General features: G+C 58.5%; 57 protein-coding genes and 1 pseudogene (2 of these 58 only partly in view). 26 read left to right on the top strand and 32 right to left on the bottom strand.

Translation table 11 applies throughout. From position 1 onward, the window contains the following. The 4 genes in view from GNF76_RS18980 to GNF76_RS18965 are tightly spaced (at most 37 nt apart) and all read right to left on the bottom strand, a layout consistent with a single transcriptional unit that may run on beyond the window. Positions 1-157 carry the beginning of an amidohydrolase family protein gene (locus GNF76_RS18980; protein ID WP_155584660.1) on the bottom strand. 704 nt of this gene lie to the left of the window's left edge, so 157 of the gene's 861 nt are visible here — the first part of the coding sequence; its start codon is at positions 155-157; its stop codon lies beyond the left edge, outside the window. Between the two features lie 37 nt (positions 158-194). Continuing rightward, on the bottom strand, positions 195-1,472 hold the full coding sequence (locus GNF76_RS18975; RefSeq protein ID WP_155584659.1) for an L-fuconate dehydratase: 1,278 nt from the start codon (positions 1,470-1,472) through the stop codon (positions 195-197). 20 nt (positions 1,473-1,492) lie between these two features. Beyond that, positions 1,493-2,338, bottom strand: a complete 846-nt coding sequence (locus GNF76_RS18970) for an ureidoglycolate lyase (protein ID WP_155584658.1) — start codon at positions 2,336-2,338, stop codon at positions 1,493-1,495. Positions 2,339-2,373: 35 nt separating this feature from the next. Next, positions 2,374-3,114, bottom strand: coding sequence for an SDR family oxidoreductase (locus GNF76_RS18965; protein ID WP_155584657.1), 741 nt, complete (start codon positions 3,112-3,114; stop codon positions 2,374-2,376). 234 nt (positions 3,115-3,348) lie between these two features. On the opposite strand from GNF76_RS18965, the gene GNF76_RS18960 reads away from it, so the two are divergent. From GNF76_RS18960 to GNF76_RS18935, 6 genes are all read left to right on the top strand, one after another. After that, the gene (locus GNF76_RS18960) at positions 3,349-4,110 is read left to right on the top strand and encodes a FadR/GntR family transcriptional regulator (protein WP_155584656.1); all 762 of its coding nucleotides are present in this window, start codon (positions 3,349-3,351) and stop codon (positions 4,108-4,110) included. Then, complete coding sequence (locus tag GNF76_RS18955) at positions 4,107-5,096, top strand: diaminopimelate epimerase (protein WP_155584655.1); 990 nt, start codon at positions 4,107-4,109, stop codon at positions 5,094-5,096. The genes GNF76_RS18960 and GNF76_RS18955 overlap by 4 nt, the downstream gene beginning before the upstream one ends. 311 nt (positions 5,097-5,407) lie before the next feature. Next, positions 5,408-7,450, top strand: a complete 2,043-nt coding sequence (locus GNF76_RS18950) for a type VI secretion system Vgr family protein (protein ID WP_155584654.1) — start codon at positions 5,408-5,410, stop codon at positions 7,448-7,450. After that, positions 7,450-8,292, top strand: coding sequence for a DUF4123 domain-containing protein (locus tag GNF76_RS18945; protein ID WP_155584653.1), 843 nt, complete (start codon positions 7,450-7,452; stop codon positions 8,290-8,292). The genes GNF76_RS18950 and GNF76_RS18945 overlap by 1 nt, the downstream gene beginning before the upstream one ends. Positions 8,293-8,299: 7 nt before the next feature. Then, the gene (locus GNF76_RS18940; RefSeq protein ID WP_246211939.1) at positions 8,300-9,067 is read left to right on the top strand and encodes a hypothetical protein; all 768 of its coding nucleotides are present in this window, start codon (positions 8,300-8,302) and stop codon (positions 9,065-9,067) included. An 11-nt stretch (positions 9,068-9,078) separates the two neighbouring features. Further along, the gene (locus tag GNF76_RS18935; RefSeq protein WP_155584651.1) at positions 9,079-11,235 is read left to right on the top strand and encodes a lipase family protein; all 2,157 of its coding nucleotides are present in this window, start codon (positions 9,079-9,081) and stop codon (positions 11,233-11,235) included. A gap of 2 nt (positions 11,236-11,237) precedes the next feature. Here GNF76_RS18935 and codA read toward each other — a convergent pair whose 3' ends face one another. The 10 genes from codA to GNF76_RS18885 all read right to left on the bottom strand — a co-directional run bounded on the left by codA (position 11,238) and on the right by GNF76_RS18885 (position 21,780). After that, entirely contained in the window at positions 11,238-12,473 is a 1,236-nt protein-coding gene (codA, locus tag GNF76_RS18930; protein WP_155584650.1) for a cytosine deaminase, read from the bottom strand. 39 nt (positions 12,474-12,512) lie between these two features. Beyond that, a complete protein-coding gene (gene codB / locus GNF76_RS18925; protein WP_155584649.1) occupies positions 12,513-13,781 on the bottom strand; it encodes a cytosine permease in 1,269 nt (422 codons plus the stop codon). Between the two features lie 70 nt (positions 13,782-13,851). Then, on the bottom strand, positions 13,852-14,475 hold the full coding sequence (locus GNF76_RS18920; RefSeq protein ID WP_155584648.1) for an NUDIX hydrolase: 624 nt from the start codon (positions 14,473-14,475) through the stop codon (positions 13,852-13,854). A 33-nt stretch (positions 14,476-14,508) separates the two neighbouring features. Next, positions 14,509-14,979, bottom strand: a complete 471-nt coding sequence (locus tag GNF76_RS18915; RefSeq protein WP_155584647.1) for a GNAT family N-acetyltransferase — start codon at positions 14,977-14,979, stop codon at positions 14,509-14,511. A 107-nt stretch (positions 14,980-15,086) separates the two neighbouring features. Next, positions 15,087-15,443 carry a 6-carboxytetrahydropterin synthase QueD gene (gene queD / locus GNF76_RS18910; RefSeq protein WP_003190259.1) on the bottom strand — a complete coding sequence of 119 codons (357 nt, stop codon included), beginning with the start codon at positions 15,441-15,443 and terminating at the stop codon, positions 15,087-15,089. Positions 15,444-15,884: 441 nt separating this feature from the next. After that, a complete protein-coding gene (locus GNF76_RS18905; protein WP_155584646.1) occupies positions 15,885-17,486 on the bottom strand; it encodes a hypothetical protein in 1,602 nt (533 codons plus the stop codon). 37 nt (positions 17,487-17,523) lie between these two features. Then, the gene (locus GNF76_RS18900) at positions 17,524-18,672 is read right to left on the bottom strand and encodes a fatty acid desaturase family protein (RefSeq protein ID WP_155584645.1); all 1,149 of its coding nucleotides are present in this window, start codon (positions 18,670-18,672) and stop codon (positions 17,524-17,526) included. A gap of 51 nt (positions 18,673-18,723) precedes the next feature. Then, positions 18,724-19,518: an acyl-CoA thioesterase gene (locus GNF76_RS18895; protein ID WP_155584644.1), complete on the bottom strand. Its 795-nt coding sequence runs from the start codon at positions 19,516-19,518 to the stop codon at positions 18,724-18,726. A 37-nt stretch (positions 19,519-19,555) separates the two neighbouring features. After that, a complete protein-coding gene (locus GNF76_RS18890; RefSeq protein ID WP_155584643.1) occupies positions 19,556-20,374 on the bottom strand; it encodes an alpha/beta hydrolase family protein in 819 nt (272 codons plus the stop codon). A 326-nt stretch (positions 20,375-20,700) separates the two neighbouring features. Further along, a complete protein-coding gene (locus tag GNF76_RS18885; protein WP_155584642.1) occupies positions 20,701-21,780 on the bottom strand; it encodes a patatin-like phospholipase domain-containing protein in 1,080 nt (359 codons plus the stop codon). A gap of 150 nt (positions 21,781-21,930) precedes the next feature. On the opposite strand from GNF76_RS18885, the gene GNF76_RS18880 reads away from it, so the two are divergent. The 4 genes from GNF76_RS18880 to GNF76_RS18865 are packed head-to-tail and all read left to right on the top strand — an operon-like array spanning position 21,931 to position 24,546. After that, the gene (locus tag GNF76_RS18880) at positions 21,931-22,239 is read left to right on the top strand and encodes a PepSY domain-containing protein (RefSeq protein WP_155584641.1); all 309 of its coding nucleotides are present in this window, start codon (positions 21,931-21,933) and stop codon (positions 22,237-22,239) included. Next, positions 22,239-22,562 carry a PepSY domain-containing protein gene (locus GNF76_RS18875; RefSeq protein WP_155584640.1) on the top strand — a complete coding sequence of 108 codons (324 nt, stop codon included), beginning with the start codon at positions 22,239-22,241 and terminating at the stop codon, positions 22,560-22,562. The genes GNF76_RS18880 and GNF76_RS18875 overlap by 1 nt, the downstream gene beginning before the upstream one ends. Then, positions 22,562-23,230, top strand: a complete 669-nt coding sequence (locus tag GNF76_RS18870; protein WP_155584639.1) for a response regulator transcription factor — start codon at positions 22,562-22,564, stop codon at positions 23,228-23,230. The genes GNF76_RS18875 and GNF76_RS18870 overlap by 1 nt, the downstream gene beginning before the upstream one ends. Continuing rightward, complete coding sequence (locus GNF76_RS18865) at positions 23,227-24,546, top strand: ATP-binding protein (protein WP_178123403.1); 1,320 nt, start codon at positions 23,227-23,229, stop codon at positions 24,544-24,546. Before GNF76_RS18870 ends, GNF76_RS18865 begins: the two co-directional genes overlap by 4 nt. 132 nt (positions 24,547-24,678) lie before the next feature. Here GNF76_RS18865 and GNF76_RS18860 read toward each other — a convergent pair whose 3' ends face one another. Continuing rightward, on the bottom strand, positions 24,679-26,826 hold the full coding sequence (locus tag GNF76_RS18860; RefSeq protein WP_155584638.1) for a methyl-accepting chemotaxis protein: 2,148 nt from the start codon (positions 26,824-26,826) through the stop codon (positions 24,679-24,681). 259 nt (positions 26,827-27,085) lie between these two features. Here GNF76_RS18860 and GNF76_RS18855 point away from each other — a divergent pair, with 259 nt between their 5' ends. From GNF76_RS18855 to GNF76_RS29965, 3 genes and pseudogenes are all read left to right on the top strand, one after another. Then, positions 27,086-28,408, top strand: coding sequence for a Na+/H+ antiporter family protein (locus GNF76_RS18855; RefSeq protein ID WP_155584637.1), 1,323 nt, complete (start codon positions 27,086-27,088; stop codon positions 28,406-28,408). 111 nt (positions 28,409-28,519) lie between these two features. Further along, positions 28,520-29,344, top strand: a pseudogene (locus GNF76_RS29970) (cache domain-containing protein); the annotation flags it as partial. 36 nt (positions 29,345-29,380) lie between these two features. Continuing rightward, positions 29,381-30,202: a methyl-accepting chemotaxis protein gene (locus GNF76_RS29965; RefSeq protein WP_379652602.1), complete on the top strand. Its 822-nt coding sequence runs from the start codon at positions 29,381-29,383 to the stop codon at positions 30,200-30,202. Between the two features lie 76 nt (positions 30,203-30,278). On the opposite strand, the gene trhP is transcribed toward GNF76_RS29965, so the two are convergent. The 5 genes from trhP to GNF76_RS18825 all read right to left on the bottom strand — a co-directional run bounded on the left by trhP (position 30,279) and on the right by GNF76_RS18825 (position 33,427). Continuing rightward, positions 30,279-31,598, bottom strand: a complete 1,320-nt coding sequence (trhP, locus tag GNF76_RS18845) for a prephenate-dependent tRNA uridine(34) hydroxylase TrhP (RefSeq protein ID WP_155584635.1) — start codon at positions 31,596-31,598, stop codon at positions 30,279-30,281. A gap of 80 nt (positions 31,599-31,678) precedes the next feature. Beyond that, positions 31,679-31,858: a hypothetical protein gene (locus GNF76_RS18840; RefSeq protein ID WP_155584634.1), complete on the bottom strand. Its 180-nt coding sequence runs from the start codon at positions 31,856-31,858 to the stop codon at positions 31,679-31,681. 113 nt (positions 31,859-31,971) lie between these two features. Then, a complete protein-coding gene (locus tag GNF76_RS18835) occupies positions 31,972-32,166 on the bottom strand; it encodes a hypothetical protein (RefSeq protein WP_155584633.1) in 195 nt (64 codons plus the stop codon). Between the two features lie 194 nt (positions 32,167-32,360). Beyond that, positions 32,361-32,948: an SH3 domain-containing protein gene (locus GNF76_RS18830; protein ID WP_155584632.1), complete on the bottom strand. Its 588-nt coding sequence runs from the start codon at positions 32,946-32,948 to the stop codon at positions 32,361-32,363. A gap of 125 nt (positions 32,949-33,073) precedes the next feature. Beyond that, positions 33,074-33,427 carry a hypothetical protein gene (locus tag GNF76_RS18825; RefSeq protein ID WP_155584631.1) on the bottom strand — a complete coding sequence of 118 codons (354 nt, stop codon included), beginning with the start codon at positions 33,425-33,427 and terminating at the stop codon, positions 33,074-33,076. 241 nt (positions 33,428-33,668) lie between these two features. Between GNF76_RS18825 and GNF76_RS18820 the strand changes: the two genes are divergently transcribed. Then, positions 33,669-34,487, top strand: coding sequence for a shikimate 5-dehydrogenase (locus tag GNF76_RS18820; protein WP_155584630.1), 819 nt, complete (start codon positions 33,669-33,671; stop codon positions 34,485-34,487). Positions 34,488-34,618: 131 nt separating this feature from the next. Here the strand turns inward: GNF76_RS18820 and GNF76_RS18815 are convergent, their stop codons facing one another. Continuing rightward, a complete protein-coding gene (locus GNF76_RS18815) occupies positions 34,619-35,266 on the bottom strand; it encodes a YceH family protein (RefSeq protein ID WP_155584629.1) in 648 nt (215 codons plus the stop codon). Between the two features lie 124 nt (positions 35,267-35,390). Here GNF76_RS18815 and GNF76_RS18810 point away from each other — a divergent pair, with 124 nt between their 5' ends. After that, positions 35,391-35,900 (top strand): DUF1993 domain-containing protein, encoded by a 510-nt coding sequence (locus GNF76_RS18810; RefSeq protein WP_155584628.1) that lies wholly within the window; start codon positions 35,391-35,393, stop codon positions 35,898-35,900. Positions 35,901-35,968: 68 nt separating this feature from the next. Here GNF76_RS18810 and sstT read toward each other — a convergent pair whose 3' ends face one another. Then, complete coding sequence (gene sstT / locus GNF76_RS18805) at positions 35,969-37,189, bottom strand: serine/threonine transporter SstT (protein ID WP_155584627.1); 1,221 nt, start codon at positions 37,187-37,189, stop codon at positions 35,969-35,971. A gap of 302 nt (positions 37,190-37,491) precedes the next feature. On the opposite strand from sstT, the gene GNF76_RS18800 reads away from it, so the two are divergent. After that, positions 37,492-38,646 (top strand): MFS transporter, encoded by a 1,155-nt coding sequence (locus tag GNF76_RS18800; RefSeq protein WP_155584626.1) that lies wholly within the window; start codon positions 37,492-37,494, stop codon positions 38,644-38,646. A 4-nt stretch (positions 38,647-38,650) separates the two neighbouring features. On the opposite strand, the gene nhaR is transcribed toward GNF76_RS18800, so the two are convergent. After that, complete coding sequence (gene nhaR / locus GNF76_RS18795; protein ID WP_155584625.1) at positions 38,651-39,556, bottom strand: transcriptional activator NhaR; 906 nt, start codon at positions 39,554-39,556, stop codon at positions 38,651-38,653. 147 nt (positions 39,557-39,703) lie between these two features. On the opposite strand from nhaR, the gene GNF76_RS18790 reads away from it, so the two are divergent. From GNF76_RS18790 to mnmH, 4 genes are all read left to right on the top strand, one after another. Next, positions 39,704-39,955 carry a hypothetical protein gene (locus tag GNF76_RS18790; protein WP_155584624.1) on the top strand — a complete coding sequence of 84 codons (252 nt, stop codon included), beginning with the start codon at positions 39,704-39,706 and terminating at the stop codon, positions 39,953-39,955. A 28-nt stretch (positions 39,956-39,983) separates the two neighbouring features. Further along, positions 39,984-40,730 (top strand): TerC family protein, encoded by a 747-nt coding sequence (locus tag GNF76_RS18785; RefSeq protein ID WP_155584623.1) that lies wholly within the window; start codon positions 39,984-39,986, stop codon positions 40,728-40,730. A gap of 193 nt (positions 40,731-40,923) precedes the next feature. Continuing rightward, positions 40,924-41,958: a selenide, water dikinase SelD gene (gene selD, locus GNF76_RS18780; protein ID WP_155584622.1), complete on the top strand. Its 1,035-nt coding sequence runs from the start codon at positions 40,924-40,926 to the stop codon at positions 41,956-41,958. Further along, a complete protein-coding gene (mnmH, locus tag GNF76_RS18775; protein ID WP_155584621.1) occupies positions 41,958-43,052 on the top strand; it encodes a tRNA 2-selenouridine(34) synthase MnmH in 1,095 nt (364 codons plus the stop codon). The genes selD and mnmH overlap by 1 nt, the downstream gene beginning before the upstream one ends. 38 nt (positions 43,053-43,090) lie before the next feature. Here mnmH and GNF76_RS18770 read toward each other — a convergent pair whose 3' ends face one another. Then, positions 43,091-44,146: a permease gene (locus tag GNF76_RS18770; RefSeq protein WP_155584620.1), complete on the bottom strand. Its 1,056-nt coding sequence runs from the start codon at positions 44,144-44,146 to the stop codon at positions 43,091-43,093. A 79-nt stretch (positions 44,147-44,225) separates the two neighbouring features. Next, a complete protein-coding gene (locus GNF76_RS18765) occupies positions 44,226-44,927 on the bottom strand; it encodes a histidine phosphatase family protein (protein WP_155584619.1) in 702 nt (233 codons plus the stop codon). 254 nt (positions 44,928-45,181) lie between these two features. Here GNF76_RS18765 and GNF76_RS18760 point away from each other — a divergent pair, with 254 nt between their 5' ends. Both GNF76_RS18760 and GNF76_RS18755 read left to right on the top strand, forming a co-directional pair. Next, entirely contained in the window at positions 45,182-45,880 is a 699-nt protein-coding gene (locus GNF76_RS18760; protein WP_155584618.1) for a glutathione S-transferase N-terminal domain-containing protein, read from the top strand. Positions 45,881-45,904: 24 nt separating this feature from the next. Next, positions 45,905-46,747 carry a PhzF family phenazine biosynthesis protein gene (locus tag GNF76_RS18755; RefSeq protein ID WP_155584617.1) on the top strand — a complete coding sequence of 281 codons (843 nt, stop codon included), beginning with the start codon at positions 45,905-45,907 and terminating at the stop codon, positions 46,745-46,747. Here GNF76_RS18755 and GNF76_RS18750 read toward each other — a convergent pair. Further along, positions 46,744-47,364 (bottom strand): LysE family translocator, encoded by a 621-nt coding sequence (locus tag GNF76_RS18750; protein WP_155584616.1) that lies wholly within the window; start codon positions 47,362-47,364, stop codon positions 46,744-46,746. The two genes, GNF76_RS18755 and GNF76_RS18750, sit on opposite strands and share 4 nt — an antisense overlap. Positions 47,365-47,553: 189 nt before the next feature. On the opposite strand from GNF76_RS18750, the gene hemB reads away from it, so the two are divergent. Beyond that, the gene (gene hemB / locus GNF76_RS18745; protein WP_155584615.1) at positions 47,554-48,528 is read left to right on the top strand and encodes a porphobilinogen synthase; all 975 of its coding nucleotides are present in this window, start codon (positions 47,554-47,556) and stop codon (positions 48,526-48,528) included. A gap of 51 nt (positions 48,529-48,579) precedes the next feature. Here hemB and GNF76_RS18740 read toward each other — a convergent pair whose 3' ends face one another. Then, positions 48,580-49,194: a LysE family translocator gene (locus GNF76_RS18740; RefSeq protein WP_155584614.1), complete on the bottom strand. Its 615-nt coding sequence runs from the start codon at positions 49,192-49,194 to the stop codon at positions 48,580-48,582. Between the two features lie 136 nt (positions 49,195-49,330). Between GNF76_RS18740 and GNF76_RS18735 the strand changes: the two genes are divergently transcribed. Continuing rightward, entirely contained in the window at positions 49,331-50,416 is a 1,086-nt protein-coding gene (locus GNF76_RS18735; RefSeq protein ID WP_155584613.1) for a DUF1615 domain-containing protein, read from the top strand. Here the strand turns inward: GNF76_RS18735 and GNF76_RS18730 are convergent. Continuing rightward, on the bottom strand, positions 50,413-51,207 hold the full coding sequence (locus tag GNF76_RS18730) for a DUF4349 domain-containing protein (protein ID WP_155584612.1): 795 nt from the start codon (positions 51,205-51,207) through the stop codon (positions 50,413-50,415). The genes GNF76_RS18735 and GNF76_RS18730 overlap by 4 nt on opposite strands. Before the next feature lie 156 nt (positions 51,208-51,363). Between GNF76_RS18730 and GNF76_RS18725 the strand changes: the two genes are divergently transcribed. Then, positions 51,364-51,780 (top strand): PaaI family thioesterase, encoded by a 417-nt coding sequence (locus GNF76_RS18725; RefSeq protein ID WP_155584611.1) that lies wholly within the window; start codon positions 51,364-51,366, stop codon positions 51,778-51,780. Between the two features lie 119 nt (positions 51,781-51,899). Here GNF76_RS18725 and GNF76_RS18720 read toward each other — a convergent pair whose 3' ends face one another. From GNF76_RS18720 to GNF76_RS18710, 3 genes are read right to left on the bottom strand one after another with little or no spacing between them, the layout of a single operon-like run. After that, positions 51,900-53,081 (bottom strand): acetyl-CoA C-acetyltransferase, encoded by a 1,182-nt coding sequence (locus tag GNF76_RS18720; protein WP_155584610.1) that lies wholly within the window; start codon positions 53,079-53,081, stop codon positions 51,900-51,902. Positions 53,082-53,092: 11 nt separating this feature from the next. Beyond that, positions 53,093-53,758: a CoA transferase subunit B gene (locus GNF76_RS18715; RefSeq protein WP_155584609.1), complete on the bottom strand. Its 666-nt coding sequence runs from the start codon at positions 53,756-53,758 to the stop codon at positions 53,093-53,095. 34 nt (positions 53,759-53,792) lie between these two features. Continuing rightward, a complete protein-coding gene (locus GNF76_RS18710; protein ID WP_155584608.1) occupies positions 53,793-54,491 on the bottom strand; it encodes a CoA transferase subunit A in 699 nt (232 codons plus the stop codon). Between the two features lie 133 nt (positions 54,492-54,624). Between GNF76_RS18710 and GNF76_RS18705 the strand changes: the two genes are divergently transcribed. After that, positions 54,625-55,527, top strand: coding sequence for a LysR family transcriptional regulator (locus GNF76_RS18705; protein WP_155584607.1), 903 nt, complete (start codon positions 54,625-54,627; stop codon positions 55,525-55,527). A 124-nt stretch (positions 55,528-55,651) separates the two neighbouring features. Here the strand turns inward: GNF76_RS18705 and GNF76_RS18700 are convergent, their stop codons facing one another. After that, positions 55,652-55,749 carry the 3' portion of a hypothetical protein gene (locus tag GNF76_RS18700; RefSeq protein WP_155584606.1) on the bottom strand. 232 nt of this gene lie beyond the right edge of the window, so only the last 98 of its 330 coding nucleotides appear in the window; its start codon lies beyond the right edge, outside the window — the gene reads right to left on this strand; its stop codon occupies positions 55,652-55,654.

Below are 55,749 nucleotides of genomic sequence, written 5' to 3'. Positions count from 1 at the left end.
CGTCCAGGCCGGCGGCGTCGAGCAAGGGGCGTAAATCCTGTGGGACAAAGTCCCGGCGCAGGTCGGCTTCAGGCTCGCCGATCCACGGATAGTCAGCAGCCCGGTAGCGCCAGAAGTGCTGGTGCGCATCGAGCCTTAACGGTGTGGGGGACGACATTATTATTGTGCTCCGTCCATTCAGTTTGCAGTTTGTCTCAAGGCCGGTGACGGTATTGCTCACGGGACGCGGCTTTCATCTGGATCGAAAAGCCTGGCGCCTGCGGCGGCATATAGGCCGCGCCACGTACCACGCATGGCTCTTCGAAATGCTCGTGCAGGTGGTCGACATATTCGATCACTCGACCGTCATGGGTGCCGGCAATGCACAGGTAATCGATCATCGATAAGTGCTGCACATACTCGCAAAGCCCGACACCGCCGGCATGCGGGCACACGGGCAAGTTGTACTTGGCCGCCATCAGCATCACCGCAAGGACTTCGTTGACCCCACCCAGGCGGCAGGCGTCAATCTGCACCACATCGATGGCCTCGCGCATGATCAATTGCTTGAAGATGATCCGGTTCTGGCACATCTCGCCGGTGGCGACCTTGACCGGTGCTACGCCCTGGCGAATCTTGCGGTGGCCTTCAATATCGTCGGGGCTGGTGGGTTCCTCGATAAACCAGGGTTTGGCAAACGCCAATTCCCGTACCCAATCGATGGCGGCGTCCACTTCCCACACCTGGTTAGCGTCGATCATCAACTGGCGGTCCGGCCCCAGCACTTCACGAGCGATGCGCACCCGGCGCAGGTCGTCCTGCAAGTCGTGGCCGACTTTGAGTTTGACGTGATTGAAACCGGCATCCACCGCTTCCTGGCACAGCCGGCGCAGCTTGTCGTCGCCATAGCCGAGCCAACCCGCTGAAGTGGTGTAGCACGGGTAGCCGTGGGCTTGCAGGTTGGCCATGCGCCGGGCCTTGCCTTCGGCGCGTTGACGCAGCAGGGCCAGGGCTTCGGGCGCGGTGATGCAGTCGGTGATGTAGCGGAAGTCGATGCAGCGCACCAGTTGTTCCGGGCTCATGTCGGCTACCAGGCGCCACAGGGGTTTTCCTTCGGCCTTGGCCCATAGATCCCACGCGGCATTGACGATGGCGCCGGTGGCCAAGTGAATGGCGCCCTTGTCCGGACCGATCCAGCGCAACTGGCTGTCGCTGGTGACATGGCGCCAGAAGCGGCCCATGTCTTCGCTGATCCATTCCAGCGTCAGGCCCACCAGCAGCGGCTCCATGGCCTTGATCGCGGCGCAGCAGATCTCGTTGCCACGGCCGATGGTGAACGTCAGGCCATGGCCTTCAAGGGCCGGGTTATCGGTTTGCAGAATCACATAGGCGGCTGAGTAGTCCGGGTCCGGGTTCATGGCGTCGGAACCGTCCAGGGACTGGGACGTAGGAAAGCGGATATCTTCGACGTGAATCGCGGTAATGGTGGTCATGAACGGCTCCTTGGCTCTTGTCAGGCGTTGACCGTGGTCTGGTTTTGCTCGCCCAGGCCTTCAATCCCCAGGCGGATTTTTTGCCCGGCCTTGAGATAGACCGGTGCAGGCTTGATCCCCAGGCCGACGCCCGGCGGAGTACCGGTGGAAATCACATCCCCCGGTTGCAGGCTCATGAACTGGCTCAGGTAGCTGATCAATCTGGGGATCTGGAAAATCATGGTGCGGGTGTTGCCGTTCTGATAACGATGGCCGTCGACTTCCAGCCAGATTGCCAGTTGATGCGGGTCGGCGATTTCATCACGGCTGACCAGCCAGGGGCCCAGCGGGCCGAAGGTGTCGCAGCCTTTGCCCTTATCCCAGGTGCCGCCGCGCTCCAGTTGGAATTCACGCTCGGACACGTCGTTGATCACGCAATAACCGGCGACATGTTCCATGGCCCGGCTTTCATCGATGTAGCGTCCGCCCTGGCCGATCACCACGCCAAGCTCCACTTCCCAGTCGGTCTTGTGTGAGTGGCGAGGGATCTCGATATTGTCGTTGGGGCCGACGATGGCGCTGGTCCATTTGTTGAAAATGATCGGTTCGTCTGGAATCGGCGCCCCGGTTTCTGCGGCGTGATCGGCGTAGTTCAGGCCAATGCAGATGAATTTTCCGACTTGCCCGACACAGGCTCCCAGTCGGGGGTTACCCGGTACCAGAGGCAGGCTGGCGGGATCGAGGTCTTGCAGGCGTGCCAGGTTTTGCGGCAGCAAGGCGCTGCCGGCGATATCACTGACGTGCGCGGACAAGTCCCGCAACTGACCGTCCTTGTCCAACAGGGCCGGACGTTCCTGACCTTTCTCACCATAACGCAACAGTTTCATGGGCAATCCTCTAATCACTAGAAAGAGCAGGGCGGTCAGTTGCTCCAGCCGCCGTCGATAATCTGGGTGGTGCCGGTGGTAAAGGCACTGGCATCGGAGCCGAGGTAGAGCGCCAACTGGGCGATTTCCTGTGGCGTGCCCAGGCGGCCCATCGGCTGGCGGCCCGTGAAGGCGGCGTACACCTCATCCTGTTGCCGACCTTCGCGGGTGGCCTGTTCGGCAATGCGTTGATGCAGCGACGGCGACTCCACCGTGCCAGGGCAGATGGCATTGCAACGAATGCCCCGGGTGACGAAGTCGGCGGCTACCGATTTCGTCAGGCCGATGACTGCCGCCTTGCTGGCGCAGTAGGCGAAGCGGTTGGGCACGCCTTTGAGGCTGGAGGCCACTGACGACATATTGATGATCGACCCGCCGCCCGCCGCCAGCATGCCGGGGAGAAAGGCGCGGATCATGCGGTACATCGCGGTGACATTCAGGTCCATGGCGAAGGCCCAGTCATGTTCCGGGCATTCCAGGATATTGCCGGCATGAACGACACCGGCGCAGTTGAATAGCACATCGAGAGGGCCGAATTGTGCGGCCAGGCGTTGGACGGCAGCGGCGTCGGTGACGTCCAGCACGACCGTCTGCGCGCCCGGCAGGTCGGCGAGTGCCTGTTGATTGATGTCGGCGGCAATCACCTCGGCGCCAGCCGCCAGATAGGCTTCGACGCTGGCACGGCCAATGCCTTGGGCGGCGGCGGTGATCAACACGCGTTTACCGGTGAGGTCCATGACAGACTCCCTTGATTGTTATTATTGGCTCAATGGTCAGGCCATTGAGGGCGTAAAGCGCCTGAATATGGCTCGTAGCGAAACCTGAGGGGTTTGCTATGATCAGCCCAATGGAAACGATCCAATGGTCAGGCCATTGATCCAATTTTTAGCACGGGACTTCCTGGTCAACAAGCGGCTTTTTTGCGGGTTGATCGTTTGTGCCGGGCTGTGCATGAGTCGAGCTGAGCCTAGATGCCATTTCAAGTGATTGATAACCAACGTCTTTACCGACAAATCGCCGACCAGTTGCGAGCACTGATCGACAGCGGTGAATTTCCTCCAGGCAGCCGCCTCCCGGCCGAGCGGGAACTGGCCAAGCTCTTGGGCGTGAGCCGTGCGTCGGTCCGGGAGGCCATGATTGCCCTGGAAGTGATCGGCCTGGTGGATGTGCGGGTCGGTAACGGCGTGCTGGTGTGCGAACCGGCGCAGCCGAAGGTCAGCCAGGAGCCGGTGATGGCCCTGGCCACTCGTGGTCAATGGCAAGAGTTTGATCCGGAGCTGGACTTGCACGTTGATTTCAACGCCGAGATTCCACCGTTTTCCCTGCTTCAGGCCCGTCGCTTGATTGAGCCGGAAGCGGCGGCCCTCGCCGCCAAACACGCCACTGATGAAGAACTGGCGGGTATTCGCGAGGCGTTTGAGCGCAACGTCCAGGACAACCGTGAAGGCTCGCATACCCACCCAGGTGATCGCCTGTTCCATATCCGCATCGCCCAGGCCTCGGGTAACCCGGCGTATGCGCTGATGATTGCGCACCTGTTGGGGCATCGTTACGGCAGCATGTTCCAACGATTGCAGGCGCACTACACCTCTGACGATATGCCTCATCGTTCCGAAGACGAGCACCGCAAAATCCTGGAAGCCCTGGAACAACGGGATGCAGAAGGTGCGCGACAGGCCATGCGCAAGCATCTGGAGGAAGTGGTACGGATCTTTATGCGGACGGCGCAATGACTCACTTCTACGACGCCCGAGGCAATATCTACGGCGTTGTGAGTCCTGCGTTGTTGCGCAGTCATGGCATTGCGGTGCCGGATAGTGCCGCCCAGGCTGCGCGTACCCGGGGTGCCTGGACACAGGCTGCAGTGGCCCGTGAGTGTGGTTGGGGAGCACTGCCGCGTCCTCCCGAGGGCAAGGCTCACCGCAGTGATGGCTTGCTGGTCGGGCCGTTTCAGGCCGAGCCGCCGTTCGATCTACTGATCGTCAACACCGACGGTACCCTGGCGGAACGTAGCGGCAACGGCTTGACGATTTTTGCCCAGGCGTTGACCGATCAAGGGTTGATGGCTCAGGGGTGTGAGCTGCGGGTGCATCACGACAAGACGGACGCGCTGTCACCCGTGCTGACTTGGGTTACGCCTGCGGTGTACGACCAGATCCAGGGATTCTGGCTGGCGCTGGGACGCCCTGAGTTTGGGCCCGCGGCAGTGGGGGCTGTGGGCACTGGGCAGGTGTCGGTCAACGGTCGTGAACTGAGCCATGTTTCGGGCCTGTCCTCGATCAACACCCAATGGGATCACAGTCAGTTTGTGCGCGTGGGTAATCCTCATTGTGTGACTCTGGTACCTCAGGTTTCGTTATTGCCGAGCAACCGGCAGATGCATCAGTTGAACCTGTTCGAGCGGCTGCAGACGATTGCTTTTGCGCCCCCGGTTGGAGTTGGCCAGCCTTGCGTCGCCGGGGTCAATCTGCAATGGGCGGCCCGAGAATCTGATAATCGCTTGATTGCCCGGGTGTTCGAGCGCGGCGAAGGGCCTACGGCGTCCTCCGGCACCAGTGCCAGTGCGGTGGCTTGTGCTGCCTGGCGTGTGGGATGGGTGGGGGCGGGTGAGGTCGCGGTGGTGATGCCCGGAGGCACAGCGCCTGTACGGTTGGAGCAGCAGGGTGAAGCGTTGAGCAATGTCAGTCTGTTCGGGGCCGCACGGCGGCAAGAGACCTGAATAAGAAAATGCTTGGCTTAATTAACCGGGTCAGCTGGTTCTCTATCAGTAAATTATTAATATGAGAATAGTGTAGGACTTTTCCAGTTGTCTGGTGCTGGCTCTTTGATTGTGATTCTTTATTTTAAAAAGACACTTCTTTTACTCGCGTACGAAACTTCCTTTTTATTTTCAAATGGCCAGAATTTCCTCTGGAATCGCTACCCTTAAGGCTGCTCAGGGATTTCTCTTCGGCTCCGATTTAAACAACCAGCGTATCGGTGCACAGGGAAAGTTATTTCAGTGTGGCAATTGGTGGCGGACAACAACGGATGTTTAATGCGCATGTTTCTTCCCGTTTCAAACTGATCATTCCAAGTGTTATCCATGACTTTCAGGTACTTGCCTTTAAAGGCAATGAAGTTATCAATCAGCCTTTCTCCGTTCATGTACAGGTGGTCAGTGAGCATCCTTCCCTTGATCTGGAGGCGTTTCTCCATCAACCCGCCTATCTTGATTTCGGTGAGCCTGGCGAAGGACTTCACGGGCAGATCTACGCCATTGGACGAGATGATCCGGGCAGCCGACTGACCCGTTATCACCTGACCCTGGTACCGCGCCTGGCTTACTTGGCTCATCGCTGTGATCAGCGAATTTTCCAGCAGCGTAGCGTGCCGCAAATCATCGCGGCGGTACTGGAGCACCACGGTATCTTCGCGGATGCCTATACCTTTGAACTCGGCCCCGTGGTTTATCCGCCGCGAACATTCTGTGTGCAATACGCAGAAACCGACCTGCATTTTATCCAGCGGCTGTGTGAGGAGGAGGGCATTCATTACCACCTGCGTCACACTCCGGATGGCCATCTTCTGGTGTTTGGCGATGATCAGACGGTGTTTCGCCGACTGCCGGCGCAGCGCTATTGCTCCAGCCGTTCGGCCGCGGATCAGTGCGTGATCCAGCGCTTTGATGTACGCCTGTCGACCCGTAGCCGGCAGGTGGTGCGGCGTGACTATGACTTCGAACATCCGTCGTTGCGTTTGCAAGATCAGACCGGGAGATCATCTACCGAGGCCCTTGAAGACTACCAATACCCGGCGGGCTTCACCGGTCATCAGCGTGGTGCGCAATTGGCCCGGCGCAGCCTGGAACGCCACCAGCAGCCTCGTTATCGGGTGTTGGGCAAGAGTGATCAACCTGCTCTGCGCAGTGGGCATTTTCTGGAATTGCAGGATCACCCGGATCCGTCGTGCAATGATTTGTGGCTGATCACCAGCGTGCGTCACGAAGGCTACCAGCCCCAGGTATTGGAGGAGGCCGCCCCGGAGCCTGACACCTTCTGCGGTTACCGCAACCGGTTCACGGCAACGCCTTGGCGAGCGACTTTCCGTCCACCGCTCAAACACTCCAAGCCGCGTATCGCGGCTAGCCAGACGGCTACGGTCACCGGGCCTGCGGGTGAAGATGTGCATTGCGATCAATATGGTCGGGTCAAGATCCGGTTCCACTGGGATCGGCTGGATCCTGGTGACGACAAAAGCAGTTGTTGGGTGCGCGTAGCCTCGGGTTGGGCCGGCGATAGTTATGGCGCGATGATGCTCCCGCGAGTGGGCATGGAAGTTCTGGTGACCTTTCTGGAAGGTGATCCCGACCAGCCTCTGATCAATGGCTGCCTGCCCAATACCTTGCACATGCCGCCCTATCCCTTGCCGCAGCACAAGACTCGCAGCGTCCTGCGCAGCCGCAGCTCCCCTGGCGGCAAGGGGGCCAACGAGCTGCACCTGGAAGATCGGCGTGGGGAGGAACTCATCTACCTGCGAGCCCAGCGCGATCTGGAGCAACACGTGGGGCACGATAGCCGGCTGGAGATCGCAGGCGAGCGGCGGGAGATCATCCGTGGCTTGAGTACCGTCAAGCTGGAGGATGAGGAACATCGCCGTATTGGCGGTGATCGCAAGGTTCGGCTTGAGGCAGATGATCACTTGAAGGTGACTGGCAGCAGCCAGATGCACGTGGGCCAAGTGTTGGTGATCGAGGCCGGGCAGCAGATTCATCTCAAGGCCGGTGCCAGCTTGATTATCGAGGCGGGCGCGCAACTGAGTTTCAAGGCCGGTGGTGAGCATCTGGTGATTCAGGCGGGCGGGATCTTCAGCAGTCGGCCCATTACCTTGGGAGGAAAACCTCCTGTAATCCGCTCGGCGAATCCCGTCGGGCCGGGTGAAAAGGCTTCGTTGCCGATTGTCACGGCCACTCCAATGATGTCTGCCGCGCAAGGGGTCGTCATGGGGTTGGCCAAGCAACTGGGGGCCGACTTCTGCCCGGTGTGTGAGCGTTGTCGCGAGGGCGTGTGCGACATCACGGGGAGGGCGGCTTGATGGCGCTCACGCCCGGACAATGGATGGCTCAACAGCAACAGGCAGGGCATTGGTTGTGCCTGATACTGAATGGTGAGAGCGAGGCGAGTCACTCACTGCTGGCGACCCGCACGGTGTCGCAGTATTGCAACGTCTACAGTGGAACCGTCGTGGGGGAGCTGGCGACGAAAGGCCCGTTGATCCTGTTGCTGGAACACGCCAACGAGCCTGAGTTTGCCAGGTTGCTGCAACAACCTGAGTTGAATTGGGGATGGTTGGGCAGCCTGCCCAGTGACGACTTGTCGGATGTTACCCGGCATTGGCGTGAACGGCTGTTGGTGGGCCTGGCAGGAAGCCAAGTGCTGTACCGGTTTCACGATAATCGCACGCTGGCGCGAGCCCTGAATCATCTGCCCGCTCAGGCATGGCCCGCTTTCCTCGGGCCATTGATCAGCGTGTGCTACTGGCACGACCAGCGCTGGAACTGCGGCAACAACCCGGCGCCTGGCGAACATGCAGTGCCCGATCCTGCGCCGTGGCTCGAGGTACCCAACCCCCAGTCTGGCGCCATTCTTCAGGCCAATATCCTGCGCTACCTGCTGGCTGAGCACAGCGAAGACCTTTGCCGGTTGGCCGAGTATCAGGCCCCGAAAGTCTGGCTGGCCCAGGTGTTGGAGCAGGCCCGGATCTGGCAATGGGAGGCGCCTGAACAATTGGAGTTTTTGGTGGTGCAGCGCTTGCTGGAGGCCTGCGGGGAGGGCGTTATCCATTGGCAGCCGGTGGCAGGAGAGCTTGCGGTGGATCATTTTCAGCGGGTGGTGGAGCAGTGGCGGCGGGTGCAGGGGGCGAATCGTGATGCGTAGGGGAATCATGTTGGGGTTACTTGCCGGTGGTGTTCTGGCGACTTCCGGGTGTGGGACGAAATCCGTCGAGAGCTTCACGTTGGAGGTCGATCTGCCGGCGAACTTCAGATTCAGAGGCGATGCGGTTTACCAACCTGCGACGGGCGAGACTTGCACGTTGCCGCGACGGCGAGGCAAGCGGCCGGAACTTAAGGTTTTTGACACGCTTGGTAAGCCAGAAGCTAACCGGGTCAGTTTCGAAGTACCGCTGACGGAGCGGGTGGGTGGGTGTCCGTTGGTGTTGCGCAGAATTATGTTTGCGCTGGATACGGAGTGGGGAGAGCGTTGGTTTGATATTGGGAGGGATTATGCCGCCATCTATTTGGGTGATCAGTCGGCGTTCGGCGACTCCGTAATGCCTGCGTCTGGAGTATTGGAACTTGCGGCTCGGTGTCAGTGGCTGTTTCGTACTGGAGGATCTGAACGTGCCCTTATCAAACTCCTCAAATGCAACGCATTGGGCGCGGATGGTCTGTTACGCAAGGCACGGGCGGGTGGTGCTGTTCAGCGTGATGCGATGACAGGGAAAACCATAAGACTGACATTGGGGTTGATCGATGAGGAGTTACCAGCGGTTGACGACAATTGGATAGTTGTTCCTGGTGGTTGGAAGCGGTGCCTGGGGAAAAGTCTGGATGACGTGTTCGCGTTTTGCCGTGGTAATACGACTGATTTCAAGTCTTTTAAAATGCCAGATGGGCGTGTCTGCACTATCTATCCTACGTGTAACGAATAGGGAGAAAACTCATGAGTCAGGATGCATGGAAGCAACCGTTTTTCAGTAACAAGATGCCAGCCTGTTCATTGCGAGGGCACTGGGTGAGCTTTTGTTTGGTAGATGAACTGGGGAGTGGCAAAGTATATGGAGGTCTACCTTACAAGGTCTATGACAGTGCAGGTCAGAGTTACAACGGAAGATTGAATGGTGAGGGATTTGCCAAATTGCGAGGGTTCTACTGCGGGCCGGTTGTCCTGTCGTTCGACGAGCTTTATTCGGGAGCAGAAGATCTCTATAAGGGACTGATGACGCGGTCAAGTTACAAGCTGCCTATCACCGAGCTTCAAGTTCGTGCGGAAAAAACCCGTTTTTCACGCGACGATGGTCAGCGGGTAGAACGTAATCCTTTGCAGATACAGGCAGACCATTTTTATCAGATCGAAGTACGCGATCTTGTCCGGCACTCCGCTCATTTGCCCCCTCAGGCACCGAGGATTTACTGTCCCCCTCGGCATGCTCTAAAAATGATGGCTGATCTGGGTTTTGGGCCACCTCAACCGACGTTGACAGGATTGGTGTTATTTCCTAACAAGCACGCCGTACTGGAGGTTCGACCGCTTAGAGCGCTACGTCCGGCACTGTCACTTGATGATCGATTCTGCGCCTTGAACGGTTATCAACTGGCGCTCATGGCAACCTTGAGTTATTGCGAGTTTGGTCAGGAACCTGCGGTACCTCCTATTGACCAAGTAGCCTTTCCACGGCATCCCAGCGTTGGCAACCTGTTTGCTGAGAAGCTCGCGGGTTATCAGGAAGACTGGAAAGTCGATCCAGACCAACAGCAACGCTTTTATCCTTTATACGAAGATGTACCGTACTCCCAGCGCTTTGAAATTTTGCCCTTTGATCCTGAGTTGTATGAGCAGAATGATCCCCGGTTGGATAAGGCCCAAGAGCATCCAGCACAGTTGCATTTTTTCGATGATGAGGAGAATGGCACTGATACTCAGGCTTTTATCTGTCACCACGATGAGGTGGTTTTGATCGCGGTACGCGGCACCGCCAGCGGTGCCGACGCCATTCGTGATGCGAACGCTCATCAAGTTCCATTTACCGAAGGCGTCGGGAAGGCACACGAAGGCTTTTATCTGGCTTACCGTGCGATGCAGCGATTTGTGCTCGGATATTTGACGCAGTTTCATACCCGCCAACGCATCATTATCTGTGGCCACAGCCTAGGCGGCGCGATAGCCCTTTTACTGGCAGAGTCCTTGCGCCAAATCCCAGACTGCCAATACAACATCCTCCTCTACACCTACGGCGCCCCCCGCGCCGCCGACTCCGAATTCACCGAAGGCGCCTCTGCCCTGGTACATCACCGCATCGTCAACCACAACGACCCAGTCCCCAGCGTCCCGGCACCCTGGATGAACACCACCGCCAAAATCTGGATCCCGGGAGCTGTGGTGCTGTTCAGCAACCCGGCGCCCGGTGGCCTGTTATTCGCCCTGGGCCTGGTTCGTCTGAACGGCAACCCTTATCAACATCACGGCGCACAGCAACATTTCATGCCGATCGTCCTGCCCGACGGCACGCAATCCTCGGTGCTGTGGACTCCCGGTTGTGAGTCCATCGAAGAGGCAGCCTGTCATCGTGCTTTGCGACTCAATGGCGATATGCCGGATCGGCCCAATCTGATCAAGCAATTGGTCCAGTCCAGCCATCACTTTATGGTCACCAGCTACATTCCGGCAGCCTGGGCAACCCTGCGTCGCTGGCAGCAAACCCTGGACGCCAACGGTACCTTGGTGACGCCACGGGAGTTTGAGCTGATCGAAAAAGCACTCAGCACCATGCAGCAACAGCTGCGGGACAAGAACCGCGAGCTGGCCCTGCGCGGTTCTCCCAACCAGCGTGGTAATGAGGATAGTCACGCCTTGAGCGCCGAAGTCGACCGCTTGGACACCAGCCGCAAACGCCTGGCGAGCCTGCGCTGGCGTCGGTTGCAAGCCTGGGATGTCTACGGCAGCCACGCCCAATCCCCAAACCTGCAACCAAGCCTGAAGCGCTGGTTTACCCATCAGGAAAACCGCGAGCTATCCCAAGTCGCAAGTATCCCCTCGCAACCGGATGACAGTTGGGGACCGGGGAGGACGCAAACCCTGGATATCGATTCGATCGTTTAAGCCTACAAAAACTCCACCTGCGCAGGCTGGCGCTTCATCAACACCTGGCCCCCGCGAATCGAATACAACGGCAAACCCTGGCTGCGAATCACCTCATAGTCGCTGTCAGCGGAAAGGATCAACAGGTTCGCCGGGCGCCCAGGCTCCAGGCCATAACGGTCGCCCAAGGCCATGGCCTTGGCGCTGTTGTCGGTGACCAGGTCGAGGGCACTTTGCAGGGTGCGATAGCCGAGCATATGGCAGATGTGCAAGCCGGCTTCCAGTACCCGGAGGATGTTGCCGTTACCCAGTGGGTACCAGGGATCGACAATGGAGTCCTGGCCAAAGCAGACGTTCATACCGGCTTCCAGCAGTTCGTTGACTCGGGTCACGCCCCGGCGTTTCGGGAAGTTGTCGAAGCGGCCCTGCAGGTGGATGCTTTCGGTAGGGCAGGAAACGAAACTGATGCCCGAATGCCCCAACAGGCGGAACAGCTTGGCGCAGTAGGCGTTGTCGTAAGAGCCCATGGCCGTGGTGTGGCTGGCGGTGACGCGGGCGCCCATGTCGCGGCTGCGGGCTTCTTCGGCCAGTACTTCGAGAAAGCGCGAGTGAGGGTCGTCGGTTTCATCGCAATGTACATCCACCAGGCAACCGGTGCGTTCGGCCAGGTCCATCAGGAATTTAACCGAGCTGACGCCTTGGTCGCGGGTGTATTCAAAGTGCGGGATGCCGCCAATCACATCGGCCCCCAGGCGAACGGCTTCTTCCATCAGCTCGCGGCCATTGCGGAAAGACTCGATGCCTTCCTGGGGGAAGGCGACAATTTGCAAGTCGATCAGGTGCGTGTTTTCTTCGCGCACCTCCAACATCGCCTTGAGCGCCGTCAGGTCCGGGTCGGTGACGTCGACGTGAGTACGCACGTGCTGGATGCCGTGGGCGGCCAGGGCCTGGATGGTTTTTTTGGCGCGGGCCTTGGTGTCTTCCTGGGTGATGGTGGCCTTGCGTTCGCCCCAGCACTCGATACCTTCGAACAGTGTGCCGCTCATGTTCCAGCGTGGCTCGCCAGCGGTAAGGGTGGCGTCGAGGTGGATGTGTGGCTCGACGAAGGGGGGAACAACCAGATTGCCAGCGGCATCCAGGTCATCCGGCCCTGCTGCGGGTGCTGCGTTTTGTCGGGTGATGCTGGCGATCCGGCCATGTTCCAGGTGCAGATCATGCAGGCCTTCACGGTTGCGCAGGCGAGCGTTGATGATATGCATGGGCAAGTTCCTCTTGGGCAAAAAGCAATCAGGTGGTCATTATGCCTGGACGTCAGCCAGTGGCGTCCGCACCCGCAGTACAGCGGTGAGCACGATGTAGGTCAATGACGCGGCAACAATGCCCACCAGCGGTGCCACCCAGGGTGAGTTGAATGCCAGCACCGTCCCGACGGCATAGGCGATCAGCCCAGGCCAGTTGAACGCCGGCAAGGGTGTGTCGGCCAATCGTGGGTAGGCGCCGCGATACCGATAGAAGAAGTCCGCCATGATCACCCCGCCAATCGGTGGAATCACCGTGCCCAGCAGGATCAGGTAGGGCACCAGCATGTCGTACATGCCCCCCAGCGCCAGCAGCGTACCGATCACTGCGCCCACCAGGGTCACCGTCTTGCGGCGCCCGGTGCGCAGCAGGTTGCAGCCGGCGACGGCGAAGTTGTAGATGGTGTTGTCCTGGGTGCTCCAGATGTTGAGCAGCAGCATGGCCATCGCCGCCATGGCAAAACCTTGCAGCAGCAACACTTCCACCACATCGGGCTGCTGATAGACGATGGCGCCGTAGGCACCGATCAATACCATCAAGCCATTGCCGATGAAAAAACCAATCAAGCTGGCCAGCACTGCCACCTTGGCCGAGCGGGAAAACCGCGTCCAGTTGGTGGCCTGGGTCGCGCCGCTGACAAAAGTGCCAAACACCAAGGTGATCGCGGTGGACATATCCAGCTCGCCCGTTGGCACCACTGCCAGCAGGCCATCCAGCCCGCCGACTTTTACCGTGGCGACCCACATCGACAGAAACAACAGGATGCCCATGGCCGGCACAGCGATGTAGGACAAAATCTCCAGCCCGCGATACCCCACGTAGGCCGTGGCGCAAAACACCAGGCCGAACAGGACCATCAAGGCCAGCACGCTGCCCTGGCTCAGTTCGAAGTATTTGCCCAGGACCACGGCGGCGGTGGCGGTACCCCAGGCGTACCAGCCGATCTGGGTAAACCCGAGGATCAGGTCGCTCAGCTTGCTGCCCACTTCGCCAAAGCAGAAGCGTCCCATCAGCACCGAATTCAAGCCACTCTTGAAGGCGATGTAACCCAGGCCTGCGGCGTAGATACCCAACAGCAGGTTACCCAGGGCCACGACGCCGAGCATCTGGACAAAGCTGAAGGCCACCCCCAGCTTGCCGCCGGCGAACATGGTCGCGGTAAAAAAGGTGAATCCCAACAGCACCATGGCCGTTGAGGCAAGGCCCTTGCGCGCATGCAGCGGCACTTCGCTGAGGGGATAATCGTTACCGGGTTCGTGCTGCGTCATGTGCCTTCTCCCTGAATAAATGACGCAGGTGTGTAGCACTGCCCGTGCCAACTCCGGGGTGGAGAAGGGGTTAATCAAACAGGGTATGAGTCGTCTCGCCGCGATGAAACGCGAACGCGGCCTCAAGATCACTCTCGATGGTCCGGCCTCGGGACAGCGGTGGCAGGGCGTCCAGGCTGAAGAAGCCGACCTCCGTGGTCTCGAAGCCCGCCACTGGCGCGGCTTGATCGACCCGTTCGCACAGGAAGTACAGCTTGTAGAAGTCCCGAGTGTCAGGCTTGTACAAGCCCTTTGCCTTGTGAGTGACGCTGTACAGCGCCTGCGCCTTTACCGTCAACCCGGCTTCTTCACGGATTTCCTTGACGATGTTTTCTGCCGCTGACAAACCGATATCGGCGTAACCGCCAGGCAACGCCCAGCAACCGTCGTTGAGTTCTCGCACCAACAGGATGCGGTCGCCCTCAATCACAGCACCACGTACATCGAGCATGGGCGTCGAATAGCGTTTGGCGAAATCCGAAACCAGCCCGGTGATGCGCTCCAGAGGCACATTGCCCAACTGTGCGAGCATGCTGTGGGCGATATGGGCGATCTCCTCAAGACGCTCGCGCTCGAAGTCATCGGTGCAAAAGTGCAGCCCGGTGGACGCCAGTGCTTGCAGGCGTTTGGCTTGGGCCAGCCAGGTGTTTTCCATGAGGACTCCTTCGGGTTAGGGGGGAGGTGTGGCTCAGGGGTTGTGCTTATTGGGTATCAGGTCCTTTTTCATGTAAACCCGATGCAGGCCGTTTTCCACGGCCCGATGGGTTTCCACAAAGCCTCTGCGTGTGTACAGCTCGATATTTTCGGTCATCGCTTCGTTGGTATACAGGCGGACTTCTCGATACCCGGCGCTGATGGCCTGTGCTTCGGCAAACGCCAGCAACTGGCGTCCATAACCCAAGCCTTGAGCGGCAGGGCTGACAGCCAGGTTATCCAGGAGCAAATAATCTTCCTTGCTGATCAGCACCACGAAGCCCACTACCTGGCGAGCGCTTTCGAGCACCTGAACGGTCCCTGTTTCGACGTGTTGGCGATAGTCGTCGAGCATCGGTCCGGGGCTACGGCCGATTCGTTGAATGTAGGGTGAGTAGGCAGCCTGGACGATGGCCTCTATGGCCGTAATATCGTCGACAGTGGCACAACGTATCGCAGTGGGCATCGCAACAGGCACCTATTTGTCTGGACAGCGAAACATGACTGTAAAGCGCTGGGCGCGTGGTGGGCATAAAAAAACCACCTTGAAGGTGGTTTTTTTACATCGCCAGCTTACTCGCCGCGATAAATACAGCCACTGGTGCAGGTCTCATGGATGCGAATTGCACTGAGTTCCGGCAGCAACGGTTTCAATTCATTCCAGATCCACTTGGCCAGCACTTCGCTGGTAGGGTTTTCCAGGCCGGGAATGTCATTGAGGTAGTTGTGGTCGAGACGCTCGTAGAGCGGCTTGAAAATCGCCTTGATCTCCGAGAAATCACGGATCCAGCCGGTATGCGGGTCGAGGTCGCCGCTCAGGTGGATGGCCACCTTGAACGAGTGGCCGTGCAGGCGCCCGCACTTGTGGCCTTCGGGGACGTGGGGCAGGCGGTGGGCGGACTCGAAGGTAAACTCTTTGAAGATTTCCACGGTATGACCTGTAGGGCAGGAGTTTCAAGGGCTGTGTGTGATTGTCAGTGTTTGGTGTGCTGATCACTGTACTGACGGGTCGTTGCTGGGGGTTACGGCTGTCATCCATTGTAAGCATGCAGGCAGGCGCCAGGCGACCGAGTGGCGCCTATTCTAACCTGTTTTGGGAAGGTTCTTTCTTTGATCCTGCGATAAACGGTGTTCGTCCAAGTCCGGTTGTATGGAACACCTCGCCGGAGTGCAGGAAACGGTCGATGCTGCCGGCGGCTGAAGCGGAATAAGTGTCACTTTGCCACTCGGAGCTGCTGGCCTTGCATGGGCGCAAGGCGTCTATGCAGTTTCGGAGCGAAGCAGATTGCCTCGCTCCGGCACGTGGCTGTGTGACACACAAAGCCAATGCGATGCTGTTTTCAGGTGTTTCTCAAAGGGTTTTTGTAGGCTCTAGTATCGAATAGACAAAGCAATGGCTTCTGAGGGGACTTTATAAAAAACAAGGTCTGTCTGAACCCTTAATTTAAATTTTTCTTGCTGCTCTTTTAGCAGGTTGCTTTTAAAGTTGTAGTCAACATCTACGTAAGATTCGCAAATGTTTTTATTTAAATGATTTTTGCCAAAGGTTAAAACTATGTGTTTTGATTTCCATAAATCATATTGGCTGAATACGTTCCCACCCGATTGCTTAATTGATACGGCTTTCAGGAAAGGATGACGTGTCAGCAAGCAAAAGTGACCCATGAGTTTATAGAATTGGTAATGCTCCAGGGAATGAACGAATGATACATACCAAATATAAGTTGATATAACATCAATATAAAACTGTTTGTCTTTTTTGACCTCTATTTTTACATACTGACATACGTCGGAAACCCAGGTTTCTACGTCGTGAATTCCACCATCAATCACAAGCTCCTCATAGATGCCTGAAATGAAGTCTTTGACAGAAAGATAGTGTGAGTCTAACTGCTTGTTAAGTGCTGTAGAACCTGTGATGTACCGATCAAAAGGCACATCAAAATTGATTTGATGTTTTTTGGTTAAGGATTCATCAATGGTGTCCCTCTTGCCATACATGGTTAATGCGTTTTCATACCCTACTTTATAAAAAGTGTCCGCCGAATAGTAGCCAATGCAAGAGTATAGAAATTTATCAAAAATCCCTGGTGTCTCGCGCAGAGACAGAGGGCTATTCTTGAACTGGTCATTAAGCATTAACGTATACGCAGTGTGAGGACTTAGTAACTTGTAAAGGGTGCTGTTTTTTGGTGTTTTGTTGAATAGCGAGACGGCACCCATTTCTGCAAAAAACAGGTGGTGATGTAGATGGGCCCCCATAATAAAGAAAACCATAGCGTTAGACAGGAAGTATATTTTTGCCAAATCCCAATCACGTGAGCCATGCTTGATGCGGGTGCCATCAAATAGTTCGATTTCCATGGTGTTGATTTCTAAGTTTTCGGAAATCAGAAATCGCCTGATATCAAAGCTAATGTTTGGGAGAACTTGTTCGTTGTGAAATGACGACATATCAAATGTAAAGTAGCCGTCTTGCAACTGCAGGTAGTGAGAAGCTTGCGATGAAAAAACAAAGTCTTTTAACTCGACATCACCGATCGGAGTTGGACTCTCAAACTCATCAAGAACGACATTGACGTAGTCCAGGTTAGCTTTGATGATGCTTGAGATGTAGTTGTGGTAGACCTTGTCTTTTCGCCATTTGTAAACAAGCTCTGCCGGCAGGTGATCTGACACATAAGGCAAGTGGTAATCGGTCCCCAGGATTTTCTTGTTATGCATTTCTACATAGTCGCGATTATAGTTGTTGTGTCCGAATAATCTAGGCAGTAGCATTTTTATTTCAGTTAACTTCCAGCGTAAATAACTTAGCGTGACGTTGGTTGCGTACAGGGTTAATAGGACGGGGCTCAGTTTTATTTTGACGAGCACGCGGTAAACGATGCTAAGCGATTTGTTCTTGGTGATTTTTATTAAGAACAGAACAGGGGAGGTTGTGACGTAAAATAAGAATAGTAGTTTTTCTAGCATGATCATGTTTCCTGAGATTTCTAGTTATTATGGTTTGTTAGATCAAAATGTGATCATGCATGTTTTTGTCGTTAATCAATATGCTGCGCGTAATCGGTTTTGTCAGGTATTGTTTGATGACGCTGCAAAAGGCTTCACTGCACGTTAATTCTTGGTAGCTAAGAGTTGGGTATTTTTCTTTTACCAGGCGCTTGAGCTCTCTTGATAGTGTGGGGTAATTTTTTACATCGATAGAAGGGAATAGGTGATGCTCGATGTGATAGTTGAAGTTGTAGATTAGCCATGAGTAAAACTTGTTATTGGTTCCGACGTTCAATGTTACATAGAGCTGCAGTTTGGCAAAGTCAATTTCGATGTCTTGAGAGGTGTTTATATAGATTGCCTTTGATAGCATGCCGTGATGGTTGCTTTCGAACGACAAGAAAAATACCGTGCTCCACAATGCGGAAACGATAAAATATCCAAGTATTCCATACCAGCCAAATAGGGCATAAGGAACTATGTAGTACATGGTTATCAGGCACAGTTTCGACACAAGATAAAAGGCGTAGTCTTTTGTGGCCTTTTTTCTTTGTGGCGAATGTGGCATATAGTTCCCTTTAAAAAAGGCAACAGCAAACACAAAAAACATTAGTTGTTTGTAAAATAACGTGGCCAAGAGGAGGGAAATGAGAGATGCAATTTTTCCAGCCTGTTTGGCCTGAGGCCGCTGATCATAAGACCTTTCAGTAAAAAACACTTTCCTGTTGGATGAGTCCAGATTGTCACCGTTATAGAAAGTGTTAGGGTATCGGTGGTGGGTGGCAAAGTGTTGGCTTTGCCAAATGAAGCTCGATGCGCCTACAAAAAAATCGACACCCTTGAAGAATAATAATGAATTTTCGGCCTGTGCATGGTCGAAATTATGGGCTTTGAAAGCGAATCTAATCAAAAATAGTGAATAAGCAACTAATGTCAATATTACGGGTATAGATGATAGTCCTTCAAAGTTGTATTGTTGTGCATGGAGGCCTAAAATAATTGCCGCAATATACAGCGCCCCCAGAATGGCTACATCCAGTTGGAACATTTTTTGTATATCAGCCTTTGAAGGGTGATAGGTGGTCCATTTTTTCTGAAGTTCTCTAACGTCTTTAGAGAATTCCGTAGATTTGTTTTTTACACGTTTAAAAACTTGGGCTACCATTTTTATTTCCCATTTCTTCGATTATTAGATTTCCATAATCTAATGCTGTGTCTATTCAAAAACACTGACTGTTTGCCTGCTTATCACGGTTAGGTTCTTGTTTTTATCCCAGATTTTAGAGTCTATATGGCTGTAACCATTTGCTGAGCTTACGATGCTTGCCTGGTATTGCCACCAATCGTTCGGGCCGCAATCAGCGGGTATGTTTACGAAGCTGACAGCCCATGTGAGAGAGCTTCCTGAGACGGGTTTCTTGAACATACTGAATACAGCCGGCGGCCAAGCATCTAAAAGCACTAATATTGCAGCTACTGAAATGGGCTCTTGCTTAACTTCGCGTAACTTTATCCAGCCCCCCATTTCGAGTTGCCCTTTACCCATAAAGGGCAAGCCACCTAAGGTGTATCGATAATCAAAAAACTGGGTAAAATCGGGTGTGAGACCACGAATGAATGGGAATTCTTGTACGTCTTCAGGATCCTTAAAGGTAGGAGACGGGTCCCCCTTTATCATCACGCTGGATTCTCGATCAAAGCCGAAGCTCGCGAGTACGGTGGTACAAACTTGATTGTTTTGAGAACCAGTGATTTGCAACTGCATTGCGGCTTTGCCTTCGCGCAGTACTTCGACAGCCACGTGCAATTCACCTGGAGCCACTGGCGCCACGAAGGAAACCAGAATTGACCGGATATCTCTATTTTTAATGACGTCAGGTTTTATTTTTGAAAGCAGCGTTGCGACAACTAAACCGCCGAAGGTGGCTCTCCCTTGTCCCCATTGTTCTGGGATATTCACTGCAGGCAATTCATTTGCATAGGCTGCATTCATGGTGTCAAAAAAACTCATGACAATCTCCTGTAAAGAGTGGTGATAGATTTTTAGATTAACTGTGTTGTAAGTGCGTATCTAAGAAATCTACTACTCTTGTTTTGTACTCTTCAGGATTTGCTGCAAAAGCGTGGGTGTGCGCAGCATTAGGCACTTGCCAGAATAAGGTTTTGGTTTTTTTGTCCAAGGCTTCCCACAGCAATCGTCCATCCTTTACCGGAGTAAACTCATCGGCCTCACCGTATATCAGCAGTGTGGTTGGATTGCCGATCAAATTTTGTGCGGCGTCGGTGGGACGTAATCTAAGTTCCCCTGCAGGGTAGACTAGTTTAGAGAGTTGTATTCCGAGTTTCGGAATAGGGTATCGAGACCAAAAGTGCAGAAGTGTCGGGAATGCAGACTCAAGAATTGCCGCTTTAAAAGGATGCCCTGGTTGTGCCATGGCACATACCGACATTGCAGCCCCCATGGATGATCCCAATACAGCAATTGGCAAATCAGGGTGACATTTTTTTAATGCTTGCCCTGCGGCCAGTACATCAAGTGGAAAGTCCATCGTAGTGGAAGTGCTTTCACCAAAGCCATTTAAATCAAAAACCATAACATGGTAGCCAGCCTCTCTTAAAACTTCGGCATGTCCATGCTTCATCCAAAATCCTTTGGCGATCACGCCCATAGGATGAACCATTAATACGGCGCCTTTGGCGTTTGGGGTGTGCGCGAGTGCTGATAAGGCTGAGAGATTTGCGCCTGATTGGCTCCTTATGTTTAAACGCGTCCATTGAGCTTGATCGGCAGATTCTGGCCAACGCCAAGGCTTTGAAAACCGACCAAAAAATGGCTTTTTAAACAATTTGTACAGCGTATTTTTCATGTGCAGTCCCTGCGATTATCAAACGTGTGTTTAATACTTGTGTATTAATCCTCGAGTTAGCTCACTGAGACCATAGTCATAAGTGACTTTCGAGATGCGATAACTGCCACATAGGCAAAGGGTGTGCGTCGATGGGGTGTGCGCTGGCCTTACCGGGTTTGTTCAGCGGTATTTTCGGGGCGGGCGCTCATCAATCCTGGCGTTTTTATGGCCGCGGAGCAGGGTGGTGTCAGCGAATCGCCGTTGCGGGACTCTGTGGATATAACGCTTAGCAGAATAAGCGCGTCTCCTAAAGGCAACATGGTGGGCTTCGCACCTGGAACAATTCAGAGGGCAAGCAGCCGCTCACCCAAGCCGCCGTTATCCGCCAACTGCAGAAACTCATCCCCCAGCCGCCGGCTTTCGCTCATCGCCGTTTGCCAGTACTTGTTGCGGCTTGGGTCATCACCCATGAAGCGCTTGAAGTCGCTTCGGTCCGGCAGTTTTCCGTAAGGCAGGCGGGCCAGGTATTCCCTGGACGGTGCCAACAGCAGCACGTCCTGCAAGCCCTGCTGGTTACCGCGCCGCCAGGGCAAGCCTTTGTCGAACCAGCCGGGGATGACTCGGTCGGTGAAGTGCGGGTACAGCACGATGTCATCGCCGTGGTAGGGCAGGTCGAGGTGATAGTCCAGCAGACCACCGTCTCGGTAAGTGCCTTTGCCTGCGCCTGGCAGATCGCGCACGCCTTGCATGACCATCGGGATCGAGCCGGACGCCAGCAACGCCTGGCGCAGGTTGCCCAGTTCCAGATGAAGGAAGCGCGATGGGAAGTCCTTGAGCGGATGCAGCGGTGGCGCCTGGCGCGGGTCGTGGATGATCAGCCGTTCGAAATGCCGCGACAGCCGTGCGCGCCCCCGCAGGTTGTCGGCAATCACCGACGACAGTCCCAGGCCCAGGCGACCGCGATGGTCGTCGGCCAGCAAGCCGTGGCTTTTGACCACCACGATATTCAGTCGATAGTCGGGGTTGGCCAGCAATGTGGCGTCGCGCCCGGCCAGCAGATCGTCGAGCATGCGCTGGCAGCTCTGGCTGACTTCGGCCATGGTCACGCCCTTGGCAAAACGCTGCTCGTTGTACAGTCGGCCCAGGTCCAGCAGGCCTTGTACCGGGTCGGGCAGGCAGGCACTGGCAAACCGCCAGGAACCGATGGACGCGCCGATCAGTGAGCGCTGACGAGATTCCCGGGGTAGCCAATCACCGAACAACGCCAGGTCAATGCCCTGAATCCCCAAGGCTTTTGGCCCGCCGGCGGCGCCAGGCAGAATGCCGACATCTGCGGGCTTCAAACCGTGTTCGCGGATCCGCGAAAGGGCGCGTTTACCGGCCTTGAGCGTCAGGGCCGGGTACTTGATGTGAATAGCTGTCATACCGGTCTCTATCGGAGCGAGCAGGGCAGTATAGAAAACCTTCCCCGGTCGCACGCAAGGTGAATTGCCATGGTGGCAATTCAGTTTCAGTTAAGTTGCAGTCGTTACCGTGAGCCGCGTAGGAAAAACATCTCGAAACGGAGACTCACCATGAAAACCCTCACAGCTTTGGCCTCCATCAGTATCATCGCCCTGACCGCCGGCCTGGCCCAGGCCCGAGACCTTGGGCCGGATGAAGCGCTGAGACTGCGTGACGCTGGTACCATTGTGTCTTTCGAGAAGCTCAACGCCACGGCACTGGCCAGCCACCCCGGTGCCACGGTGCATGACACCGAGCTTGAAGAGGAATACGGCAAGTACCTTTATCAAGTGGAGCTGCGCGATGCCCAGGGTGTCGAGTGGGACCTGGAATTGGACGCTGTGACCGGGGCCATCCTCAAGAATCATCAGGATACGTAATGAAGGTAAATCTACGCACCAGCAGCCGAGTGGCGCTGGTGCTCCTGGCATTTTGCTCAAGTCTGGCCGCACGGGACCTGGGCCAGGACGAGGCGTTGCGCCTGAGCCAGAAAGGTTACATCAAGCCCCTGGAGCAGTTGCTGGGGCAGGCCTTCGAGCGCTATCCCGGTAGCCGTTTACTGGATGCTGAGCTTGAGGAACATAAGGACCGGCCCGTGCGGTATAGCTATGAAATCGAATTGCTGACGGTCGAAGGGGTGGTTCGAGAGATCGAGCTCGACGCCAACACCGGCGAGCTGCTCAAAGACAAGGAAGATGACTGATGCGCCTGCTTCTGGTGGAAGACCACGTACCGCTGGCCGATGAGTTGATGGCCGGCCTCAATCGCCAGGGGTATGCCGTCGACTGGCTGGCGGACGGACGCGACGCGGTGTATCAGGGACGCAGCGAGCCTTACGACCTGATCGTTCTCGACCTTGGTCTGCCCGGTCTACCGGGGCTGGAAGTATTGTCTCAATGGCGCGCCGCCGGGTTGGCCGTGCCGGTCCTGATCCTCACCGCCCGCGACTCCTGGGCCGAGCGCATCGAAGGCCTCAAGGCGGGTGCCGACGATTACCTGAGTAAACCCTTTCATCCCGAAGAGTTGCACCTGCGCATCCAGGCTTTGTTGCGCCGCTCACACGGTCGGGCCAACCAGCCGACCCTGCAGGCTGCCGGTTTGCATCTGGACGAGGGACGCCAGTGCGTCATTCGTGAGGGCGATGAGGTTCAACTGACCGCCGCCGAGTTTCGGTTGCTGCGTTACTTCATGCTGCATCCCGAGCAGATTCTGTCGAAAAGCCACTTGGCCGAACATCTGTACGACGGTGAAACCGAGCGCGATTCCAATGTGCTGGAAGTCCACGTCAACCACCTGCGCCGCAAGCTGGGCCGCAGTGTGATCGAGACCCGCCGTGGCCAGGGGTATCTGTTTGGCGCCAGTAAAACGTGAAGTCCATTCAGCGGCGGTTGAGCCTGGGGCTGATCAGCGTCATGGTGATTGTTGGGCTGGTGTTGGCGCAAACCAGCCTGTGGCTGTTTGAAATGGGCTTGCAACGCTACCTTGAATCCGGGTTGCGCAACGACAGCGAAAACCTGTTGGTGGCACTGGTGCGTGGACCCAATGGCGTGCAACTGGATGAACAGCGCCTGTCACCGGCCTATCAGCGTCCGTTTTCCGGGCACTATTTTCGTATCGATTTTTCCGACACTCACTGGCGTTCCCGTTCCCTGTGGGATCAGGAGTTGCCACAACTGCCCCACGTGGGCCTGAAGGGCAATCTGCAGTTGGGGCCGGAAGGCCAGCAACTGTTGGTGTTGCGTTCGGACTACAAGCGCTTCGGCCAATCGATTTCCATCAGCGTGGCCCAGGACTACACGCCGGTCAGGGAAAGCTTTCGCCTGATGCGTCAGGTTGGTCTGGTCCTCGGGGTTGCAGCGTTGCTGATGATCCTGGTCCTGCAACGAGTCACCGTGCGCCGTGCGTTGCGCCCCCTGGAAACCGCCCGCGAACAGATCGCCCAACTGCAACAGGGTCAGCGCTCGCAACTGGACACCCTGGTGCCGGTGGAGCTGGAACCACTGGTGGCGCAAATCAACCATTTGTTGGCTCACACTGAAGACAGCCTCAAGCGCTCGCGTAATGCCTTGGGCAACCTCGGCCATGCCTTGAAAACCCCGCTGGCAGTGTTGTTGAGCGCAGCGTCCAGCGAGCAGCTCAAGGACCATCCGCAGCTCGCCAAACTGCTTCGTGAGCAACTGGAGCAGGTACAGCAACGGCTCAACCGAGAGCTTAATCGCGCGCGGCTGGCCGGCGAAACCTTGCCCGGTGCCTTGTTTGACTGCGATGGAGAGTTGCCGGGGTTGCTGGCCACCTTGAACATGATCCACGGCGAGCATCTGGCGTTGAGCTGCCACGTACGGCCCGGTTTACAGTTGCCGTGGGACCGTGAGGACCTGCTGGAGCTACTGGGCAACCTGCTCGATAACGCCTGCAAATGGGCGGATGCCGAGGTGGTGCTTCGCATCGATGAAGTGGCGGATGGCTTTCGCCTGAGCGTGGAGGACGATGGCCCGGGGATTCCCGAGAACCAGCGCGACCAGGTCTTTAGCCGTGGTACACGCTTGGATGAACAAACCCAGGGCCATGGCCTTGGGCTGGGGATCGTGCGGGATATCGTCGAGGTGTGGGGCGGGGTGTTGCAGTTGCAGGAGAGTGAGTTGGGCGGGTTGAAGGTGGTGATTGAGCTGCCCCGTCGCCAGGGCTGAGGGCCTGGCTGTAGCCGCTGTCGAGGCACGAGGCTGCGATGGGCTGCGCAGCGGCCCCCGAGGGTGGTCCTGCGGACACACATCGCAGCCTCGTGCCTCGGCAGCGGCTACAGGAAGGGCTGTGTTATCCCCTCAAACCCTGAACTGATCCATCAAACTCTGCTGCTGGTTGGCCAGGCTGTTCAACGCCTGGCTGACCCGCGCCGATTCATTGGCCTGGCCCGACAGCGATTCCGTCACGTCACGAATACTCGCTACGTTATGGTTGATCTCCTCGGCCACCGCGCTTTGCTCTTCGGCGGCGCTGGCGATTTGCAGGTTCATGTCGCTGATCACCGTCACCGCATCGCCAATCTGGCGCAGTGCCGTCACGGCATGTCCCACTTGCTCGACACTGCCCTGGGCCTGGCGGTGGCTGTTGCTCATGGAGCCCACCACGTCTTGGGTGCCACTTTGCAGTTGCTCGATGACCGCGCGGGTTTCTTCCACCGATTCCTGGGTGCGACGTGCCAGGTTGCGTACTTCATCGGCGACCACCGCAAAACCACGCCCGGCCTCGCCGGCGCGGGCCGCTTCGATGGCGGCGTTGAGGGCCAGCAGGTTGGTCTGCTCGGCGATGGCGCGAATCACTTCCAGCACTGAACCAATCTTTTCGCTGTTGGCCGCCAGGCCTTCGACCTGGGTCATGGCCGTGCTCATGTCGGCGGCCAGGTGGCCGATGCTGGTGGTGGTGCGATCGATCACGGTCAGGCCTTCGCGGGTGGCTTGATCCGCATCGCGGGCGGCCTGGGCGGCTTGAGCGGCGCTGCGGGCGACGTCCTGGGCGGTGGCGCTCATCTCGTGGGAAGCGGTAGCCACCTGGTCGACCTGGCGATACTGCTGCTCCATGCCGGCGCTGGTCTGGGTGGCGATGGCGGCGGACTGGTCGGCGGTGCCACGGGCGTCCTGTACCGAACGTTTGACCTGGGCAATGATCGGTTGCAGCTTGTCGAGGAAGCGGTTGAACCAGCCGGCCAACTCACCGAGTTCATCGTGCTTGTCATAGGCCAGGCGCCGAGTGAGGTCGCCTTCGCCGCTGGCAATATCTTCCAGCATGCGTGCGACGCCGAGGATCGGCCGGGTCACGCTGCGGGCCATCAGCCACACCAGCAACAGCCCGACGATCGCCGCTAACAAGCCCAGGCTCAGTTCCAGCAAGGTGCCTTTGGCGTTGTCGGCATCCAGTTCAGCCTTGAGGGCTTCGGCGGGGGCGACCAGGACTTTTTCCGGCACATCCAGCAACACCCCCCACGACTTGCCGCCGGGAATCGGCTGGAACGGCGCCAACACTTTGAGTTGATGATCGCTGCGCAGACTGCGGGTCTCGGTACTGTCGGTCAGGGCCTTGATCAGTTGCGCACCGCTGGTGGCGTCGACCTTGTCCAGACGCTGGCTGAGTTGGCTGGCATCCGGGCTGTAACCGGCCAGCAGGCCCACCGGGCTGATGATGCTGACGTTGGTCTGGCCGTCGTAGAGCTTCTGGCTGGCCTGCTGGCTGATGGCTTGCAGGCTATTGAGGTTGATGTCCACCGACAGCGAGGCAATGACTTTACCGTCCACCATCAGCGGGAAGACAATGCTGGTCATCAGCACGTTCTGCCCGTCGATCACATAGAAGTAGGGTTCAATCACACACGGCTTGAGGGTGGTGCGCGGGCAGGTGAACCACGCGTTGGCCTTCTCACCGCTGGGGCCGATACTGGTGTCGGACATGTCGCTTTCCGGCAGCGGCATTGAGGTCAGCTTGCCGGGCGTCGGTTGCGACCAGTACAGGGCAAAGCGGCCTTTTTCATTGCTGCCCAGCTCTTTCTGACCGTTGAACAGCTCGTCCTTGCCGTCCAGTGCATTGGCTTCGAACACCAGAGACAGGCCCAGCAAGTCCGGGTTGGCTTGCAGCGCCGCCTTGACTTGGCGGGTCAGGTCTTCCCGCAGGTCGAAGGCATCCAGGAAGCGCTTCTCGGCTTGTTCGCGCAAAAACAGCACTTGTCGGGAAAAACCGTGGCCGTATTGGTAGGCGTCCATGAACTGCTGGCGAATGCCCAGCGCCTGGACTTCGCCTTGGGCTTCGATGCGCGACTGGGCCGCCTCATCGAGCATCTCCATGCTGGACGCCTTGACCCGCTGGGTACTCTGCTCCATGCGATACAACGAAAGCCCCACCAGCAAGGTCACGATTCCCGCCAGGCAAAGGCCCGCCAGGAGGGTAATTTTCCATTGTATGGACAGCTGTCTGAGCGACATGGAGATATCCTTAACCTTGCGAGACGACAGAGACGATCTGCCTGTATCGGCGGGCCAGGTTTTTTCTTTATTCAGACACTCAATTTAAAGTTTCCCTGCGGTCCTTCGTCTTTGACATGACGTCCCACCTGCTGCAAAGTGCGCGCCCTCTAATAAAACTCTCTTTAAGCCTGCATTCCGGCAGTCGTTCTCGACGCGTGCCTGGGCGCCGGTATGCCCGTGTTTTGCTGTTTTTTCAGTTTTCTGTCTTGAGGTAACCATGGTTAATGCAGTAATCGCCGCGGTCGGTACCATGCTGGTGCTCAGCCTGTCTCGCGTGCATGTGGTCATCGCGATCATTGTCGGCGCCCTCGTGGGTGGCCTGACCGGTGGATTGGGCATCGATGCCACGCTGAAGGCGTTCAACAGCGGCCTGGGAGGCGGCGCTACGGTGGCGTTGTCCTACGCGTTGCTCGGCGCTTTCGCGGTGGCGATTGCCAAGTCCGGCCTGGCCCACGCCTTGGCGGACAAGGCCTTGCTGTTAGTGGACCGCCAGGAGGCCAGCGGCGGCAGTCATGTCAAATGGCTGTTGATCGGTTTGCTCTGGGTGGTGGCCATCGCGTCGCAGAACATCCTGCCGATCCATATTGCCTTTATCCCGCTGCTGGTGCCGCCACTGTTATATGTGCTGACCAAGCTGCAACTGGACCGCCGGCTGATCGCCTGTGTCATGACCTTCGGCCTGATCACGCCCTACATGTTTCTGCCGGTAGGCTTTGGCAATATCTTCCTTAACCAGATCCTGCTAGCCAACGTCGCCAAGAGCGGGGTGGACATCAGTCACGTCAACGTCACCCACGCCATGGGCCTCCCGGCGCTGGGCATGGTGGTCGGCCTGCTGGTGGCGGTGTTTATCAGCTACCGCAAGAAACGTGTGTACGACCTGGAGAAAATCGAGCGGGTCGAGCAAGTCGCCGTGCAATACAACCCGTTGACCCTGCTGGTGGCCGGCGTGGCGATTGCCTCGGCGTTCATTATTCAGTTGTGGCTGGATTCGATGATTATTGGTGCCCTGGCCGGGTTCCTAATCTTCTCGGTGTCGGGCATCGTGCGTTGGCGTGAAACCGATGATCTGTTCACCGAAGGCATGAAGATGATGGCGATGATCGGGTTCATCATGATCGCCTCCTCAGGCTTTGCCGAAGTACTCAAGGCCACCGGCGAAGTCAATACACTGGTGCAAGCGTCCGCAGCCTTCATCGGCCATAGTCGTGGGGTGGGTGCGTTGCTGATGTTGCTGGTGGGGTTATTGGTGACCATGGGCATCGGCTCGTCGTTCTCCACCGTGCCGATTTTGGCGGCGATCTTCGTGCCGCTGTGTGTGCAACTGGGGTTCAGTCCGCTGGCCATTGTGTGCATCGTCGGTACTGCCGGTGCCTTGGGTGATGCCGGTTCGCCTGCCTCGGATTCCACGCTGGGCCCAACCTCAGGCTTGAACATCGACGGTCAGCATCACCATATCTGGGACACCGTGGTACCGACGTTCCTGCACTACAACCTGCCGTTGCTGGCCTTCGGCTGGTTTGCCGCGATGACGCTGTAGGTTGTTCGTGCAGGGGCTCTCGAGTGAAACGAGGCTGCGATAGCGGCCTACAGTTTTCTCCCGCCAAGCCGTTAACCCCATAAACCACCCCCTGATCGAGAGAGAAAAACCATGCGCCTTAGCCTGAAGGCCAAAGTATTGTCCCTCGCAGTACTGCCTGTTTTGCTGTTTGCCGTGGTCATCAGTGTGACCACCGTGTGGATCCTCAAGGATCAGGCCCGCAACGAGGTCGAAGAAACCCGTCAGCGCCTGCTCGACGATGCCAAGGCTACCTTGCAGAGCTACGTGGCGGTGGCGATGACCACCATCAAGCCGCTGTACGACGCCGCAGCCCCCGGCGACGAAGCCGCGCGGGCCCAAGTGGTCAAGTTGTTGTCCAGCATCACCTACGGCAAGGACGGTTACTTCTTCGGCTACGACTCCGAGACAGTTCGGCTGTTCAAGGGCAACAGCCCGGAAGGCGTCGGCAAGAGCTTCAAGGACAACCGCGACCCGAATGGCGTGTACGTCAACCGCGACCTGGTGAAGGTCGGCAAGGACGGCACTCACTACCTGCAATACAGCTCGTCGCTGCCGGGTAACGAGAAGGTACTGGTGCCCAAACTGGGTTACACCGAGTACCTGCCGAAGTGGGACATGGTGATCGGTACGGCGGTCAATCTGGATGGCATCGAAACCCAGGTCAGCGAAGTCGAAGTCAAGGTGCATCAGCGCATGGAAGGCGTGCTGCTGAGCATTATCGGCATCGCGGTGATCGTGCTGCTGGTGATTGCTGCGGTGGGTATGCTGGTGGCCAACACCATTCTGCGGCCACTGCACCTGATGAAGATCAACCTCGACGACATCGCCGCCGGCGAGGGCGACTTGACCCGCCGCCTGGCGATCACCAGCCAGGATGAGCTGGGCGAGTTGGCCGGTTCGTTCAACCGCTTCGTCGACAAGATCCATGGCCTGGTGCGCCAGATCACCGAGATGACCTCGCAGCTCACCGGGCTGGTCAGCCAGGTTTCCGAGCAAGCCCAGCGCTCGGAGCAGGCCATGGAGCGCCAGCGCCACGAGACCGATCAGGTGGCCACTGCGATCAACGAAATGTCCTCGGCTGCCCATGAAGTGGCCCGCAGTGCCCAAGGTGCTGCCGTGGCCGCACAGCAGACCGACGCCGAAGGCCAGGCCGCCAAGCGCGTGGTCGACGGCAGCATTGCGCAGATTCATGCGTTGGTCAGCGATATCCGTAGCAGCGGTGTGTCATTGGACAGTTTGCAGAAGGATGTTTCGTCGATTGTCAGCGTGCTGGGTGTGATCCGCTCGATTGCTGAACAGACTAACCTGCTGGCCCTCAACGCAGCGATTGAAGCGGCGCGGGCAGGCGAGGCCGGGCGTGGTTTTGCGGTGGTAGCCGATGAAGTGCGGGCGTTGGCCAGTCGTACCCAACAAAGCACCCAGGAAATCCAGGGCATGATCGACCGCCTGCAAAAGGGCACCGAGGCCGCTGTGGAGTCTATGCGTCGTTCCAGCGATGCTGGCGACGGTACGTCGGCTCAGGCCAACGAAGCCGGGGCGTCACTGGACACCATGGCCCAGTTGATCGGCACCATCAACTCGATGAACGCGCAGATTGCCAGCGCCGCCGAAGAACAGACCGCCGTGGCCGAAGAGATCAATCGCAGCGTGCATCAGATTGCCGTGGCGGTGGACAGTGTGGCTGATGAGACTCAACTGGGTGCGCAGACGTCGCGTAGCCTGGCTGATCTGGGTCAGCGGTTGGGTAAGTTGGTGGGGCAGTTCAGGATCTGATCCAAGAGTTGAGGTGCCTGTAAGGGCCTCTTCGACTTGCCCGCGATGAGGCCAGAACAATCAGCCTCAATTTCCCTTATAGATCCCGCATCAACAGCCCAAACCGCAGTTCCATCTCCAGTGGCACCGGCACATACACCGTATGCCCATCCCCCGGCGCCACTTCAATCCCCTGGCCATTGCCGTTCTGCATCATCCCCAAATCAAAATGAAAATTCCCCGCCGGTGTCATCAACTCCAGATGATCGCCTACGGCAAAACGGTTCTTCACCTTGACCTCGGCCAACTCGCCACGCCGCTCACCGGTCAACTCCCCGACAAACTGCTGGCGCTGCGACACTGAGCTGCCGTTCTGGTAGTTCTGGTACTCGTCATGCACGTGCCTGCGCAGAAAACCCTCGGTGTAGCCACGTTGCGCCAGTGACTCCAGGTTGGTCATCAAGCCTCGATCAAATGTTCGCCCAGCCACGGCATCATCAATGGCCTGACGATAAACCTGAGTGGTCCGCGCACAGTAAAAATGCGACTTGGTGCGGCCTTCGATCTTCAGTGAATGCACGCCCATGTGGGCCATGCGCTCAACATGCTGCACCGCCCGCAGGTCCTTGGCGTTCATGATGTAGGTACCGTGTTCGTCTTCGAAAGCGGGCATCTGTTCTTCGGGGCGGTTGGCTTCCTGCAGCAGGAACACTTGGTCGGTGGGGGCGCCCAGGCCAAGAGTGGGTTCCGGCTGATATTGCTGGACGATATCGCCGACGGTATTTTCCACCGCCTGGGTCGCCTGGTACTTCCAGCGGCAGGCATTGGTGCAGGTCCCCTGGTTGGCGTCGCGCTTGTTCATGTAGCCCGACAACAGGCAGCGCCCGGAATAGGCCATGCACAGCGCACCATGGACGAAGACTTCCAGCTCCATGGCCGGGACTTGCTGGCGGATTTCGGCGATTTCCTCCAGGGACAGCTCTCGTGACAGGATGATCCGACAGATTCCCTGCTGTTGCCAGAACTCGGCACTGGCCCAATTTACGGTGTTGGCCTGTACCGAGAGGTGGATCGGCATATGCGGGAAGTGCCGGCGTACCAGCATGATCAGACCCGGGTCGGACATGATCAGTGCGTCCGGACCCATGGCGATGATGGGTTCCAGGTCCTTGAGGAAAGTCTTCAGCTTGGCGTTGTGGGGCGCAATGTTGACGACCACGTAGAAGCGCTTGCCCTGTGCATGGGCTTCCTGGATGCCGAGCGCCAGGTTAGTAGGGTCGAACTCGTTGTTGCGCACCCGCAGGCTGTAGCGCGGTTGCCCGGCGTACACCGCATCGGCACCGTAGGCAAAGGCGTAGCGCATGTTCTTCAGGGTGCCGGCGGGCGCCAGTAGTTCGGGGGCAAGGACAGGGTGCATGGAGGCTTCGATCGCAAAAGGGCGACAGGGTAGTCGACGTGCCGCCAGGCGTTATTGATCTGGGTCTATGCAACTCTGCCTTAGGCGTGGAAGCGGTGGGCCATCTTGCGCGACAGTGCCTGGGCATCGGGCAGTGAAGTCAGTGGGCCGCTGACAGGCTCGCCGTCCCGGACCAGGTACCAGCAGGCGAGCAAACCCAGTTCCCTGAGAGGGGCGGGAACCGCACTGCCGATGACGGACATGATTTGGATAGTAGGCATATCGACCTCCATTGCTCTATGGGGGTCACCTTACGGTTCATCAGCCTTCAGGAAAAATCACCCTGCTCGATAGTCGACATCACTGGCATCGAGGCATGAGGGGCATGTTGCGATCAGTCGACCACCTGATCGAGCATGTTCACCACTTCATGTTCGTTAAGCAGCCCCTTGTGCACCAGGTTTTCCGCCAGCAGGGACAGGAACTTGGCGCAGCGGTGGCCTTCCAGGTGCTTGAGTTCGGTCAAGGCACTGTAGACCTTGCTGGACGTACAGAGTCCGGCGGTGCGGTGCGGGTTTTGTGTGGGCATGGGCGGTCGTCCTTGTTGTTATCGCGCGCTTGGATGGACAGTTTCGATAGTGAGAGCCTGTCATGACACAAACATGACAGCGCCTGACGGTGTCGGGCAAGTGGATATTGAGGTCCATGGTGCCGGATTGAGCCACAGTCATTGTCCTCACAACGACCTTGGCAAGATTTATTCAGACCTGGCGCCCCAAAAAATCATTCCATGTTTTCCAGTGGGTCGAGGGCTTGTCGGGCTTCGGGATTGTCCTTGTACCGCTCACGCAAGTCGCTGAGCTGGCGATCGTGGCCGGTACAGGCTTGATTCATGGCCTTCTCCAGGAAGGCCCGGCGCTCGGCGTCGTAGGGCTCTTCGCCGGCAAAATGCACGCATTCTTCGTGGCGTTTGACGAAGGTGCTGACGTCGGCGGGAAGCTCCTTGGCGCCATCGCCATAGTGACCCAGGAGCTTCAGGCGTTTTTCCTCGACCCAGCCGGTAAAGTCCTGACCGTCTTTGGCGATGTACATGACTTGGGCCCAGCCACTGTCGCTGGACGCGTATACCGTCAGGCTGTCGTTGGGAATCACGTAGACTTTTTTGTTCATGCAAACCGCATTCGGGCCGCTGTGGAAGTGCAGGCGGCCTTCGCCGATCACCTTGGCCTCCATTGGCGGACGGTACTCGGCCGCTTCCAGGGAGACGTTGTCGCTCAGGGCTTCGCAATCCACAGGCGCTTCGGCGTGGGCCAGCAGTGGTAGCAGGGACAGCAATCCATACAGAGACAAGAGGCGCAGAGGTCGGTCCATCGCAGGGGATCATCCATGAGGGAGATGGCACTATGGTAATGAGAAAGACTCGGCCCGGTCATCCGTGAAGCACAAAAAAAGCCCCGCATGTTCTGCGAGGCCTGTTCAGGTGTTTCAGTTCAAGGTTACCAGCCGCGACCGTAGTAGCCGTGTGGAGGACCATAGTAGCCGCGTGGTGGGCCGTAATAGACCGGTGCCGGGCGGTAATAAACCTGTTGCTGCACATACACCGGCGGTGGCGGTGCGTAGTACACCGGCTGCGGCTGCACATACACCGGTTGTGGTTGGACATAGACCGGTTGTTGCACATAGACCGGCCGGGACTGGCTGGCAATCACTGAACCCACTACAGCAGCACCGACGACAGCACCAAAGACGGCCGGGCCACCCCAACCACCACCGTGGGCGGAGGCCTGACCTGCTACAGCGAGTGCACCGATAAGCAAGGCGATTTTGGGGATTTTACGAATCATGGTCATTCCTCGGTTAGCCCCTGCGCTTGTGGTCTGCAATCAATAGACTCAAGGATTGTCGCGGGGATACTTTTAAGACAGCGTATTTCTGGAAAACAGCACGGCTGTTAGGTAAATGTTGTGTAAGGTCTGTACCGATTGGCTTACAAAGCCTGTGCAGTGCTGCGTTAATGATCCGTGACAAACCGCCCGCACGGGTATCCCCGTCTATCCGAAACGTTCTGAGAATGGCTTCAAGGAGTTACACATGCTGATGAACCCCAACAAGGACACCCAACTGTGCATGTCACTGTCGGGGCGCCCCGGGAATTTTGGCCTGCGCTTTCACAACCACCTTTATGAACAATTGGGCCTGAACTTCTATTACAAGGCGTTCAGCAGCCAGGACCTGCCCGGTGCCGTGGGCGGCATTCGTGCCCTGGGTATTCGCGGTTGTGGCGTTTCCATGCCGTTCAAGGAAGCCTGTATCGCCCTGGTGGACGAGCTGGATGATTCTGCTCGGGCCATCGCCTCGATCAACACCATCGTCAACACCGCCGGGCACCTCAAGGCCTACAACACTGACTACATCGCGATCGAGCAACTGCTGAAAAAGCACGCAGTGCCGAAGTCCTCGACGTTTGCCCTGCGGGGCAGCGGCGGGATGGCCAAGGCGGTGGCCAGCGCCTTGCGCGATGGTGGGTACGCCAAGGGCGTGATCGTCGCGCGCAATGAAGCCGCGGGCAAGGCGCTGGCACAAAGCCTGGGCTACGAGTGGCAGGCGGAACTGGGCGACTTGCGCCCGCAGATGTTGATCAACGTGACGCCCATCGGCATGACTGGTGGCCCGGAAGCCGATCATCTGGCCTTTGATGCCGAGGCGGTTGACTCTGCGGAGACTGTGTTCGATGTGGTGGCGATTCCCGCCGAAACACCATTGATCGTGCGTGGCCGAGCTAAGGGCAAGCGGGTGATTACGGGTCTGGAAGTGATCGCGATCCAGGCGTTGGAGCAGTTTGTGTTGTACACCGGTGTCAGGCCGACGGATGAGCAATTTCAGGCGGCCGTGGCGTTTGCGCGGGCATAGCTAATCCTGTAGCCGCTGCCGAGGGACGAGGCTGCGATGGGCTTGGTGCGGCATTCCGACGTAGCGGTCCCCGAAGGCGGTCCTGCGGACACGCATCGCAGCCTCGTTCCTCGGCAGCGGCTACAGCTTGCTTATTCCAGGCGAGCAAGGCGCTCTTCCAGCGCCGCAATCCGCGCCTCCAGCTCTTCAATGCGCTCCAGCGAAACCCCACCACCGGCACTGCGTTCCACTGGATTACCACGGGCTGCGAGGATCGCCTCGATATCCGCCGGATCACCCAAGGCATGCATATAACGGTCCTCCCGCTGCCCCGACTGACGCGGCACCAACAGCGCCAGCCCACGGGCGATCAGACGTTCCAGTTGATGCACCACCTGCTCGGTGTCTTCAAAGTCATGCATGCGCCCGCTGCGGGTCAGTAATTCGCTGACGGTCTGCGGGCCGCGCAGGAACAACAAGCCGATAAGGATCACCTGGGCCGGCACCAGCTCCAGCGCCTTGTCCACCCGGTGTTCCCAGCGGTCGGCGCGGCTGCCCATCACCAAGCGGGTAAAACCGCTACCCTCCAGGGCCCGCAGGCTCTGGCCGACCTGGCCTTGGCTCAGGTTCATCACCGGCTCCCGGCTGGTTTTCTGGTTGCAGGCGATTACCAGGGCATTGAGGGTCAGCGGGTAGGTTTCCGGGCTGGTGGCCTGTTTCTCGATCAGGCTGCCCAGGATGCGGATTTCCGTGCTGTTCAGGCGCGGCTCGGCGGAAGTGGTGTCGTGCTCGGTGGTCATCGCGCTTTCCCTATGCAGTGAGCCCACTAGCCTAATCCTGAAAAAATAAAAGACAAGCAGTGCCGGCGGCGAGCATGTCTATAATCGCGGCTGTTCAAACCCTGCCACCATTGTCGAGATTGTCATGACTATTTCCCTGTACGCCGCTTCCCTCCCGGTCTTCAAGCAAATGCTCAACGCCCTGAGCGATGTGCTGAACAAGGCCGAGGCCCATGCCACCGCCAAGAACATCGACCCGAATGCCTACCTGCAAGCACGCCTGTTCCCGGACATGTTCCCGCTGGTACGTCAGGTGCAGATCGCTGTCGACTTCGCCAAAGGCGTTTCTGCCCGCCTGGCTGAAATCGAAGTGCCGAAATATGACGACACCGAAGTGACCTTTGCTGACCTGCAAGCGCTGATTGCCAAGGTTCTGGCGTTCATCGACACCATCACCCCGGCACAGATCGACGGCAAGGAAGGCATCGAGATCGTCACCCGTCCTGGCACGCCAAAAGAGAAGCGCTTCAGTGGCCAGTCCTATCTGCTGACCTACGGCCTGCCGCAGTTTTTCTTCCACGTCACCACCGCTTACGCCTTGCTGCGTCACAACGGTGTGGAAGTGGGCAAGCGTGACTACATGGGCGCGTTCTAAACGTCCTGAAATAAAAAGCCCGGGCCGGTTTGTAAGAACCGGCCCGGGCTTTTTTGTGAGCGCATGCTTTACGCCGTCTGCTCATCCTTGCCCAGGCAGGCCGCTGCGGTGAACAACACATCAGTGGAGGAGTTGAGGGCGGTTTCCGCCGAGTCCTGCAACACGCCGATGATGAAGCCCACGGCCACCACTTGCATGGCGACTTCACTGGGAATACCGAACAGGCTGCACGCCAGGGGGATCAGCAGCAGCGAACCGCCGGCCACGCCCGATGCCCCGCAAGCGCAGACTGCCGCTACGACGCTGAGCAGGATAGCGGTGGGGATGTCCACGGCGATGCCCAGGGTGTGCACGGCGGCCAGGGTCAGGACGGTAATGGTGGTGGCGGCGCCGGCCATATTGATGGTCGCCCCCAGGGGGATCGACACCGAATAGGTGTCTTCATGCAGGCCCAGGCGTTTGCTCAACGCCAGGTTGACCGGGATATTCGCCGCCGAACTGCGGGTGAAGAAGGCGGTGATGCCGCTTTCCCGCAGGCACATCAGCACCAGCGGGTACGGGTTGCGGCGCAGCTTCCAGAACACGATGGCCGGGTTGATCACCAGCGCCACAAACAACATGCTGCCAAGCAGCACCAGCAGCAGGTGGGCGTAGCCCAGCAAGGCGCCGAAGCCGGAAGTCGCCAGGGTAGAGGCCACCAGGCCAAAGATCCCCAACGGTGCAAAGCGGATCACCATGCGCACGATCAGCGTAACCCCATTGGACAGGTCGGCCAGCACGGTGCGGGTGGTTTCGCTGGCATGGCGAATGGCGATGCCCATGCCGATCGCCCAGGCCAGGATGCCGATGAAGTTGGCGTTCATCAGTGCGCTGACCGGATTGTCCACCACACTGAGCAACAGGCTTTGCAGCACTTCGCCAATGCCACCGGGGGCGCTCATGGCCACATCGTGGGTGGCGAGCACCAGGGTAGAGGGAAACAGGGTGCTGGCAATCACAGCCACGACGGCGGCGGCAAAGGTGCCCAACAGGTACAGGAACAGAATTGGCCGGATATGGGTTTCCTGGCCGTGCTTGTGGCTGGCGATCGAGGCCATGACCAGCACGAATACCAGAATCGGCGCGACGGCCTTGAGGGCCGAGACAAACACTTTGCCGATAAACCCGGTGGCCTGGGCCACGTCGGGCAGCAGCAGGGCCAGTAGAATGCCAGCGATCAGGCCAATCACGATTTGTGTGACCAGGCTGACGCCCATGAGTCGGTTTAAGAGGGAAGGGGCAGCAGTCATAAATAGAGTTGTCTCTGGTTTTTCTAATGGGTGCGGCGATTGGTGCAGGCAAGGCAGCGCACAGGCTGCCGGAGGGTAAAGCGCCAAGGCAAGGCCGAACGGTAACCGGATGTTCGGCAAAGTTTAACATGCTGTAGGAAATATCCCGGTTGGGTGCGGCGTTCAGTCACCCTGTTACACGACTGGCCCTGCTCGGCTTTCCCAAAGTCGGACACATTCTGTTAAGATCCAGCATCCTCTTATTTCCTCTCTGTCAGCGAGCCCTCGGGCTGTCGTTGGCGTCGTCGTTTCTGGAGTTATTCATGTTGTTGCCCATCCTGCTGCTGTCGGCGGCCGGTTTTACCGTGCTGACCACAGAGTTCATCATCGTTGGCCTGCTGCCTTCCATCGCCCGCGACCTGGATGTCAGCGTGTCCCAGGCCGGCCTGCTGGTGACCCTGTTTGCCTTCACCGTGGCGGCGTTCGGTCCGTTTCTGACGGCCTACTTCGCCCGGTTCGAGCGTAAGCGCCTGTTTATCACCATCCTGGTGATGTTCGGTGCGGCCAATACCCTGGCGGCGTTGGCCCCGAATATCTGGGTGATGTCGGTGGCGCGGTTGATTCCAGCCCTGGGGCTGCCGGTGTTCTGGGCGCTGGCCAGTGAAACGGCGGTGGACATTGTCGGCCCGGACTACGCAGGCCGGGCGATTGCCAAGATCGGCTTCGGCATTGTTTGCGCCACGGTGTTTGGCATCCCGGTGGGTACGCTGATTTCCGACATGTTCGGTTGGCGTACCGCCTTTGGCATCCTGGCGGTGGTGGCATTGGCCAAGGCCTTGCTGCTGTTTGTCTACCTGCCGGCGACCCGCGTGAAGAAAGAACAGGTCACGTTGCGTTCGCAATTCAAGATCCTGCGCAGCCCGCTGATGCAAGGCCATGTTGTCCTGTCGATCCTGGTTTTTAGCGGCATGTTCACGGCTTACACCTACCTGGCAGACATTCTTGAACGTTTGGCAGGCTTCGACGGCACGCTGGTGGGCTGGTGCCTGATGGGCTTTGGTGCGGTCGGCCTGATCGGCAACTCCCTGGGCGGGCGCATGGTGGACCGCCACCCGCTGATCGCCTCGATGGTGTTCTGCGGCTTCATGATCACTGGCATGGTGGCGCTGGTGCCAGCCATCCACTCTACGCTGGGGCTGGCGGCGGCGATGGGTATCTGGGGCGTGACCCAGGCAGCGCTGTTTTTGGTCAGCCACGTGCGCCTGATGAAGGTCGCGCCCCACGCGCCGGCGTTTGCCGCGTCGCTGAACATCGCCGGGGCCAACCTGGGGATTGGCCTGGGCGCAATGGTCGGCGGGCGGGTGATCGACACGCTGGGCCTGGGCAGCCTGGGCTTTGCCGCGGCGGGTTTTATCCTGCTGTCGATGCTGTTGGCGTTGTGGCTGATGACTGCCAAGACCCGCGAAGTGTGCGTCTGAGGCATCAGTCGGGGAGGGCGGTAAACAACTCCCGCCGAGCCCCCTCGGTAATCGCCACGATGCCGGGATGCTTAACCTTGCGTTCCACCGAAATGGCATAGAAGGACTCGGTTACCGCTTCAGTCTGACCGATCAGTACCACGCCGTACTGGCGCGCCACCTCGTCGGCAATCACGCTGGGGGCGATAAAAATGCCGCTGCCGGATTGGCCGAAGGCCTGCATCAAGGCGCTGTCGTCAAACTCCCCGACAATCCGCGGTTGGATCTGTTGCTCGGCAAACCAGCGCAACAAGCGGCTGCGTACCACGGTTTCTGCCCCAGGAATCAACAACGGGGCGCCCTGCAGGCACTGTGGGAAAGCACCGCCATGCTGGTCAGCTAAAGCCCGGGTGGCGAAAAAGCTGATGCCGCATTCCCCCAGTTTCTGGCTGTAGCCCTTGATGTCCAGGTGCGTGGGCATCGGGCTGTCGGAGATCACCAGATCCAGGCGCTGGATCGCCAGGTCCGCCAGCAAGCGTTCGAGCTTGTCTTCACGGCAGGTGATGCGGATCGGCTCGCTGAGCTCCATGGTCGGCGCGATCAGCCGGTAGACAATGGATTTGGGCACCACGTCCGCCACGCCTACCCGGAACAGGATCTGCTGTTCATTGGGCTGGGCCCGTAACATCGCCTCCAGTTCATTGCCCGTCTGGAACATCTGCTCGGCATAGGGCAGCGCCTGTCGACCGGCTTCGGTCAATTCCAACTGCCGTCCCACGCGCTGAAAAAGCGCCACACCGAAGGTTTGCTCCAGCAGGCTGATCTGTCCGCTGATAGTCTGTGGCGTGAGGTTCAGTTGCTCGCACGCACGCACGATACTGCCGGTCTTGGCCACCACCCAGAAGTAGTGCAGTTGACGGTAATTGAGCATGGGCGCCTCAAAAGGAAGATGTTACTTCGTGTAAATCGAAGTATAAGCGAAAAAAATACGAATTTTCCTGAACTGTTCATCCCCATAGAATGCGTCGCTATCGAGGGGCCAATGCTTGGACCCAACGGTTCTAACGAGGAACGCATCATGAAACTCAATTCTCTGGGCGCGGCGTCGCTGCTTGCGCTTTCATTGATCATGCTCAGCGGCTGTGATCAGGCTGAAAAAAGCGCACAACAACTGTTGGGCAAAGCCACCGAATCGGCCAAGCAGGTGATCGATGACACTCACCAGGCCGCCGAACAGGCTTTGAGTGATGCGACCAAAGGCTTGATTGCTCCGAAAGACAAAGAGCAACAGGAAGAGAAGAAACCTGAACCGACTTCGCAAGAAACCTAACCTCAGCACACCACGTCAGGACTGACCTATGGATTACCTTTTACAACTGGCCGCCAGCCCGACCGCCTGGGTCGCACTGGCTACCTTGATCGTCATGGAGATCGTGCTGGGGATCGATAACCTGATCTTTATCTCGATTCTCACCAACAAGTTGCCGGTGCAGCATCGAGCCAAGGCGCGACGTATCGGCATCAGCATGGCGTTGATCCTGCGGCTGGGCCTGTTGAGCACCATTGCCTTCATCGTGCAGTTGACCGCGCCGGTCATCGAGATCTTCGGGCAGGCGTTCTCCTGGAAGGACATGATCCTGATCGCCGGTGGTCTGTTCCTGGTGTGGAAGGCGACGACCGAGATCCATCACAGCATGGACCCGGAGCCTGAACAGGTGGCAAGCAGCACGCCGAGCGTGTCCCTGGGCTTTGCAGCGGCCATCGGGCAGATCCTGATGCTGGACCTGGTGTTTTCCATCGACAGCATTATTACTGCCGTGGGCATGACCGAGCATTTGCCGATCATGATCATTGCCGTAGTGGTCTCGGTGATCGTGATGCTGGTGGCGGCCGAGCCGTTGGCCAAGTTCATCAACGACAACCCGACCGTTGTGATGCTGGCTCTGGGCTTCCTCATCATGATCGGTATGACCCTGATCGCCGAAGGCTTCGGCGCCCATGTGCCAAAAGGTTATGTGTATGCAGCCATGGCGTTCTCGGCGGTGATCGAGTGTCTGAACATGGCACGCCGCAGTCGGCATAAGCGGCTTGCGGCAAAACACTAAAAGGCTGAGATCAAAGGCCGGCTGCGCTCATCCGTGTCCGCTGCCGAGGTACTAACAGGACTGCCCTCGGGGGGCTGCTTCGCACCCCATCGCAGCCTCGTGCCTCGGCAGCGGCTACACGGACGGGCCAGTCGGCCTTTTGTTGTCTGGGTGTCTGATAGAATCCGTCGACTAGTTGCCTTGAGGTACATCCATGAACGAGCCGATTCGCCTGACCCAGTACAGCCACGGTGCGGGTTGCGGTTGCAAGATTTCCCCCCAGGTGCTGGAAGTGATCCTTGCCGGCAGCGGTGCGCAGAACCTCGACCCCAAACTCTGGGTGGGCAACGCCTCGCGGGACGATGCGGCGGTCTACGCCATCGACGAAGAGCGTGGCGTAGTCTCCACCACCGATTTTTTCATGCCGATTGTCGATGACCCCTTCGACTTCGGCCGTATTGCCGCCACCAACGCCATCAGCGATATCTACGCCATGGGCGGCGACCCGTTGATGGCCATTGCGATTCTCGGCTGGCCGGTCAACGTGCTGGCGCCTGAAATTGCCCGTGAAGTGATTCGTGGCGGTCGCTCGGTGTGTGACGAGGCGGGTATTCCCCTGGCCGGTGGTCACTCCATCGACGCCCCCGAGCCGATCTTCGGCCTGGCCGTCACCGGCCTGGTGGAAAAGCGCCACATGAAACGCAACGACACTGCCACTGCCGGTTGCCAGTTGTACCTGACCAAGCCGCTGGGTATCGGCATCCTGACCACGGCGGAAAAGAAGGGCAAATTGCGCGAAGCCGATATCGGCCTGGCGCGGGACTGGATGTGTACCCTCAATAAACCCGGCAGCCGTTTCGGCAAGCTGTCCGGTGTGACGGCGATGACCGATGTCACCGGTTTTGGCCTGTTGGGCCATCTGGTGGAAATGGCGGACGGCAGTGGTGTGACTGCCCGCATTGAATACGAAAAAGTCCCACGCCTGCCCGGGGTCGAGTACTACCTGGACCAAGGCTGCGTGCCCGGCGGCACCTTGCGCAACTTCGACAGCTACGCCAGCAAGCTGGGGCGGGTGAATGAACTGCACAAACGCGTGTTGTGCGATCCGCAAACCAGCGGCGGGCTGCTGATTGCGGTCACCCCTGAAGGCAACGCCGAGTTCCTGGCGGTGGCCGCCGAACTTGGACTGAGCCTGGAACCCATCGGCCAACTGGTTGAGCGACAGACCAACGCGGTAGAGGTGTTCTGATGCCCATCGACATCACCGATTACCGCGACATTTTTCTTAACGATCGGCCGATGATGGATACCCGCGCGCCGGTGGAGTTCATCAAGGGTGCTTTCCCCGGGGTGATCAACCTGCCGCTGATGACCGATGATGAGCGTCAGCGGGTCGGGACTTGTTATAAGCAGCAAGGGCAAGAGGCCGCGATCGCCTTGGGGCGGCAGTTGGTCAGTGGGGCGACCCTCAATGAGCGCCTTGAGCGCTGGGTCGGGTTTGCCCGGGCCAACCCCGATGGCTACCTTTACTGTTTCCGCGGCGGACTGCGCTCTCATCTTGTGCAGCAAGTGCTCAAGGATGAAGCCGGTATTGATTACCCGCGCGTTGGCGGTGGTTACAAGGCCATGCGAACGTTTTTGCTTGAAACGGTGGATCAGGCGGTGTCGCAATGCGATTTTGTCTTGCTGGGTGGCATGACCGGCAGCGGTAAAACCGAGATCCTCACCCAGTTGGACAACGGCCTGGACCTGGAAGGGCATGCCAATCATCGCGGGTCCAGCTTTGGCAAACGTGCTACGCCCCAGCCGTCCAACATTGATTTTGAAAACCGCTTGGCTGTGGATCTGCTGAAAAAGCGCGCCCGTGGGATCGAGCAGTTTGTGGTGGAAGATGAGAGTCGAATGATCGGCAGTTGTGCCTTGCCGCTGAATTTGCACCGAGGCATGCAGGCGTTTTCCATGGTCTGGCTGGAGGAAAGTCTGGAAAACCGGGTCGAGCGCGTGTTGCGCGACTATGTAACCGACCTGTGCGCGCAGTTCATTGCCGAATTTGGCGAGACGGGTTTCGATCTGTTCGCCGAGCGCCTGATCCAGAGCTTGACCAATATCCACAAGCGCCTCGGTGGCGAACGCTATCAACGATTATTGGGATTGATGCAGGACGCCTTGGCCGAGCAGGCCCGCAGTGGCGACGTGGACTTGCACCGAGGCTGGATTATCGGGTTGCGTGAGTATTACGACCCGATGTACGCCTTCCAGCGAGAAAGCAAAGGCGCGCGGATCGAGTTCTCCGGGGAGCAAGGCGCGGTGCTGGAGTATTTGCGCGAGCGAGCGGCCCGATAGGAAAAAGCGGGGCCCCTACGGGGCCCGCGTTCGGGGGGTTATAGAATGGCCATTCCAATCAGGCCACACACCACACCCATCAGCATGGTCAACCCGGCCACCGTCACCAGCACTCGCGCATCAAAATCCTTACGCAGCATCAACAGCGAAGGCAGGCTCACGCTCGGCAGAGTCATCAGCAACGCCACGGCCGGGCCAGTGCCCATGCCCAAGGTCATCATGGTCTGCACAATGGGGATTTCTGCCGCGGTCGGGATCACAAACAGCGTGCCGACAATTGCCAGGGGCACCAGCCACATCAGGCTGTTGGCCATCGCGCCATCGACATGGGGAAACAGCCAGACCCGCGCCGCGCCCAGGATCAGCACCGCCAGGATATAGACTGGGATCGTGCTCCAGAACAGCTGCCACAAGGTGCGTAGCCAGCGGCCCAGGAATGGTTGGGTCTCGACGGTGCTCGCGTCGGCGACGGCGTCCAGCGCCGCTTCCGGCACTTGCTCAGGACGTGCAATGCGCTGGGCCACCAGCGAAACGCCCACCACCAGCACAATCCCGGCGACGAGCCGCAAGGCGGTAAACCCCCAGCCGAGCACAAAGCCCATGAACACCAGGGTTGCCGGGTTGAGCACCGGGTTGGCGATCCAGAATGCCAGCGCGGCACCTACCGAAACCTTTTGGCGACGCATGCCGGCGGCCACCGGCGCGGCACAGCAACTGCACATCATCCCCGGCAAGGCGAACAGCCCGCCACGCAAGGTCGAGCCCAGTCCGGCACGGCCAAACAGGCGCAATAGCCAGTCCCGGGGGATCAGCACTTGCAGCAACGAACCGAGGATCACGGCCAGCACGGCGGCTTTCCAGATCGCCAGGAAATACACCTGGGCGTAGGCCAGTGCGGCAGCCAGCGGTGCGCTTTGCTCGTCGTTGAGAATCGAGGCGCCGATGCTGTGGTTATCGGCCGCGACAAAGGCCTTGAAGTAGTAGGGCGACCACTTCACGTAATAGAGACCGACACAGGCGACCAGGAGAAACAGCGCCGGTTTCCACCAGAAGGACCAACCCCGGGCGGGGTGGGTGGAGGAGAGGTTGGACATGTTGAGGATCCGCAGATGAGTCAATAGCGGCGCATCATACGCCGCTGTTGCAATTCATGCGGGCTCTGCGTGGTGTAGGTCAGATATCCGCACTGAGCTGAGTCGCCGCCGGGCACGTCTGCTGGCCGTTGTCCAAACCTTGCTTGTAATTGCGGCTGAGCAGGCTCGCCTTGCCGTTGTGCCAGGTCAGGGTCAACACATACAGCGTGTCGAAATCACTGCCGGACCAGTCCTCGGTGATGGTGTGTTCTTCACCCACCGCTTCGCTCGCCACCTTGTTGATCAGCTCTGGCAGGTAGCCATGGGACCAGGCGGTGTAGATGATTGAGTTGTGGTATTTGTTTTCCACCAGTTCGTCGGCCAGGGCGCTGGTGTCATTGGCCGAGTACTCGATGTTCACCGGCAGGCCGAGCTTGATGGCGCTGGGGCTGATGGTCATCAGCGGTCGAATGTAGCTGTAGGAATTGTCGAACTCACCTTCCTCGACGTTACGGGTCGGGTTGGCGGCAAATATGTAGTTGGCGTTGCCGAACTTTTCCGGCAGCACGGTGGCCAGGTTCATGGCGCGGTTCAGGCCTTGGCAATTGAGCTGGCCCAGGCCGCCTGCTGGTTTTTCACCGTGGCGCAGGAATACCAGGGTCTGCACGCCGTCCACTTGCTGGGCGCGGCTTTCGCGGGCTTCCAGGGTCAGGGTCAGCGCACCCGCCACCAACAGTAATGGCAACATGATGTACGAGTAGCGTTTGAGGCGTTTGGCAAGGCACAGAGGCTTGAATGTCATTGGTAGTTTCAGTCTTCAGTGCATCGGGTTAAGGCGGACAAGCCCGGCTTCAGCAACGCTTCAGGCGTCGTGCGGTTTTCCATGTCGTGGTAGCGGCGTGCTTCCCTTCACCGTTTGGGCGCACTTATAGAGTGCACTTGGGGTTTTTGGTTCGCGTCGGCGGGAGATTAGCGAGGCGATGTTGCGAATTGAAGACCAATGCAAGCGGCTCGCCAGATGACTATGATGGACCCTTCTTGTCTTGGAGCTTTGCGATGAACTCACTCTCCACGTTCCCGATCACCCGCAAATGGCCGGCCCAGCATCCCGAGCGCCTGCAACTGTACTCCTTGCCGACGCCCAACGGGGTCAAAGTGTCGATCATGCTGGAGGAGTTGGGCCTGCCGTATGAGCCGCACAAGGTCAGCTTCGAGACTCAGGACCAACTCTCCGTTGAATTCCTGTCGCTGAACCCCAACAACAAGATCCCGGCGATCATCGACCCCAATGGCCCCGGCGGTCAGGCGCTGGCGTTGTTCGAGTCCGGCGCGATCCTGATTTACCTGGCCGAGAAATGCGGCCAGTTCTTGCCTGAGGACCCGGCGGCGCGTTATGAGACGATTCAGTGGCTGATGTTTCAGATGGCTGGTATCGGGCCGATGTTCGGACAGGTCGGCTTTTTCAACAAATTCGCCGGCAAGGCCTACGAAGACAAACGCCCCCGTGACCGTTACGCCGCTGAATCCCGGCGCTTGCTGGACGTGCTGGAAAAACACCTGCTGGGCCGCACCTGGATCATGGGCGACGAGTACACCATCGCCGATATCGCGACCTTTCCCTGGATCCGTAACCTGATTGGTTTCTATGAGTCAGGCGACTTGGTGGGGATTACCGATTTTCCAAATGTACTGCGGGTGCTGGACGGCTTTGTCGCACGACCGGCGGTGATCCGCGGGTTGAGCATTCCCGCCTGACAATAATGGACTGACAGGAGCCCCATGCCTTCCTTCGACTTCAAACAGCTGGATGTCTTCAGCAGCGTTGCCCTCAAAGGCAATCCCCTGGCCGTGGTGCTGGGGGCCGACAGCCTGAGCGACCAGCAGATGGCCGATTTTGCCCAGTGGACCAACCTCAGCGAAACCACCTTCCTGCTCAAGCCTCGTGACCCAAGGGCCGACTACCGGGTAAGAATCTTCACCACCCTGCAGGAACTGCCGTTTGCCGGCCATCCTACCTTGGGCAGTTGCCATGCCTGGCTGCAAGCCGGTGGCGAGCCCAGGGGAGAGGAGATCATCCAGGAATGTGAAATCGGCCTGGTGCGCATCCGGCGTCAGGGTGACGAATTGGCCTTTATCGCGCCGCCGTTGTTACGTTCAGGTCCGGTAGATACCGAGCTGGTAGAGCGGGTTCGGCGGGCATTGGCACTGGAGCCGGGGGCGATTATTCGCAGCCAGTGGGTCGATAACGGCGCGGGCTGGCTGGCGGTGATGTTGGCAGATCGTGAGGCCGTTCTGGAACTGCACCCGGACTACTCGCAATTGCACGGGCTGGCGGTTGGGGTGGTTGCCCCGTGGAACCCTGAACGGGATGGTCTGGAGGCGCAGTTTGAAGTCCGCGCGTTTATTGCCGGTGATGGTGCCCCGGAAGATCCCGCCACCGGCAGCCTCAACGCCGGTGTGGCTCAATGGCTGCTGGGCGAGGGCTTGGCGCCGAATCGTTATGTGGTCAGCCAGGGCACGGCCATGGGCCGCGCCGGGCGAATTCGAGTCGAGCGCCAAGGCGAAGAAATCTGGATTGGCGGTGCGGTCTCGGTCTGCATTGACGGGCAATTGACCCTTTAACGGTGGTTGGCCGCCAGCTTGATGCCAAAACCGATCAGCGCCAGGCTGGCGACGCGCGTGGCAATCTTTCGCGCCAATGGAAACGTCCTCAAGCGCAAGGCCACGGCGTTGCCTGCCAACACCAGCAGCACCTGATACAAAAAGCCGATCAACGTGACATGTACCATCATCGCCACCAAGGTGCTTGAAGGTGAGTCCGGTCGGATAAACAACGGAAAAAACGCCACGAAAAACAGAATCACCTTGGGGTTGGTCAGGCTGACGGCGACGGCTTTGCGAAAATAGATCCAACCGGAGCGCTTGGGTTCCAGCCCTGCGGTGTCGTGGCCGACAGGAGTGAACAGCAATTGCAGTCCCATCCAGCACAGGTAGGCTGCACCGACCCACTGCAACGCCATGAACAGCATGGGATTGGCCTTCATCAAGGCCGCCAGGCCCGCCGAAGCGGCGAGCATGAAGATCACGTCTCCCAGTACCGTGCCGAATACCGCACCGAACCCGGCACGCACGCCATTGCGCGCCGTCGCGTGAAGAATGGCAAAGGTGCCTGGCCCCGGGATCAGTTGGAAGATCAGGATGGCGGCGATAAAACTGCCATAGTTCTGGATATCAAACATGGGGAGTGCTCCTTTGCTTTTGCCGGGAGTAGCCGGATTTTATCAAGTCGCGGTGATTGTTACGGAAACGCAAAGGCACTGTTATGGAGGGGTGGTTTGTGCTCCCGGTCAATCCGGGCATAAGCTTTCGCCTTTAAACTATTCACCTCGTCACCTGCCTTGTTCTACAGGTCTTTTTCAGGAGCATCAATGTCCAGCCAGTTCCCCGAAGCCCGTCCTCGCCGCTTGCGCCGCTCCCCGGAGTTGCGTGGCCTGTTCCAGGAAACCGAGTTCACCCTCAACGACCTGGTGCTGCCGATTTTTGTCGAAGAAGAAATCGACGACTTTGTGCCGATCACCAGCATGCCTGGGGTACTGCGCATTCCCGAGTCGAAACTGGCCGGTGAAATCGAACGCTATGCCCGTGCCGGGATCAAGTCGGTGATGACCTTCGGCGTGTCCCATCACCTGGATGCCAGCGGCAGTGACACCTGGAACGAACGTGGCCTGGTGTCGCGCATGTCGGCGATCTGCAAGGACGCGGTGCCGGAAATGATCGTCATGTCCGACACCTGCTTCTGCGAATACACCGATCACGGCCATTGCGGCGTGATGCAGGGCGCTGAAGTCGACAACGATCGCACCCTGGTTAACCTCGGCAAGCAAGCAGTGGCGGCGGCTCGCGCCGGTGCTGATGTGATTGCGCCGTCGGCCGCCATGGACGGGCAAGTCCAGGCCATCCGCCGGGCGTTGGATGAGGCCGGTTTCAGCCATATTCCGATCATGGCGTATTCCACCAAGTTCGCGTCTGCCCTCTATGGTCCGTTCCGTGAAGCCGGTGGCAGTGCGCTCAAGGGCGACCGCAAGAGCTACCAGATGAACCCGATGAACCGCCGCGAAGCGGTGCGTGAGTCGTTGCTGGATGAACAGGAGGGCGCGGATGCGCTGATGGTCAAGCCGGCGGGTGCTTACCTGGACATCATCCGCGACATCCGCGAAGCCTCGCGTTTGCCGGTAGCGGCGTATCAGGTCAGTGGCGAGTACGCGATGATCAAGTTCGGCGCCCAGGCAGGGGCCATTGATGAGGGCCGGATCGTCCGGGAGACGTTGGGTTCGATCAAGCGGGCCGGTGCGGACCTGATCTTTACCTACTTCGCAATGGACCTGGCACTGGCCGGGATCTGAAGTAAATTCAATGTAGGAGCTGGCGCTCGACAGCTCCTACCGTTGATGGCTTCAGCGTTGCGCAAACGCCAAATTCAGCCCCAACCCCGCAAATGTCGCGGCAAAGCTGCGGCGCAGCCAGTTCTGCACCCGTGGCGATTCGATCACGGCGCGGCGGAACACATTGGCCAGCAGGCCGTAGATCACAAACACTGCCAACGTCATCGCCATGAACACACTGCTCAGCCACAACATTTGCACGGCCGGCGCGGTACTGCCCGGGGTGACGAACTGCGGCAGGAACGCCAGGAAGAAAATCGTCAGCTTAGGGTTGAGGATGTTCAGCAGGCAGCCCCTGACCATCAGGCTGCGGGCACTGGACACTGTGGGCGTGTCATTCATGGCAAAGGCCGAACGGTCTCGCCAGGTGGCGTAGGCCAGGTACAGCAAGTAGGCAGCCCCGGCATACTTCAGCGCTTCAAAGGCCAGCGCACTGGTGTGCAGCAGGGCGGACAGCCCGAGCACCGATGCCAACAAGTGCGGGACGATCCCGGCGGTACAGCCCAGCGCGGCAAAGGCACTGGCTCGCTTGCCGGCGGTAAGCCCGGTGGAAATGGTGAAGATCACGCCGGTACCGGGGATCAGCACGACGATCAGGCAAGTGATGAGGAAGTTTACGCTGAGCATGGCATTCAAACTCCTTGTTGGAACGGCGGGAGTCCGATCCTGTCACAGTTGCGCTGCGGCTGGCGAGTACTGCAGGTCGGCAAACCCGCGTTAGACTTGTCCGCCATGACTGCCCATCGTCGTCCAAGGAAGCCCCATGTTCTCATCCCGCCTGATCTTCTGCCTGACCACGCTGCTGGTGCTGGCCGGTTGCTCCAGCCAACGCACCCAGCAACAGCCGGAGCGCAGCGAAGCCGAGGTCAAGGCACAAATTGTGCGGTTGTTGCCGGCTAAAGTCGCGGACAGGGCTGGCTGGGCCCAGGACATCTACACCGCGTTCAATACCCAGAAGATTTACCCCAGCACCGAAAACATTTGCGCGGTACTGGCGGTGACCGAGCAGGAGTCTACTTATCAGGTGGACCCGTCGGTGCCGAACATGGGCAAGATTGCCCAGGACGAAATCCTCCGGCGTGCGGGCAAGGTGCACATTCCTGCCGTGCTGGTGCGTACCGCGCTGCAGTTGCGCTCGCCCACGGGCAAGTCCTACGCCGATCGCTTGAGTGCTGCCCATACGGAAAAGGACCTGAGCGCGATCTTTGACGACTTCATCAGCGTCGTACCGTTGGGGAATACCTTGTTTGGTGGCTTCAATCCGGTACACACCGCAGGCCCCATGCAAGTTAGCGTCGCCTTTGCTGAAAAGCAGGCCCGGAATTACCCCTACACAGTGGATGGCACGATTCGCCGGGAAGTCTTCACCCGTCGTGGTGGCATGTATTTCGGCATCGCTCACTTGTTGGGGTACCCGGTGAACTATGACCAGCCGTTGTATCGTTTCGCCGATTTCAACGCCGGCTGGTACGCCAGCCGCAATGCGGCGTTCCAGGCTGCCGTGAACCGCGTCTCGGGGAAGTCACTGGCGTTGGATGGGGACCTGATCCGCTACGGCTCAATCTTGCCCGGCACGACCGAACTGGCGGTGCGTTCGTTGGGCAAGTCCCTGGATATGCGTAACCCGAGCATCCGCAGTCAGTTGGAGCAGGGCGACCGCCTGGACTTTGAAGAAACCACCCTCTATCAACGGGTCTTTGCCCTGGCCGAGAAGGCCGAGGGCAAACCACTGCCTCGGGCGATCTTGCCGGGCATCGTGCTGAAAAGCCCGAAGATCACCCGCAACCTGACCACGGCCTGGTTTGCCAAGCGCGTGGATGAGCGTTATCAGCGGTGCATGAAGCGTTAGGTACGACGCTTGACGAATTTGCGCCACAACCAGACCCACAACCACAACACCGGGAAGGCCAGGATCACGAACGGCAATACATAGCTGGCGCGCTCCAGCGCATCAGCGGTGCCGTTCACCAGATTGTCGCCGAGGTTGCTGAACATCCGGCTGAAGCGCGACTGCTGCTGGGCACCGTCGGAGGCCCGGAAGTTCAGGGTCACGCGGTTGGTATCCAGACGACGTTGCTGGCCGGCAGCGGCCTGGGCCAGTTCCTGCAAGTCGTTCTCGATGCTCGCTTGTTCCTTGCTCAGGGTGATCAGGTCACCCACGGTGATGTCCTTGCGCTTGGCCAGTTCATCCAGACGCTGTTGCTGCGCCAACAAACGTTCCTGGCGGCGGCGAACGTCGGCCACGGCATCGGCCAGGTCCTCGGCGGTGGTGATGCGCTGCCCCAGCTTTCCACCTTCAGCCGCCATCGCCACCATCGGTTCGACACCGGCGGGGGCAATGCGCAGGACAATCTCGCCACCGCTGCTGTCCTCCTTGATGCCCAGGATGTTGCAGGCGCCAAAGCGCGCCGACTCGCAGGCCTCGCGGGTCGCCTGCATCCGTGGCGCCAGCAGCGCGGCGGGCAGGGACAGGCTCAATTCGTGCTCATAGGCCAACTGCGCCCCGGAGCGGCCTTGTTCGCCGCTGATCACCGTGGCTTCGGAGTGTGTCTTGGGCGAGCAGCCGCCAAGAGCCAGGCCGGCCAACAGGACCAGTACAGTGTGGCGGAGCAGAGAGGGGTTGCCGTCCAGGTGGCGCATTGCGGTTCCTTGGGGAGTCGGAGGAGGTTGAGGGCGATTAAAGCGGTTCCTGGGGATTAACGCAAAGTATCGCCGGGGATTTGCGGGGTTGATCTTGATAGCCGCGATAGGGGGGCTGGGTTACACCTCAAGCCAGACGCCCAAGAGGAACTCGTCATGATCGCTATTCCTGAAGGTTTCACCCCGCTATCTCGCAGCAGCCCGCTGCTGGACCTGCTCGGTCCGGTGTATTGCCGGGGCGAAGGCCTGCAACTGGAAATTGGCCTGCGTGCCGACCCACGTCACGCCAATGGGCGCGGTACGGTCCACGGTGGTGTGTTGGCAACCCTGGCGGATATCGGCATGGGCTATGCGATGGCATTTTCCAGCGAGCCGCCGCTGGCGCTGATGACGGCGAGCATGACCCTGGACTATATGGGCGCCGTGCAGGTGGGAGAGTGGATCGAGGTGCGGCTGGAAAATCACAAGCGTGGACGGCAGATGGCATTTGCCACGGTCAGCCTGCAGGTGGGGGAGAAGGTGGTGGTACGGGCGAGTGCGGTGTTTGCGGTACCGCAATCGAATTCGCACTGAAGACCTCTTGAGTGCCCCGAAAACCCTGTGCCTCGGCAGCGGCTACAGAAAATCAGCCCCTGGCAAAGAAAAGGCCCGGTTTTCGTGGAACCAGGCCTTCTCTCTGTTGCTCGCTGAACTCAGCTGCGTTCGAGTGCCAACGCCACACCCTGACCACCACCGATGCACAAGGTCGCCAAGCCTTTCTTGGCATCACGCTTGATCATTTCGTGAAGCAGGGTCACCAGCACCCGGCAACCTGACGCACCAATCGGGTGACCAATGGCAATCGCGCCGCCGTTGACGTTGACCTTGGTCGCATCCCATTCCAGTTCCTTGCCCACCGCCAGCGACTGCGCGGCAAAGGCTTCGTTGGCTTCGATCAGGTCCAGGTCGCCCAGTTTCCAGCCGGCCTTGTCCAGGCAACGACGGGTGGCCGAGACCGGGCCAATACCCATGATCGCCGGGTCAACGCCGGCATTGGCGTAGCTCGCGATACGGGCCAGTACCGGCAGGCCGAGGGACTTGGCCTTGTCAGCACTCATCAACAGCACCGCAGCGGCGCCGTCGTTGAGACTGGAGGCATTACCGGCGGTGACACTGCCGTCTTTCTTGAACGCCGGCTTGAGCTTGGCCAGGGACTCGGCTGTCGTGCCGGCACGTGGCTGTTCATCCACCGAAAAGGCAATCGGGTCGCCCTTGCGCTGGGGGATCAGGATCGGCGTGATCTCATCGGCAAAACGCCCGGCCTCGATAGCAGCGCTGGCTTTTTGCTGGGACGCAGCGGCGAATGCATCCTGGGCTTCACGGCTGATGCCGTACTTGTCCACCAGGTTCTCGGCGGTGATGCCCATGTGGTAGTCGTTGAACGCATCCCACAGGCCGTCGGTGATCATGCTGTCGAGCATCTTGGCGTGGCCCATGCGCAGGCCGGTGCGGGCGGCTGGCAGGACATAGGGCGCCAGGCTCATGTTTTCCATGCCGCCGGCGATGATCACGTCGGCGTCACCACAACGGATCGCTTGCGCACCCAGATGCAGGGCCTTGAGGCCTGAGCCGCAGACCTTGTTCAGGGTCATGGCCGGTACGGCGTGCGGCAGGCCGGCAAGGATGGATGCCTGGCGCGCCGGGTTCTGGCCCGAGCCTGCAGTCAGTACTTGGCCGAGGATCACTTCGTCCACTTGCGCGGGGTCAAGGCCGGTCTGCTCCAGCAGGCGGCGGATCACCGCAGCGCCCAGCTCCGGTGCCGGGATACTGGCCAGGGAGCCCTGAAAGCTGCCCACGGCGGTGCGGGTGGCAGCAACAATGACGACGTCTTGCATGGAATCTTTCCTCACTGGGCAGCGAACTGCATTTCTGGAACATGGTCCGGGACGATCAGTTTACCGGCGGTCTTGCTGACAATCTCTTCAACGCTGACGCCAGGTGCGCGTTCCTTGAGGACAAAAGCGCCATTTTCGATTTCCAGGTAAGCCAGGTCCGTCAGTACGCGCTTGATGCAGTTGGCACCGGTCAGCGGCAGGCTGCAACGACTCAGCAGCTTCGACTCACCGTCCTTGGAGGCGTGGGTCATGATGACGATGATGTTGTCCGCACCGGCCACCAGGTCCATGGCGCCGCCCATGCCTTTGACCAGCTTGCCGGGGATCATCCACGAGGCGATGTTGCCCTGGACGTCGACTTCAAACGCACCCAGTACGGTCAGGTCGACATGCCCGCCGCGAATCATTGCGAAGGACTCTGCAGAGGAAAAGATCGAGGCGCCGACGCGTGCGGTGACGGTCTGCTTGCCGGCGTTGATCATGTCGGCATCGATGGTTTCTTCGGTCGGAAAGGGGCCCATGCCCAGCAGGCCGTTTTCCGACTGCAGCATCACTTCCATGCCTTCGGGGATGTAGTTGGCCACCAGGGTCGGAATGCCGATGCCGAGGTTGACGTAGAAACCGTCCTGCATTTCGCGGGCGACGCGTTGAGCCATTTGTTCGCGGGTAAGAGCCATGTTTTGTCTCCTTGTTATTCGGGCTGGGGCAGGATTATTTGCGGACGGTGCGCTGTTCGATGCGCTTCTCGAAGGTGCCGCAGATGATCCGGTCGACGTAGATGCCAGGGGTGTGGATCTGCGACGGGTCCAACTCGCCCGGCTCGACGATTTCCTCGACCTCGACCACGGTGATCTTGCCGGCGGTGGCGGCCAGCGGGTTGAAGTTCTGTGCCGTGTGGCGGTAGATCACGTTGCCGAAGTGGTCGGCTTTCCAGCCTTTGACGATAGCGAAGTCGCCGGTGATGGATTCTTCCATCAGGTACGGACGGCCATTGAATTCGCGGGTTTCCTTGCCTTCGGCCACTGGGGTGCCGACGCCGGTGGCGGTGAAGAAGGCCGGGATGCCGGCGCCGCCTGCGCGCATTTTTTCTGCCAGGGTGCCTTGGGGCGTCAGGACCACTTCGATTTCGCCGCTGAGCAATTGCTTCTCGAACAGGGCGTTTTCACCGACGTAGGAGGCGATCACTTTGCTGATCTGCTTGCCTTCCAGCAACACGCCCAAACCGAAGCCGTCGACGCCGCAGTTGTTGGAAACCACTGTCAAGTCGCGGGTGCCTTTGCGCTTGATCTCATTGATGAGGTTTTCCGGGATCCCGCACAGGCCAAAGCCACCGGCGAGGACCGTCATGCCGTCTTCCAGACCCGCCAGCGCTTCCTCGTAGGACGCCACGCGTTTATCGAAACCTGCCATATGCACCTCTTTTATTGTTTGTGGGCCAGCCATATGCCCCGAGTGTTGCGCTGACGGATTGATTTGTTAAGTTGTTTTTTAAGGTTGATTGATTTAAAAAACAGCACAATCGTCGGTTATCTGGAGCAGCGTCATGACAGTTAAACAGATGCGGGCCTTTCTTGCCGTGGCCCAGAGCCTGAGTTTTGCCGCCGCGTGTGAGCGCTTGCACCTTTCTCAGTCGGCCTTGAGCTTGACCATCAAAGGCCTGGAAGAAGGGTTGGGTGGGCGTTTGTTCAGCCGTAATACCCGCAACGTTGCGCTGACGCCTGAAGGTGAGTCGCTGTTGCCCCTGGCCCGACGTCTGATTGCCGATTGGGACAACGCCGAGGATGAACTGCGCCAGCGCTTCACCTTGCAGCGTGGACGAGTGACGGTGGCAGCGATGCCGTCGTTCGCCGGCAATCTTCTGCCGCCGGTGTTGAAGATTTTTCGCGCGCGCTATCCCCAGGTCAACGTGACGGTCAACGACGTGATCAATGAGCAGGTGCTGGAGATGGTTCGCGACCGTCAGGTGGAACTGGGCGTGGCGTTCGAGCCATCGGTGGGTTCGTCCTTGGCGTTTACTCCACTGTATGTGGATCGTTTTATCGCGGTCGTGCCGGGTGATTCGCCCTTGGCCCGGATGGCCGAGATCGACTGGAAAACCTTGCTGGAGCAGCCCTTCATTACCTTGCAGCGGCCGTCCACAGTGCGGGTGATGCTGGAAGAGCATCTGGGAGCGCTGGACATGAAGTTGCCGGTGGCATTGGAGAGCCATCAATTGGCGACGGTGGGCAAAATGGTTGCCAGTGGATTGGGTGTCAGTGCGGTGCCGGCGCTCTGTGCGCGGCAGATGGAGGAGGCGGGCGCCCATTGCATCACCCTTCGGGACCCGGTGATCGAACGACCGATTGGTGTTTTGACCAAACCCGGTCATGAACTTTCTGCGGCGGCCCAAGCCATGTTTGATATTTTTTTAGCTGAGGCGGGGAAGGGATGTTTCCCAAGGCTTTAAGTTGGCACTAATACGTGTGGGAGCTGGCTTGCCTGCGATAGCTATTTAACATTCAACCTAGTTGTCGACTATTAAACCGTTATCGCAGGCAAACCAGCTCCCACCTTTAATCGAGTGACGGGTTTCAGCAGTATCTATCGATCACTTTAACCTGCGAATGGCCCTTGAGGTTCTGCCATTCAGTATTAAGTGTGTGGAACACCTGCTCGATAAAGTTGCGAT

This window comes from Pseudomonas spelaei (genome assembly GCF_009724245.1).
Lineage (GTDB): Bacteria > Pseudomonadota > Gammaproteobacteria > Pseudomonadales > Pseudomonadaceae > Aquipseudomonas > Aquipseudomonas spelaei.
Note: the sequence above shows the minus strand (reverse complement) of the source record. Positions and strands in the feature narration are given on the sequence as shown.

Coding starts and splice junctions, on each gene's coding strand:
- GNF76_RS18895 (WP_155584644.1), bottom strand. CDS start 19,518: ATGAGTTTTTTTGACACCATGAATGCAGCCTATGCAAATGAATTGCCT.
- GNF76_RS18740 (WP_155584614.1), bottom strand. CDS start 49,194: ATGCTCAGCGTAAACTTCCTCATCACTTGCCTGATCGTCGTGCTGATC.
- GNF76_RS18760 (WP_155584618.1), top strand. CDS start 45,182: ATGAACTCACTCTCCACGTTCCCGATCACCCGCAAATGGCCGGCCCAG.
- GNF76_RS18705 (WP_155584607.1), top strand. CDS start 54,625: ATGACAGTTAAACAGATGCGGGCCTTTCTTGCCGTGGCCCAGAGCCTG.
- GNF76_RS18900 (WP_155584645.1), bottom strand. CDS start 18,672: ATGGTAGCCCAAGTTTTTAAACGTGTAAAAAACAAATCTACGGAATTC.
- GNF76_RS18715 (WP_155584609.1), bottom strand. CDS start 53,758: ATGGCTCTTACCCGCGAACAAATGGCTCAACGCGTCGCCCGCGAAATG.
- GNF76_RS18735 (WP_155584613.1), top strand. CDS start 49,331: ATGTTCTCATCCCGCCTGATCTTCTGCCTGACCACGCTGCTGGTGCTG.
- GNF76_RS18875 (WP_155584640.1), top strand. CDS start 22,239: ATGAAGGTAAATCTACGCACCAGCAGCCGAGTGGCGCTGGTGCTCCTG.
- codA (WP_155584650.1), bottom strand. CDS start 12,473: ATGCATATCATCAACGCTCGCCTGCGCAACCGTGAAGGCCTGCATGAT.
- hemB (WP_155584615.1), top strand. CDS start 47,554: ATGTCCAGCCAGTTCCCCGAAGCCCGTCCTCGCCGCTTGCGCCGCTCC.
- GNF76_RS18955 (WP_155584655.1), top strand. CDS start 4,107: ATGACTCACTTCTACGACGCCCGAGGCAATATCTACGGCGTTGTGAGT.
- GNF76_RS18785 (WP_155584623.1), top strand. CDS start 39,984: ATGGATTACCTTTTACAACTGGCCGCCAGCCCGACCGCCTGGGTCGCA.
- GNF76_RS18720 (WP_155584610.1), bottom strand. CDS start 53,081: ATGCAAGACGTCGTCATTGTTGCTGCCACCCGCACCGCCGTGGGCAGC.
- codB (WP_155584649.1), bottom strand. CDS start 13,781: ATGACGCAGCACGAACCCGGTAACGATTATCCCCTCAGCGAAGTGCCG.
- mnmH (WP_155584621.1), top strand. CDS start 41,958: ATGCCCATCGACATCACCGATTACCGCGACATTTTTCTTAACGATCGG.
- GNF76_RS18965 (WP_155584657.1), bottom strand. CDS start 3,114: ATGGACCTCACCGGTAAACGCGTGTTGATCACCGCCGCCGCCCAAGGC.
- GNF76_RS18870 (WP_155584639.1), top strand. CDS start 22,562: ATGCGCCTGCTTCTGGTGGAAGACCACGTACCGCTGGCCGATGAGTTG.
- selD (WP_155584622.1), top strand. CDS start 40,924: ATGAACGAGCCGATTCGCCTGACCCAGTACAGCCACGGTGCGGGTTGC.
- GNF76_RS18950 (WP_155584654.1), top strand. CDS start 5,408: ATGTTTAATGCGCATGTTTCTTCCCGTTTCAAACTGATCATTCCAAGT.
- GNF76_RS18885 (WP_155584642.1), bottom strand. CDS start 21,780: ATGACAGCTATTCACATCAAGTACCCGGCCCTGACGCTCAAGGCCGGT.
- GNF76_RS18810 (WP_155584628.1), top strand. CDS start 35,391: ATGACTATTTCCCTGTACGCCGCTTCCCTCCCGGTCTTCAAGCAAATG.
- GNF76_RS18855 (WP_155584637.1), top strand. CDS start 27,086: ATGGTTAATGCAGTAATCGCCGCGGTCGGTACCATGCTGGTGCTCAGC.
- GNF76_RS18770 (WP_155584620.1), bottom strand. CDS start 44,146: ATGTCCAACCTCTCCTCCACCCACCCCGCCCGGGGTTGGTCCTTCTGG.
- GNF76_RS29965 (WP_379652602.1), top strand. CDS start 29,381: ATGACCTCGCAGCTCACCGGGCTGGTCAGCCAGGTTTCCGAGCAAGCC.
- GNF76_RS18765 (WP_155584619.1), bottom strand. CDS start 44,927: ATGACATTCAAGCCTCTGTGCCTTGCCAAACGCCTCAAACGCTACTCG.
- GNF76_RS18840 (WP_155584634.1), bottom strand. CDS start 31,858: ATGCCTACTATCCAAATCATGTCCGTCATCGGCAGTGCGGTTCCCGCC.
- GNF76_RS18820 (WP_155584630.1), top strand. CDS start 33,669: ATGCTGATGAACCCCAACAAGGACACCCAACTGTGCATGTCACTGTCG.
- trhP (WP_155584635.1), bottom strand. CDS start 31,598: ATGCACCCTGTCCTTGCCCCCGAACTACTGGCGCCCGCCGGCACCCTG.
- GNF76_RS18800 (WP_155584626.1), top strand. CDS start 37,492: ATGTTGTTGCCCATCCTGCTGCTGTCGGCGGCCGGTTTTACCGTGCTG.
- GNF76_RS18935 (WP_155584651.1), top strand. CDS start 9,079: ATGAGTCAGGATGCATGGAAGCAACCGTTTTTCAGTAACAAGATGCCA.
- GNF76_RS18920 (WP_155584648.1), bottom strand. CDS start 14,475: ATGGAAAACACCTGGCTGGCCCAAGCCAAACGCCTGCAAGCACTGGCG.
- GNF76_RS18825 (WP_155584631.1), bottom strand. CDS start 33,427: ATGACCATGATTCGTAAAATCCCCAAAATCGCCTTGCTTATCGGTGCA.
- GNF76_RS18860 (WP_155584638.1), bottom strand. CDS start 26,826: ATGTCGCTCAGACAGCTGTCCATACAATGGAAAATTACCCTCCTGGCG.
- GNF76_RS18835 (WP_155584633.1), bottom strand. CDS start 32,166: ATGCCCACACAAAACCCGCACCGCACCGCCGGACTCTGTACGTCCAGC.
- GNF76_RS18970 (WP_155584658.1), bottom strand. CDS start 2,338: ATGAAACTGTTGCGTTATGGTGAGAAAGGTCAGGAACGTCCGGCCCTG.
- GNF76_RS18750 (WP_155584616.1), bottom strand. CDS start 47,364: ATGTTTGATATCCAGAACTATGGCAGTTTTATCGCCGCCATCCTGATC.
- GNF76_RS18915 (WP_155584647.1), bottom strand. CDS start 14,979: ATGCCCACTGCGATACGTTGTGCCACTGTCGACGATATTACGGCCATA.
- GNF76_RS18730 (WP_155584612.1), bottom strand. CDS start 51,207: ATGCGCCACCTGGACGGCAACCCCTCTCTGCTCCGCCACACTGTACTG.
- GNF76_RS18755 (WP_155584617.1), top strand. CDS start 45,905: ATGCCTTCCTTCGACTTCAAACAGCTGGATGTCTTCAGCAGCGTTGCC.
- nhaR (WP_155584625.1), bottom strand. CDS start 39,556: ATGCTCAATTACCGTCAACTGCACTACTTCTGGGTGGTGGCCAAGACC.
- GNF76_RS18710 (WP_155584608.1), bottom strand. CDS start 54,491: ATGGCAGGTTTCGATAAACGCGTGGCGTCCTACGAGGAAGCGCTGGCG.
- GNF76_RS18830 (WP_155584632.1), bottom strand. CDS start 32,948: ATGGACCGACCTCTGCGCCTCTTGTCTCTGTATGGATTGCTGTCCCTG.
- GNF76_RS18880 (WP_155584641.1), top strand. CDS start 21,931: ATGAAAACCCTCACAGCTTTGGCCTCCATCAGTATCATCGCCCTGACC.
- GNF76_RS18960 (WP_155584656.1), top strand. CDS start 3,349: ATGCCATTTCAAGTGATTGATAACCAACGTCTTTACCGACAAATCGCC.
- GNF76_RS18790 (WP_155584624.1), top strand. CDS start 39,704: ATGAAACTCAATTCTCTGGGCGCGGCGTCGCTGCTTGCGCTTTCATTG.
- GNF76_RS18975 (WP_155584659.1), bottom strand. CDS start 1,472: ATGACCACCATTACCGCGATTCACGTCGAAGATATCCGCTTTCCTACG.
- sstT (WP_155584627.1), bottom strand. CDS start 37,189: ATGACTGCTGCCCCTTCCCTCTTAAACCGACTCATGGGCGTCAGCCTG.
- GNF76_RS18725 (WP_155584611.1), top strand. CDS start 51,364: ATGATCGCTATTCCTGAAGGTTTCACCCCGCTATCTCGCAGCAGCCCG.
- GNF76_RS18945 (WP_155584653.1), top strand. CDS start 7,450: ATGGCGCTCACGCCCGGACAATGGATGGCTCAACAGCAACAGGCAGGG.
- GNF76_RS18890 (WP_155584643.1), bottom strand. CDS start 20,374: ATGAAAAATACGCTGTACAAATTGTTTAAAAAGCCATTTTTTGGTCGG.
- GNF76_RS18940 (WP_246211939.1), top strand. CDS start 8,300: ATGTTGGGGTTACTTGCCGGTGGTGTTCTGGCGACTTCCGGGTGTGGG.
- GNF76_RS18815 (WP_155584629.1), bottom strand. CDS start 35,266: ATGACCACCGAGCACGACACCACTTCCGCCGAGCCGCGCCTGAACAGC.
- GNF76_RS18905 (WP_155584646.1), bottom strand. CDS start 17,486: ATGCTAGAAAAACTACTATTCTTATTTTACGTCACAACCTCCCCTGTT.